The sequence below is a fragment of the Pseudomonas sp. SJZ131 genome, from assembly GCF_007828705.1.
In the GTDB taxonomy this organism is placed as follows: Bacteria; Pseudomonadota; Gammaproteobacteria; order Pseudomonadales; family Pseudomonadaceae; genus Aquipseudomonas; species Aquipseudomonas prosekii.
In genome coordinates this window covers 115,344-173,014 of record NZ_VIVC01000001.1, presented here as the reverse complement: position 1 = coordinate 173,014, position 57,671 = coordinate 115,344, and the positions used below count along the sequence as shown (strand labels likewise).

Sequence of the window (57,671 nt, the reverse complement as noted above, 5' to 3'; positions counted from 1 at the left end):
ACAAAATCCCGGACCACAGCAAACCGTTGTGGGCTTGGGGCTGGTCAGATCCCGGCCAGGGCCAGGTCCATGGCGAAGTAGGTGAAGATCAGGTCGGCGCCGGCGCGTTTGATCGCGCCGAGGCTTTCGCGGACCACGCGGTCTTCGTCAATTGCGCCGGCCTGGGCGGCGAATTTGATCATCGCGTACTCGCCGCTGACCTGGTACGCCGACAGTGGCAAACGCGATACTTCGCGGATGTCGCGGATGATGTCCAGGTACGCGCCGGCCGGTTTGACCATCAGCGCGTCGGCGCCTTCCTGTTCGTCCAGCAGCGATTCGCGCACCGCTTCGCGGCGGTTCATCGGGTTCATCTGGTAGCTTTTGCGATCACCTTTCAACGCGCTGCCGCCGGCCTCGCGGAACGGGCCATACAGCGCCGAGGCGAATTTGGTCGAATACGCCATGATCGCCGTTTGGGTGAAACCGGCTTCATCCAGCGCGCGGCGAATCGCCTGAACCTGGCCATCCATCGCTGCCGACGGGGCGATCACATCAGCGCCAGCACGTGCCGCCGCCACCGCTTGTTTACCCAGATTGACCAGCGTCTGGTCGTTGTCGACTTCGTGGTTGTGCACCACGCCACAATGGCCGTGGTCGGTGTATTCGCAGAAGCAGGTGTCGGACATGACGATCATTTCTGGCACTGCATCCTTGGCGATCCGCGCCATGCGCGACACCAGACCGTTGCCGTTCCAGGTGTCGCTGCCGGTGCTGTCCAGATGGTGGGAGACGCCAAAGGTCATCACCGATTTGATCCCGGCATTGGCGTAACGCTCGATTTCACCGGCCAGTTTCGACTCGGGAATGCGCATCACGCCGGGCATGCTTTTGATCGGTACGAAGTCGTCGATTTCTTCTTCGACGAAAATCGGCAGCACCAGGTCATTCAGGCTGAATTCGGTTTCCTGGAACAGGCTGCGCAGGCTCGCATTGCGGCGCAGACGGCGTGGACGTGCTTCGGGGAACTGGCTGGACATGGGCATTCCTGGGAAAACGGCGATAAGACAAAAGTATCAGGGCGCGAAGCTTATGCCCTGTCAGGCGCCGGGCACAAACATCAGGCTGGAAAAAAACCGTTACCGCTCCGGCAATAATTGCCGCCGGCGCGTCCGTTCCCAACACAAACCTCTGTAGGAGTGAGCCTGCTCGCGATGGCGCCGTGTCAGGCGACATTTGTGGTGATTGAGCGACCGCTATCGCGAGCAAGCTCGCTCCCACAGGGGTTTGGGGGCAGCCATAAAGTCTGCGGTCACCCGAGTTCAAATGTGGGAGCGAGCCTGCTCGCGATGGGGCCGTGTCAGGCGACATTGATAGTGGCTGAGCGACCGCTATCGCGAGCAGGCTCGCTCCTACAGGGTTTGCTGGCAGTAGGCGGTTACAGCGTCAATGTGCCGTCGATGCAGGTCACTGCCGCGCCGCCGATCCAGATTTCATCGCCGATCCGTTCCACTTGAATGCGCCCGGCGCGGCCCATGCTCAGGCCTTGGCTGACCACATACGATTCAGGCGCCAGCCCTGCGCCCAGCAACCATTGCGCGATGCCGGCGTTGAGGCTGCCGGTGGCCGGGTCTTCGGGCATGCCGTCGCCGGAGATAAACGCGCGCACTTCGAATTGCGCGTTATTGCCGTCACGCTCGGCGTTCCACGGCGCGATCACGCCGACCGCCAGGCCAAGCATCTGCGAATGGTCCGGTTGCAAATCCAGCACCTGCTGGCGATCTTCGACCATCACCGCCAACCAGCCCGCACCGTTATCCACCCATTGCGCGCGAACGATCGCCCCTGCCGGCAAGCCGAGCCCACGTCGAACGCGCTCCAGCACATCAGCCTCGACCGGCCCGGTGCGCAACAGCGGCGGCGCGAGAAAGGCCAACTCCGCGCCCTGCCGGCGAATCCGCACCAGCCCGACGCCGCATTCCTGAATGACCTCGTCACCCTGCGGCACGCCGCCCGCCTCCAGCCACGCATGACAAGTGCCCAACGTCGGATGCCCGGCAAACGGCAGCTCCGACAGCGTGGTGAAAATCCGCACCCGGTAATCGGCGCGCGGGTCGCGAGGCTCCAGCACAAACGTGGTTTCGCTGAGATTGGTCCAGCTCGCGAACGCCGCCATGCGCTCATCACTGAGCCCGTCAGCGTTGAACACCACCGCCAACGGATTGCCTTTGAGCGGCGTGCGGCTGAACACATCGACTTGTTTGAACGAATAAGAGCGCATGGCCATCCTTGATCCTGAACAACGTTACTTGGGAATTTCCAGACCCCGGATCACCGCTGGCCGCGCAAGGAAGCGCTGCAGCACGCGGAGGATATTCGGGAAATTGCTGATGCCGACCAGATCGCCAGCCTCATAAAAGCCGATCAGGTTACGAATCCACGGAAACGTCGCAATGTCGGCAATCGTGTAGCGCTCGCCCATGATCCAGTCGCGCCCGTCGAGGTGTTTATCGAGGACCTTGAGCAGGCGTTTACTTTCCTCGACGTAACGATCACGCGGCCGTTTGTCCTCGTAATCCTTGCCGCCGAATTTATTGAAGAAACCCACCTGGCCGAACATCGGCCCGATACCGCCCATCTGAAACATCAACCACTGAAGAGTCTCGTAACGCGCTGCCGATTCCTGCGCCAGCAACTGGCCACTTTTGTCGGCGAGGTAGATCAGAATCGCCCCGGACTCAAACAGCGGCAACGGCTGATCGCCGGGCCCGTGGGGGTCGATGATCGCCGGGATCTTGTTGTTCGGATTCAGCGACATGAACTCCGGCGACAGCTGATCATTGCTCTCGAAACTCACCCGATGCGGCTCGTACGGCAGGCCGATCTCTTCGAGCATGATCGAGACCTTGACGCCGTTGGGGGTCGGCAAGGAGTAGAGTTGAACCCAGTCGGAATACTGGGCCGGCCATTTTGCACTGATCGGGAACGCCGAGAGATCGGTCATGGGGTCATCCACACAGACATTGGAACGCCGATCATAAGGGACGATTGACTGGTTCGGCAGCAGCATTTTTCGCCTGTCCCTCCTCCATCAATCTCTCAATCCATCTCTCAATCCATCTCTCAATCCATCTCTCCATCCATCTCTCCATCAATAATTCCGCAACATCCTGTCAATATCCTTCACCCACAGCATCAAAGGTTGCCGTTAAAGTGCTGCGCACTCGCGGCAATCGAACCAAATTGGCATCAGAGACTCTGAGCACTGCCCATTATGGAAACGGACCGCACCACGACAGGGAAAACACCCGAGGCTGGACGCCCCCGGTGTAAAGGTTTGTCAGCCTTAATCGAATACGCTGAAGAACCCTTTATTCAATGATCAATCTTCTGAAATTCGCCCAACGTTTCAAGCATCGCGCTTATGTCGTCCTGCCGACCGTGCTCGCGGCAAGCGCGCTGTTCCTGTCACTGGAGTCGAGCGAGAGCCGCGCCCAACAGGCCGATGGCACCCAGACGCTAGTGTTCCTGCGCCACGCCGAGAAACCCGAAGGTGGCCTCGGCCAGCTCAATTGCCAGGGGCTGAATCGCGCGATCAACCTGTCGACGTTGCTGCCAGAGAAATTCGGCAAGGCTGACTATGTGTTTGCGGCCAACCCGACGCGCAATGTCGAGGAAGGCGAGCTGGACAATTCCTACAGCTACATTCGTCCCCTGATGACCATCAGCCCCAGCGCGATCAAGCTCGGTTTGCCGGTGAACATCGAATACTCGGCCAATGACACCAGTGATCTGGCCGACGAATTGCTCGAAGACAAGTATCACAACTCGATCATTTACACCGCGTGGTCCCACGGCTACCTGCCCGAGCTGATCAACAAGGTCGCTGGCGACGCGGTCGGCAAGAAGCAGAACATCACCGATGACTGGGAATCGAGCGACTTCGATTCGTTGTATGTGCTGACGCTCACCTGGCACAACGGCAAGGCCAGCCTGCAGAGCCACACCTACAAACAAGGGCTGGATAACGGTTCGCAGGCCTGTCCTACGTAACCGGTCGGCGACGTCCCACGCGTTGCCGCGACCCCGTGTGAGAAGAGGCTGGGCTATCATGAGCGCAACTTCTTCTTGCCCGGAACCTCACCATGTCGCTCTCAACCGCCGCCACCCCCGCCCGGGGCTGGTCATTCTGGTGGAAACCCGCCCTGTTCCTGCTGGTCGCCTGCGTCGGCCTGTATTACGTCAAATGGTCGCCGTACTACGTCAAGGCCTTCGTCGCCGCTGACAGCCACAGCATCGGCGCCTCGATCATCAACGATCAATTGGCCGACCCACTGGCCGCTGCGCTGGCGTATGCCAAGGTGTATTTCCTCGCGATCTGGAAAGCCGCAGTGCTCGCGGTAATCCTCGGTTCCCTGTTGCAAGTATTGATTCCGCGAGACTGGCTGCTGCGCCTGTTCGGCCGCGCCGGTTTTGCCTCGACCCTGCGCGGCGGCCTGTTCGCCCTGCCCGGCATGATGTGCTCGTGCTGCGCCGCCCCGGTTGCCGCCAGCATGCGCCGGCAGAATGTTTCGGTCGGCGCTGCGCTGGCGTTCTGGATCGGCAACCCGGTGCTCAACCCGGCGACGCTGGTGTTCATGGGTTTTGTGCTCGGCTGGGGTTTCACCGCGTTGCGCCTGGTGGCAGGCATCGTGCTGGTGTTCGGGGTGTCGTGGGTGGCGCAGCGGATTTCCGGCCCGGAAGTCTTGCCTGAAGCCGCCGTCGAAGCGGTCGCCGAGGCTCGCGAAGTCGATTCGCAACCCTTCCTGACGCGCTGGGGCCGGACGATCTGGCAGCTATTCTGGAGCACCATTCCGATCTACATCCTGGCGGTGTTGGTGCTCGGCGCGGTGCGCGTCTGGGTGTTCCCGCACATTGACGGCGCAATGGCCGACAGCCTGTTGTGGCTGGTGCCGCTGGCGATCATCGGCACGCTGTTCGTGATCCCGACTGCTGCGGAAATCCCGATCGTGCAAACCATGATGACCCTGGGCATGGGCACCGCGCCGGCAGTTGCGCTGCTGATGACGCTGCCGAGCATCAGCCTGCCTTCGCTGCTGATGCTGCGCAAGGATTTCGACACGCGGGTGCTGGTCAGCGTGGCGCTGATGACGATGGCGATTGGTGTGGTGTGCGGGCTGATCGGGGCGGCGTTGCTTTAAGGGATTGGACGGCTGATCGGGCGTCTTCGCGGGCAAGCCTCGCTCCTACAAGGGATCGCATACAACCTGTAGGAGCGAGGCTTGCCCGCGAAAGCGTCAGCCCGGACAACATCAAACCCGCCGACTGTTCCGCTCGCGCAGGTACTCAATCACCGCCCCGCGCTCCCCGGCGAACTCGATCCGCGTGCCTTTCTTCTCACGCTGAAAGGCATACATCGGGTCGTAGTATTCGCTGAGCAAACCCTCGATCCACGCCCGGTGCAGATCCACCGCACCGCTGCGCGCCTGCTCGATCAGCGCCTCTTCCATCAGCAACAACATGCGCCGATGGCGTTCGCCGCCGAGGCGTTTTTGCACGTTGTTGAGGCTTTCCAGCAAGCGCTCGGAAAACAGCGCAAAACCCTCTTCGCCACGCACCTCGATGAATTCGGCGCACAGGTCGACCACGTAATCTTGCAAGATCCGCTCGACACGTCCTTCGAGGCTGTCTTCGAGCCAGACCATCGGGAACTGCTGCATGCCTTGATACAGCGGCAGTGGCAACGCGCAACTGCCGACCGCGCGACTCTCGTCTTCCAGCACAAATTGCTCGATACCTTGGCCGCGCTTCTTCAGCACGTCCACCGCCAAGCGGTTTTCAAAATCGATATTCGAGGGTTGGCCGGTGGCGCGTTTGCCGAAACTGGAACCGCGATGATTGGCGTAACCTTCCAGATCGAGGCCGTTGTTCAGTTGCACCAGCACTTCGGTCTTGCCGGTGCCGGTCATGCCGCCGAGCAGGACAAAATCGCATTGCGCAATCGCCTGATCGACCGTCTCCAGCAAGAACGTGCGCATGGCTTTGTAACCACCGCCGATGCGCGGATAGTCAATGCCCGCCTCGTCCTTGAGCCAATGCTGGACGGTCTGCGAGCGCAAGCCGCCGCGAAAACAATACAAATAACCGTCAGGATGCGCTCGGGCAAAATCAGCCCAGGCCTGGATACGTTCAGCCTTGATGTCGCCCGAGACCAATTGATGGCCGAGGGTGATCGCCGCTTCCTGGCCGTGCTGTTTGTAGCAAGTGCCGACGCGCTGGCGTTCGTGATCGTTCATCAGCGGCAAGTTGACCACGCCGGGGAACGAGCCCTTGAGAAACTCGACCGGCGCGCGCGCGTCCATCATCGGGCGATCATTGAGAAAGATGTCGCGGTAATCGGTGTATTCGATGGGCATCAAAACACCTCGACCGCGTTGGTCTGTCGCTCGACCAATTCGCCGATTGGTTGAAGATCGAGGCCGAGTTCGGCGGCGACTGCGAGGAACTCTGCATTACCCTCGGGCGTGACCGCGATCAGCAGACCGCCGCTGGTTTGCGGGTCGCACAATACCCGTTTGTGCAGTTCCTGCAGGCGCCCGAGTTTGCTCGCGTAGCTGTCGAAGTTGCGCAAGGTGCCGCCGGGCACGCAGCCCTGTTCGAGGTAATACTCGACGCCGGCCAGACGTGGCACGCGTTGGTATTCGATGCGCGCGGTAACGTTGCTGCCATCGGCCATTTCCACCAGGTGGCCGAGCAGGCCGAATCCGGTGACGTCGGTCATCGCCGTCACGCCGGCAAGTTTGCCGAAACGGCTGCCGGGTTTGTTCAGCGTGCACATCCAGTCGCGAGCGAGGCCGATGTCGGCGTTGCGCAATTTGCCCTTCTTTTCGGCGGTGGTGAGGATGCCGATGCCCAGCGGTTTGGTGAGGTACAACTGGCAGCCGACGGTGGCGGTGTCGTTGCGTTTCATGTGGCGTTTTTGCACGAGGCCGGTGACGGCGAGGCCGAAGATTGGCTCCGGGGCGTCGATGGAATGGCCGCCGGCCAGCGGAATCCCGGCTTCGTCGCAGATCGAGCGACCGCCGCGAATCACTTCGCGGGCGATTTCCGGGGCCAGCACATTGACCGGCCAGCCGAGGATCGCAATCGCCATCAAGGGATCGCCGCCCATCGCGTAGATGTCGCTGATCGCGTTGGTGGCGGCGATGCGGCCGAAGTCGAACGGGTCGTCGACAATCGGCATGAAGAAGTCAGTGGTGGAGACTACGCCGCGTTCGTCGTCGATGGCGTAGACCGCCGCGTCGTCGCGCGAGGCGTTGCCGACCCAGAGGTTGGGGTCGAGGTTTTGCGCGCCGCTGCCGGCCAGGATCACTTCCAGGACCTGCGGGGAAATCTTGCAACCGCATCCTGCGCCGTGGCTGTATTGGGTCAGACGAATCGGCTCGCTCATGGGTGCACCTTGTGGGGTCAATTGCCGGCGATTCTAGCAGACCGGACTGATCTCGACCTTTCGGGCCGCATCGCGAGCAGGCTCACGCACAAGAAATAGGATCGTTCCTGCGCTGCGCGTTGGAACGATCAACACACCGCCTCAACTGACCGCACAAAAAAACCGCCCTTGCGGGCGGCTAAAACACTTCTCCCGCGATCAGAAGCCGAGGCTGAAGCTGATGGTCATCGCGTGGTCCTCGTTTTTACCCGAGACCTGCCCCGAGTAGCCCAGACCGAGTTTGCCGGTCGGGCTGATCTGGAAGTCCACGCCCGCCTCCAGCAGCGCGCTGTCCTTGGCGATCGGTACGCCTTGGGTGGTGAACGAAGCGCCGCCGTCGATGAAGCTCAGGTCGGCATCCGGTTTGGTGTCGCCGAACGCGTGGCGCCAGCCGATGGCCGCGCGCGGGGTGAATTGCCCGCCGTTGGCCAGGGTGATGACTTTGCCGGCGCGCAGGCCCAGGGTCGAGAACGTGATGTCCTGACTGGAATCCGCTTTCAGGCGCCCGACGCCGCCCTTCTCACGCACCGTGTCGCTGTCGTAATTGACGTAAGACAGACCGGCAAATGGTTCCAGCGCGATGCCGGCCGCTTCGACGGTGTATCCGACTTCGCCGAACACTTGAGCACTGCGCGCGTCGTAATCACCTTTCAACCGATCGTTGTAGGCGCCGACGTTGACGTCGCGTTTGGTCTCGATGTCGTGCCAGCTGTAAGCCGCGCCCAAACGCACCGCCAAGGCATCGAACTGCGAGTTGAGGTACGCCGCCAAGTGGTAGCTTTCGACCGTGGCGTCGGAGCGACGATCATGCGCGTCGAGGTCGCTGCGGGTGTACCCGGCGGCCATCCCGGCCCGCCACTGGTCGTCGATCTGCTTGTCGGTGCCGAGCATGAAACCGCTGAGGTTGCGATCAAGACTGGCGGCGCCATTGCCCCCGTCCATCTCGCCCCAGGCGCCGAGTGCGCGCATCCAGCCGACCATTTCACCGTGGCAGCCGCCGCTGGTCAGGCGATTCTCGCTGGGCGCCAAGGCGCGGCGCGGATCGTCCGGGCCACTGCAGGACGGCTGGCGCATGCGGTCGTTGACCGCGTCGCGGATGTAGCGCGAATCTTCGAGAATCGCGCTGGCGGTGCTCGCGTGAATCTCCCCGGACAGACTGTCGAACGCCGCACGGGCTCCGGCGCTGCTCAGGTTGACGATCTCGGTTTGCAACGCTGCGCCCGCCACACCGTTACGGCTCAGCGCCGAAGCGGCCGCACGTTGATTGCCCGTCGCAGCGACCGCAGCGAACGAGTTTTGATTGCGGCTGACGCTCAGTGCAACCTCGTTGGCGTTGTACACCAGCGAAGTGTCGAGGAACGCCCGCTCCGGCAGATCGGTGGCGCTGAACGTACCGTTGACGCCGCCGCCCGCCGTGATCAGCGCGTAAGACGCATCGCCGGTATACGGCAGCAGATTGTTCACCACCAGACCGCCGCTGAGGGTTGCCGCGCCACCGACCACCAGAGGCGTGACGGTTGGCGAAGTGACGGTCAGCGCCAGCACGCCGGTTGGCGCGTTGGTCAGGTTGCCGGCGACGCGCAGCACGCTGGCATTGGCACCGGAAACCATCAGCCCGTTGTTGTTGATCGAACCGACGCTGCCGTTGCCGCTCAACGCCGCGCCATTGGCGACATTGACCTGGCCACCGAGGGTGCTTGGCGTGCTGCTGTCGCCGACTTGCAACGTGCCTTGCTCGACATCGACTGTGCCGCTGAACGGCTGATCACCGGTCAGCAATAACAGACCTGCGCCCTGCTTGACCACGTTGCCGGTGCCGCTGAGCACACCGTTGAACCGGCCGCTGCTGAGCTGAGCAAACAGCATCCGCGCGTTGATCAGGAAGCGCCCCTGCAGGCTGGCGGTATTACCGACCAGCGTGCCGCCGCTGACAAGGGTGCCGCCGCTATAGGTGTTGGCGCCGCTGAGCACCAACGTGCCGGAATCGAGTTTCTCGATACCGCCAGTGCCCACCAGCGGCGCGGCGATTTCCGTGGTCACGCCACTGTTGACGCGCACGGCCGCCAGACTGCCGTCGAGCGCATTGATCGGGCTCAAACTGCCGTCCGCGCCTGCGACCAGGCGATACCCGTTGTCGAGCACTTGCAACCCGGTAAAGCCCTGATTGCCGACCACGGTAACAGTGCCGCCCTGCCCGCCAAAGACTGCGAACTGATTGTTCGAATCCTCGCTGACGGTGCCGTTGGCGTTGGTCCAGTTGGTGTCCGAACCCCAGGTGCCGCTGCCGCCGCCAATCGTGCCGTCAGCATTGGTTTTGTCACCGTTCCAGAACTGCACTTGGCCCGGCGCACTTTCCACCAGCAGATTGACCTGATTGGCCAACGCCGTTTGCAAGGTCAAGCTCGCCGGCAATACCGCGCCGGGCAAGCTGCCGTAGATCAAACCATTGTTGGTCAGGGCACCGCCGTAGCGGAACAGTTGATAGACGCCGGTGCCAAAGCCGCCGGCATCAGTGATGTTCAGCGTGCCGTCGAGGGTCAGGTTACCGGCGACATTCACCACAGTGGTCGAAGCCGTCGCCGCGCCGAGGGTGAAGTCGAGCACCGAGCCCGAGGCCAACGCCAGCGTGCCGAATGACAGTGGCGCGACGTTGCCGCCGCCGACCAGCGTTGCGTCGCTGGCCAGTTGCACGGCGCCGCCGAGTTGCCCGCTGCCACCGAGAGTGGCGCCGCTGGCGACGGTGACATTGGCGCTGTTCAACGTGCCGTCGACCATCAGCGAACCGGCCTGCACATTGGTGTCGCCGGTAAAGCTGTTGTTGCCAGTGAGCAACAATTCGCCGGTCCCGGTTTTGTTCAGCGTGCCGGCGCCAGTCAGGTTGCCGGTGTAGGTGCCGTCGCTGGTTTGCTCGAAGGTCAGCGCGGCGTTGTTGACGATCGCGCCTTGCAGGCTGGCGGTGGTGCCACTGGTGCTGCCGCCGTTCAGCGTGGTGCCGCCGCTGTAAGTGTTGGAACCGCTGAGCAACAAGGCGCCGCTGCCGTTTTTCACCAGGCTGCCGGTGCCGGCAATGTCGCCACTGAGCGCGGTGTCCTGCGTGCCCGCCAGGCTCAACTGACCGTTGAGGTTGATGTCGTTGGCCAATTGCAGCGCGGCCGTGCTGTCGAGCTGCGCGGTGCCAGCGACGTCCAGTGCGCCAGTGCCGATTGCGCTGTTGTTGCCGAGCACCAGCGTGCCGGCATTCAACTGCGTGCCGCCGGCGTAGGTGTTGCTGCCGTTCAAGGTCAGCCGCGCCAAGCCGTTTTTGCTCAATCTGCCGCTGCCGCTGACCACGCCGTCGAGGGTCAAGGCGTTGGAACCGCCGACATTCAATCCGCCGTTCAACACCACTGCGTTGGCCAGGCTGACGGCTGTGTTGCTGTCCAGCGTGGTGCCGTCGGCGGCGGTCAATGCGCCGCTGCCGAGCGCCGCGTTATTGCCTACCACCAGCGTGCCGCCGTTCAGCGCGGTGCCGCCGGTGTAGCCGTTGGCGCCGTTGAGCACCAAGGTGCCGGCGTCGTATTTACCCAAAGTGCCGGCGCCATTGATCGCTACGTCGACGGTCGCGGTAGCGTTCGGATCGACACGGAGCGTCGAGTTGCCGAGGCTGCCGTTGACCAACGTCAATTCGCCGGCCGTGCCATTCAACAAGCGGTAGCCGTCGCTGGCGAACTGCATGCCGGTGATCGCTTGCGCACCGTTGAGCGTGACATCACCCGCCGTGCCCTGGAACACCGCAAAGCTGTTGGCCCACGCCTGATTGGCGGTGCCGTTGACGTTGGTCCAATTGCTGATGCCGCTGCCCCATGTACCGCTGCCGCCATCGACCGCGCCGTTGCCAAGCAACTGCGCGCCGTCCCAGAACTGCACGGTGACGTTCGGTGCGGTTACCAGCAAATTCACCTGATTGGCCAGCGCGGTCTGCACTTGCAGATCACCCGGCAGCACACTGCCCGGCACGCTGCCGACCTGCAGACCGTTGTCGGTCAAGCCGCCGACGTAGTCGATCAGCCGATACACGCCGCTGCCAAAACCGCCGATGTCGCTGACGTTCAAGGCACCGTCGAGGGTCAAGTTGCCGCCGACATTCAGCAGCGCATTACCGCCGCCGACCACGGGCACACCGAGGCCGAAATCGAGGTTGGAATTGCCGCTTAGCGCCAGCGCACCCACCGACAAACTATTGCCGGTCGCCAGTGCAAGGTGACCGCCATCGGCGACGTTCACCGCGCCTGCGAGCGCACCGTTGCCAGTCAGGGTCGCGCCGTTGTTGACGGCAACGTTGGCACTCGCCAGCGAACCGCTGACGTTCAAGGTGCCGGCGTCGATGCTGGTGTCGCCGGTCAGGCTGTTGGCGCCGGTCAGGTTGAGCGTGCCGCTGCCGAGTTTCGCCAGCAAACCGCTGCCGTTGAGCACACCGTCGAACGTGCCGTTGGCGCTGTTGCCGCCAATGCTCAGCGTATTGCCCGCGCCGATTTGCGCGGTGCCGCTGCCACTCAGGCTGGCGAGACTGGCGGACGCGCCGAGGTTGAGGTTGGTGCCTGCGCCCAGATTGACCGCGGCGTTGTTACCCAGCGCCGTGGTGCTGAGGGTGGTCAGGCTGCCGTTCGCCACATCGAAGGTGCCGCTGAAGGTGTTGTTGCCGCTGAGGCTCAGATCGGCGGCGCCGTTTTTGATCAACGTGCCTGCGCCCGCGACGACCCCGGCCAGCGTCAGGTTGTTGTTGCCCGCCACGTCCAACTCAGCATTGACGTTGAGGTTGTTGGCCAGCACCAGCGCCGCGCTGTTGTCCAGCGTCGAAGCGCCAGCGACGGTCAGTGCGCCCGTGCCCAGCGCTGCTGCGTTGCCGAGAGTCAGGGTGCCGGCGTTCAGCGTGGTGCCGCCCGACAGGCTGTTGACGCCGTTTAGGGTCAGGTTCGCCGCGCCATTTTTGCTCAAGCTTCCGGCGCCGCTTATGACCCCGCCGAGGGTCAGATCATTGCTGCCGGCGACCGCGAGATTGGCGTTCAGCACCACGTTATTGCCCAGGCTCAACGCCGTGCTGTTGTCCAGCGTCGAAGCGCCCGCGACGGTCAGATTGCCCAGCCCCAGTGCCGCAGCATTGCCAGCGGTCAAGGTCCCGGCGTTGAGGTTGACGCCGCCGAGGAAGCCATTGCTGCCATTCAAAGTCAGGTTGGCCGCGCCGTTTTTGCTCAGGCTGCCCGCGCCGTTGAGGTTGCCGGCGAGGGTCAGGTCAGCGCTGCCGCCGATGCCAAGGTTGCCGGCGAGGTTCACCGCGTTGTTGACGGAGATTGGCGCAGCGGCGTCCAGCGTGGTGCCGTTGGCGGCGTTCAATACGCCGGTGCCGAGCGCCGTGTTCGAGGCCAGCACCAGTGCGCCGGCGTTCAGTGCGACCGGGCCGAGGAAGCTGTTATTGCCGCCGAGGGTCAGGTTGGCCGCGCCGGTTTTGATCAAACCGCCAACACCACTGATCGCACCGTTGAGGGTCAATGCGTTGCTGCCCGCGACGTTGAGATTGCCGGCCAGATCGACGGCGTTGCCGAGGGTCACTGCGGCGTTGCTGTCGAGGGTCACGCCCGACGCGGCGGTCAAAGTGCCGCTGCCCAGCGCGCTGTTGCTGCCCACGACCAGTGTGCCGCCATTGAGCAACGTGCCGCCGGCGTAGCTGTTGGCGCCGTTGAGCACCAGCGTGCCGCTGTCGAGTTTGGCCAGGGTGCCCGCGCCACCGATGTTGACGCCGAGGGTGGCGGTCACGCCCGGATCAACGCGGATCGCCGTGTTGCCGCCGCTGCCATTGACGGCGGTGAGTTGCCCCGCCGCGCCGCCGATCACGTTGTAGCCATCGGTGACGAACTGCATGCCGTTGAAAGTCTGCGTACCGTCGACCGTCACCGTGCCCGCCGCGCCTTGGAAAATCGCGAAATCGCTGGCCCAGGTCTGATTGACCAAACCGTTGACCGAGGTCCAGTTGGTACCGCCCGCCGTCCAGGTGCCCGTGCCGCCATCGACGCTGCCGTTGGCAATCGACTGGCTGCCGTCCCAGAAACGGATCGCCACGTTCGGTGCCGAAACCAGCAAGTTGATCTGATTGCCGACGCTGGTTTGCACCGCCAGATCGGCGAGGCTGTAACCGATGGGAATCGCGCCGACGTCCAGCCCGAGGTCGACGAGGCTGCCGGTGTAGTTGATCAGGCGATACACGCCGACGCCAAAACCGCCGGCGTCGGTGACGTTGAGCGAACCGTCGAGGGTCAGGTTGCCGCCGACATTCAGCAGTGAATTGGTGGAGGGCGTGCCGAGCGCCACGTCCAGGTTCGAGCCCGCGCCCAGCACCAACGAGGACGCGGACAACTGGTTGCCGCTGCTCAGCGCCAGATGGCCGCCGCTGTTCACGTTCAACGTGCCGAGCAACGAGCCGGTGCCAGTCAACGTGCCGCCATTGCCGACATTGACGTTGCTGCTGCCCAGCGAACCGCTGAGGTCGAGGGTGCCGCCGCTGACCAAGGTATCACCGGTAATGCCGTTGATCCCGGTCAGGTTTAGGATGCCGCTGCCGACTTTGGTCAGCCCGCCAGCGCCGGACAAACCACCGTCGAACGTGCTGGTGGTGTTGATGCCGCCGACCGACAACGTGCTGCCCGCGCCGATGGCCACATCACCGCTGCCGCTGAGGCCGGCGAGGCTGACATCGGCGCCCAGATTGAGGCTGGCGCCGGCGCTGACATTGGCCCCGGAAGTGTTGCCCAACGCGCCGGTGCTGAGGGCGGTGACGCTGCCGGACAGAATGTTCAGCGCGCCGGTGAAGCTGTTGTTGCCGCTGAGGGTCAGGTCGGCCAGACCGTTTTTGTTCAGCGCGGCGGCGCCATCGATAACGCCGCTGAGGTTGAGGTCGTTGTTGCCCGCGACGTTCAGGCCAGCATTCAGGGTCAGCGCGTTGGCCAAGGTGAACGCCGCGCTGTTATCCAGCGTGGAGGTGCCGCCGACGATCAATCCACCGGTGCCAAGCGCCGCGCCACTGCCCAATGTCAGGCTGCCGGCGTTGAGTGTGGTGCCGCCCTGGAACGTGTTGATGCCATTAAGGGTCAGGTTGGTGGCGTCATTCTTGATCAATTGGCCGCTGCCGCTGACCACGCCGGACAAGGTCAGCGCTTGTGTGCCGCCGACGCTCAGGCCGGCATTCAGCACGACATTGTTGCCGAGGTTGATCGGCGCAATGCTGTTGAGGGTCGCTGCGCCGCCGACAGTCAGGTTGCCCAGCCCCAGCGCCGAGTTGCTGCCGACGGTCACGGTGCCGGCGTTCAGCGTGGTGCCGCCGAGGAAGTTGTTGGAACCGTTGAGGATCAGATTCGCCGCGCCGTTTTTCACCAGGCTGCCGGCGCCGTTGACGTTGCCCGCCAGGGTCAGGTCGGCGCTGCCGCCGACATTCAACGCACCGGCGAGGTTGACCGCATTGTTCAGGCTGACCGCTGTGTTGCTGTCCAGTGTGGTATTGCCCGCCGCGTTCAACGTGCCCGAGCCCAAGGCACCGCTGGCGCCGACGATCAGTTTGCCGCTGTTCAGCGCCGTGGCGCCGAAGTAGCTGTTGGCGTGGTTGAGGGTCAAGTCAGCCGCGCCACTTTTGATCAGCCCGCCAATCCCGGCAACGGTGCCGTTGAGGGTCAGCGCGTTGCTGCCGGCGACGGTCAGGTTGCCGCCGAGGTTCACCGCGTTGGCCAACGTCGCCGCGGTGCTGGCATCGAGCGTGGTGCCAGCGGAGACGTTCAACGTGCCAGTGCCCAGCGCCGTGTTGGAACCGACGATCAGCGAGCCGGCATTCAGCGCGGTCGTGCCGGTGTAGGTATTGGCACCGGTCAGCGTCAGGCTCGAAGCGCCGGTCTTGATCAGGCCATTGCCGCCGCCAATCACCCCGCCGAGGGTTAGCGCGTTGGCGCCGCCAGTGGTCAGGTTGGCATTGAGGTTGATCGCGTTGTTCAGGGTCAGCGCCGAACTGCCGGTCAAGGTGCTCGCGCCGCCGACGGTCAGCGCGCCGGTGCCTAATGCAGCAGCGTTGCCGACGGTGATGCTGCCGGCATTCAGCGTGGTGCCGCCCTGGAAGGTGTTGATGCCATTGAGCGCCAGATTCGCCGCGCCGTTCTTGATCAAATTCCCGCTGCCGCTGAGCACGCCGCCGAGGCTCAAGGCATTGCTGCCGCCGACGCTCAGTGCGGCGTTGGCGATGATGTTGTTGGCGATGGCCACGCCGGTATTGGCGTCGAGTGTCGACGAAGCGGTCACGGTCAATGCGCCGCTGCCCAAGGCATTGGCGTTGCCGACGGTCAGGCTGCCGGCGTTGAGCGTGGTGCCGCCGAGGAACGCGTTGGCGTTGTTGAGCGTGAGGTTGGCCGCGCCGTTTTTGCTCAGCCCGCCGCTGCCACCGACCACCCCGCCGAGGGTCAGATTGGCGCTGCCGCCGACGGTCAGGTTGCCGGCGGTGTTGACCGCGTTAGTCAGCGCAACGGCGGTGCTGGCGTCCAGCGTGGTGCCGGCGGCGGCGTTCAACGCGCCGCTGCCCAACGCGGTGTTGGCGCCGAGAATCAGCGAACCGGCATTCAGTGCGGTGTTGCCGGAGTAGCTGTTGTTGCCGCCCAGCGCCAGCGCCGCGCTGCCATTTTTGATCAGCCCGCCAGCGCCGCTGACCACGCCAGTCAGGTTCAACGCCTGGGTACCGCCGACGGTCAGGTCCGCGCCGAGGTTGACTGCGTTAGCCAGCGTGACCGCGACGCTGGCATCAATCGACGTCCCCGCCGCCGTGTTCAACGCGCCGCTGCCCAACGCGGTATTGGACGCCAGCACCAGCGCGCCGGCATTCAGTGCGGTCGGGCCCTGATAGGTGTTGTTGCCGGTCAGCGTCAGGGTCGACGCGCCGTTTTTGATCAGGCCGCTGGTGCCGGAAATCAGCCCGTTGAGGGTCAGCGCATTGCTCCCGGCGAGAGTCAGATTACCGTTCAGCGCGATGGCATTGTTCAGCGCTACACCGGTGGTGGTGTCTAGGTTGGCCGCCGCGTTGACGTTCAACGCACCGCTGCCGAGCGCGTTGTTGGCGAGGCTGAGGGTGCCGGCATTGAGGCCAGTGCTGCCGCTGTAACTGGCGTTGTTGCCGGTCAGCGCCAAGGTACCGCTGCCGTTTTTCGAGATACCGCCAGCGCCGCTGATCGCACCCGCCAGGGTCAGGCTGCCGACGCCGGAAGTGCCGAGCGCGCTGTTGAGCACCAAGGCGTTGTTCAGCGTGACAGTGCCCGGCGCTTGCAGAACGGTCGAACCACCGAGGGTCACGGTGCCGGTGCTGAACGCCTGATCATTGCCCAGTTGCACTGAGCCGCCGTTGAGGGTGGTGCTGCCCAGATAGGTGTTGGCGCCATTGAGGATCAGTTGGCCGGTGCCGGTTTTGGTCAGGCCGCCGCTGCCGCTGATCACGTTGCCGAGCGTGATGGCGTTGGTGCCCATCAGTTGCAAACCGCTGGCGCCGAGGTTGATCAGGTTGCTCAGGGTCAAGCCGCCAGTGCTCGCCTGCAACCCGCCACCATTGGCGGTCAGTACGCCGCTGCCGAACGCCGCGCTGTTGTTGAATTGGGCGATACCGCCATTGAGCGTGGTGCTGCCGGTGACCACCGGACCTTGCAGCGTCCAGGTGCCGCTGTTGACCGTGAGGTTGTTGAAGTTGACGTAATTGTCGCTGGACACCGTGCCGACCCCAGTGGTGCCGCCGCCGAGACCAATCGGGTTCTGCAGGGTCAACGTGTTGACCCCGCCCGCGCCACCGTCGACCTGCCCGGTCGGTGCAAAGGTCAGGTTGACGCCGAGCAGCCCGCCCAAAGCCAGACCGATGCCGCCGCCAGTGGAAATGCTGGAACCGGTAATCGCGGTGAAGGTGTTGGTGCTGCCCGCCCCCATCGACACGCCGCCACTGATGGTGCCGGAGTTGGTGAAGGTATTGCCGCTGGCCGAGGTTTCGAACGCCATGCGCCCAGTGACTGTGCCGGCGTTGATCACGTTGACTTGAGAACCACCAGTGACCGCGACGATCGGGGTGTCGGCGGGAAACAGCGTCAGGCCCGCTAGCGAGACTGAACCGAGGCTGCCGTTGTTGACGATGTTGGTGCTGCCGCCAACGCCGTTACTGAGGTTCAGCGCCATGCCGTTGAGGCTGGCCAGGTTGACGCCCAGCAAGGCGCCGGTACCGCGAATGATCCCGGTGGCGGCGTTGCTGATGTTGACCACCGAGGCGCCGGTATTGCCGATGACCGCGCCCGTGCTTAACACGCTGAGTGCGCCGAGTAACGAAGGGTCAATGGTCCCGGCGTTATTCAACGTGATGTTGTTGCCCGTGAGGGTCAGCGCCTGCCCGCCCAGAGTGGCGTTGAGTTGCGCGCCGGTGTTGACGTTGACGGTGAGGTCATTCACCGCGCTGGAGAAGGTGTTGAGAAACAGCGGCAACGACGGCACGCCGCTACAGGTCACCGTCGCACCCGCCGCCGGGCTGGCGGGCGTACACGCGGCCATCGCTTGCGGGCTGACAACCCCGACAAACACGCCAACGATGCTCAGGCGCACGGCAAGAAAAAGTGGGGAAACGCGCGAAATCGGGGCGATGACGGATCTCAAGTCCACGGGCAATTCCTTTTACGTGGTTAACCATTCTTCCTTGAAAGGCGTGTGACAGCGGCGTTGTTTTCCGTGGGTCACGGCACGCGAATCAAGACTGCGACGGCGTTGTAAACCGTTCAAATCTTCAACCACGGTAGTAGACGCCCGGCGAAGGGACAGCGTCTGGCGCGGGTTAATTAGCATTAATACTTTGGTGTTGGAGCAGCGTTTACCCCTTGTGGGAGCGAGCTTGCTCGCGATGGCGATCGTCCAATTCAGCGCCGTGATTCCCTGACCCACCGCCATCGCGAGCAGGCTCGCTCCTACAGGGAAGCAGTGTGTTTTCAGTCGAGTTTTCCGGGTTGACCAAAGCGACAACAAAAGCCCCGATTCCCGAGATTTTTCATGCAATTGAAATAATTGGTATGAGTTGTGCAAACGTTTGCGAGTCGCCGATCACGGCGTTTTCGCTACATAACCGCGCTAGCCCGAGAACACGGGCCTTCGATTCGCACGAAAAGGGACTTTTAATGCACCACACGTCCAGCCGCGTGACTTGCTCGCGCACTGTTGCTGTTTCCTTGCTACTGGCCAGCGTTACAGGACTACTCAGCAGCACCGTTTTGGCGCAGCCCGCCCTCCCCGATGAATCCGCCCAGGGCGAAGCGCTGAGTGTCGAGGCCAGCCCGCCGAAAAAAGGCGCGTACCTGTCGGACTGGTTCAACCAGGACCTGACGGTGATCGGCAGCAAGGACATCAGTTTCGGCCCGCAACCCACCGACGATGTGTACCTGGAGTACGAATACTTCGGGCGCAAGGGCCCGTTCGAGTTGTACGGCTACATCGACATTCCGAAGATTTTCGACATCGGCAACAGCAATGACAAAGGCGCGTGGGACCACGGTTCGCCGCTGTTCATGGAGCACGAACCGCGCATCTCCATCGACTACCTCGCCGGCCGCAGCCTGGCCATCGGGCCGTTCAAGGAATGGTACGTGGCGTTCGACTGGATCTACGACCACGGCAGCAACACGCGCAACCGTAGCAACACGCTGTACAGCGGTTTGGGCACGGACATCGACACGCACTCGCGGGTCAATCTGTCGGCGAACCTATACGGTCGTTATCAGTGGGAAAGTTACGGGGCGAGCAACGAGTATTCCTGGGACGGCTACCGCGCCCAGCTGAAATACATCGTGCCGATCAGCAGCTTCAGCAACGGCGCATCGCTGACTTACATCGGCTTCACCAATATCGATTTCGGCTCGGACCTGCACAAGGACAATCCGGCGCGAACCGCCAACGCCACCGTCGCCACCAACGTCTTGCTGTACTCGTTCACCCACTTGCGCTTCACCCTGGTCGGCCGTTACTTCCACAACGGCGGCAACTGGGAGGATGGCAGCGAGCTGAATTTCGGCGACGGCGATTTCCGCGCGCGCTCGGATGGCTGGGGTTATTACGCCGGTATCGGATATCAATTCTAAGGAGGTTTTATGAAAGCAATGACGCGTCTTTCCCTGTCCGTAAGCTTGGCTTGCGGCGCTTTTCTCAGTTCAACCGCGTGGGCCGCTGAAGCACCGATTCAGCCGAAAGTGATGCTGGTCACGATGTTCGCCCCTGAGGCGCAAAACTGGATTGATCGCCTGGCGCTCACGCAGGAAGTGCGCGTGCCGGGCCTGTCCGCCGAGTACCCGAACATTCGCTGCAATACGCAGCAGGTGTGTTTGCTGGTGACCGGCATGGGCCAGACCAACGCCGCTGCATCGACCTTGGCGCTGGCGCTGTCGCCGAAATTCGATCTGCGCAAAAGCTATTTCCTGATCGCCGGGATTGCCGGGATCAGCCCCAAACACGGGACGATCGGCACCGCTGCATGGGCGCATTACCTGGTGGAATTCGGCACGCAATGGGAGATCGATTCGCGTAACGCGCCGAAAGACTGGCCGACCGGTTATATCGGCATCAACACCCAAGGCCCGAACCAGAAGCCGCCACTGGACTACAAGACTGAAGTGTTCGAGCTCAACCCGAAGCTGCAAGCCAAGGCATTTGCGCTGTCGCACAAGGTTGAATTGAGCGAAAGCAAAGAGTCGGCGGCATGGCGTTTGAAATACCCGTCAGCCCCGGCCAATCAGCCGCCGGTGGTGACCCAATGCGATACGTTGGCGGGCAATACCTGGTTCTCCGGCACACGTTTGAGTGAACGCGCCGAGGTGTGGACCAAGTTGCTCACGGACAACAAAGGGGAATATTGCACGACGCAGCAGGAAGACAACTCGACGTATGAAGCGCTGCTGCGCGCCAGTCGTGAAGGGCTGGTGGACGTACAGCGGCTGGCCGTGGTGCGCGCCGGTTCCGACTTCGACCGCCCGGCGCCGGGGCAAAGCGAAGTGGACAACCTGCTGAAATACGCCGACCAGGGCGGCTTCGTCCCGGCGCTGGAAAACCTCTACCGCACCGGCAATCCGCTGGTGCAGGACATTCTGAAAAACTGGTCGGCGTGGGAGCAAGGTGTGCCCGAGGCTTGAGTCCGACTCCAAGGCGCCATCGCGAGCAAGCTCGCTCCCACAGGTGATCGGTGTTGAACACAAAATTCTTGCCCACCAAACATCCCCTGTAGGAGTGAGCCTGCTCGCGATTGGGCCAGCACATCCAACATCTCCGCGCCTGACACACCGACATCGCGAGCAGGCTCACTCCTACAATTGATCTGTGTTGAACACAACATCTGTATCCACCAAACATCCCCTGTAGGAGTGAGCCTGCTCGCGATTGGGCCAGCACATCCAACATCTCCGCGCCTGACACACCGCTTTCGCGGGCAAGCCTCGCTCCTACAATTGATCTGTGTTGAACACTAAATCTATGTCCACCAAACATCCCCTGTGGGAGCGAGCTTGCTCGCGATGGCGTCAGATCAGGCAACCCATCTGTCAGTCAGGGCAGCAATATCACCTTGTCACCCCCGCCCGCGTTCACTTCGGCATACCGCGCCACGCCCTCGGCCAATGGCGATTCCACCAGCCCTTGCGGCAATGGCAGCAACCCCTGATCAAAGAATTTGCCGAACTGATCCAGCATCGCCGCGCACGCCGCTACCCCGTACAACAACGAGTTGATCCCGACCACCGAACCGCCCTTGCGATACAACGCCAGCGCTGGCAATTGCACGTGACCGTCTACCGGCGCCGCGATGATCGCAATGCGTCCGAACGCTGCCAGCGCTGAGACTGAGGCTGGCAACCAGAAACCGGTGGTGTCGAAAATCACCTCGGCGCCGCCGGCGAAAACCGCATTGACCTGCGCGCCAAGGTCTTCAGGTTTGTCCAGTTGCAACGTCTGGTAACCCTGAGCCTGCAACGCTTCGACCTGCTCGACCCGCCGCGCCGCCGCCAACACCTGCGCGCCCCGCACCTTGGCCAATGCCAGCGCCGCAGTGCCGACCGCCCCGCCGCCGATCACCAACAAACGCGTGCCCGCCGTCACCAGACTGCGTTCCAGCGCATCCCACGCCGTGGTGTACGGCACGCCGAGGCTGGCGGCCTGGGCGAAACTCAGATGCGTCGGTTTCAGCGCCACGCCGTTGGCCGGCAACTTGACGAATTGCGCATGCGAACCGTCAGCGAAAAACCCCAGCTCGCGCCCGGTGCCCCAGACGTCCTGGCCGATCAACGCCTGCGGCCCCTCCACCACCACCCCGGCGAAATCCCGGCCGGGAATGCGCGGCAGCGTGGTGTAAGGGAAACGCCCGAGTACGTTTTTTACATCGCTGGGGTTGAGACCGGCAGCCTTGATTTGCACCAGCACTTCATCGGCGCCAGGCACCGGGGTGGGCACCTCGACGTAGCGCAAGGCCGAGAGGTCGCCGGTGTTGTCGAATTGCAGAGCTTTCATCGCGAGCTTCCATTGAATGAGCGAAGGATGTTCAGGAGATCCAACCGGCGACCCACTGCCGGCCCACCGGCCACAACTGCTCGCCGGCCAGCATGCCCAGCAATCCCACCAGCGCAATCGCCGGAGGCGCCGGCGAGCGGAAATTCAGCGCGCCATACAGCAGGCCAACGCCGAGGCCGATGGCCAGCGAGATGAGGTAGTTCATGACAGACTCCGTGGCATTGATTGGGGGAATGCGCAGAGTCTAAACAAGGGTCGCGAAAGCAATCGGCCAAGGGCTTCTGGCTATCGGCCAAAATCCCGCCACTCCACAACCCCTGTAGGAGTGAGCCTGCTCGCGATAGCGGTCGATCAATCAACATCTCTGTCGAAAGTAAAACCGCCATCGCGAGCAGGCTCACTCCTACACGGGGTCAGCGATTGGTCATGAACTGCGACGGCGCCACGCCCAGTTCACGGCGGAACATGTCGCTGAAGCTGCTCGGCGAATAGCCCAGTTCGCGGGCAATCGTGCTGACCGCCACGCCCTGAATCAACTCCGCCACCGCCGTCGCCAATTGCACCTGGCGCCGCCACTCGGCGAAGCCCATGCCCAGGGCCTCCTTGAACAACCGCGCCAGCGTGCGCACGCTGGCCCCGGTATTTTGCGCATGTTGTTCAAACGAGATATCCAGCGACGGCGCCGCCATGACCGCCTGACACAGATTGAGCAAGCGCCGGTCAGAATCGTCCGGCAAGGGAATCTTCAGCATCGAACGCTTGGCACGCTGCAGCTCCAGCAGCGCCAGACTCACCAGCGCTTCGTAATATTGCGGCGCGTCTGCTGCCGGCTGCGCGGATTGATCGCCCTGTTCCACCAACCCGACAATTAATTCGCGCAGCAACCCGCCGACTTCGATCACCTGCACCCGATCATCCAGCGTCGCCGCCAGCGCCGGGCGCAGGTAGATATTGCGCATCTGCAAGTCCGACACCACGCGAATCCCATGCGGCACGCCGGGCGGCAGCCACACCGCGCGTTGCGGCGGCACCACCAGCGCTTCGTGCGGGGTTTCGACCCACATCACGCCGCTCATGGCGTATAACAACTGACCCCACACATGCGCGTGCGGCTCGATGAACAAGCCGCGCGGATAGGTGCGCGCCAGCGGTTGCACCGGCACATCGGTGTCACTCAAATCGGGCGGTGCGGCGAGGGCCATGGGCAACGTTCATTGGGGTTGGCGGGAGTCGCCATGGTAACGGCGCGCCCGGCGTGTCGCCAGCGACGTCGCCGTCTGACAATCAGACTGAATTTTCAGCGCCGCCAACGATCCCTCTATTACTACAGGGAGGAATACGGGCTTTATGAACAACGCAAAACTCTTCGTCATTGAATACACCCTTCATGGCGTTCCCAAGTCTTTCATTATTCGTCTGGACAAGATGGATAACGCCGAGGCGTGGCATTGGGCAAGCTGCGACGCCGGGGTTGGGCGAATCCCGAGGTTCGGCCGCGAAAAAGTGCAAAAGACCAGTAAGCCGCTGGCGGAGAAATTCGGCGTCGAGAACGTCTCTTGGCGACCGGCGAAGTAAAAGACACTCAGGGAGACAAGGACGTCAGATACAAAAAGTGGAGCCCGGATGGCTCCACTTTTCGCATCCGGCGTTTGCCTGAAGGCTGTATCTGACGGCTACTTTTGCGAGCACTTGCAGCCTTTGCTCGAACACGCTTCACCGTGTTCATGATGCTTGGCGCAAGCTTCGCAGCAGTAATGCTTGCCGTGCCGCGCGATGGGATGCTCGCCTAACTTGCACGAGCATTTGGGGCAGTCGCAGGTACTTTCACTGTCGGTCATGGGGCGGACTCCATTGTGATGGTCGTCCGGTGCAACGAGCGTGCACCGTATCCCCAGTGTAGAAGCTCATGTAGCAGCTGCCGAGCCCGCGGGGCTGCGTTCGGCAGCGCAGCAGTCGCCAATCACTTGCTCAAGCCAGGCGCTCAGGCCTGGGCTCGGCTGCTGCTGCGATACATGAACACCAGCGCCAGCGCCAGGCAGACCATCGCGACGATGCGGCTGCCGGACAATTCGATTGCCGGGTTGCCGAGCCAGCCGAAATTGTCGATCAACATGCCCATCCCCAACTGGCCGAGGATCACCGCCACGGTCGCCACAGCTGTGCCGACTCGCGGCACCGCGCCGACCATGACGATCATGTAGATCACACCGAACAACGCGCCGCTGAGTTGCCATTTCGGCACGTCCAGCAGGCTCACGGCGTGCGCCGGTTCGAAAAACAGGATCAACAACCCGGTGACCACAGCGCCGACCGCGAAGGTCAGCAGACTGCTGCGCAACACACCAACGCTCTCGCCGAGACGGCCGTTGATCGCAGCCTGAATGCTCAACACCGCACCGGCGGCCACGACCACTGCCAACAAAATAATCAGATTCATCATTAACCCCGTGCGATCAGAACAAGTGCCGCGACAATCAGCAGCAACGCCAGCCAGCGTTCACCGTTGACCTTTTTGCGCGTGGTGCCGAACCAGCCGAAATGGTCGATCAGCACGCTTTTGCCGACCTGCCCGGAGAGGATCGCGATCATTGTCATGGCGACGCCAATGTGCGGCGTGGCCAAGGTCAGCACCACCACGTAGATCGGCCCGAGAATCCCGCCGATCAACTGCCAGCGCGGCAACTCGCTGAGCGCCGGGCCCTGTTGTTTGCCGCTGAACAGCAACAGCAAAAACAGAATCGCCGAGCCAACACCGAAAATGCTCAGGGTCGCCCACAAATGCCCGACCTGAACTCCGAGCGGCCCGAGCAAACCGGCCTCCACGGAAAGGCCCATGCCGGCCAGAATCACCAGCGGCAACAGCAACAGCCGCAGCCCCGGTTTGGTCGCGGGCGCCGCTGGGGCCGCCGCAGTATCGATTGAAGAAGATTGCATAAGAAATCCTGCCAGTCAGTGAAAGCGCAGATCCACAAAAGCCGGTTTGCTGAGGAGCAGTGGCAACCAAGTTTGCACATCACCTGGAGCAACCAGGCTTGCACATCATCTGAGACAACCAAGTTTGCACATCACCTGTAGCAACTAGGCTTGCACATCACTGGAGACAACCAAGCTTGCACATCGCCTTGAGCAACCAGGCTTGCACATCATCTGTGGCGAGCGAGCTTGCTCGCGCTGGGTTGCGCAGCAGCCCCAAAATCTTGTGAGCGCTACGCACTCCAGCGCGAGCAAGCTCGCTCGCCACAGAAGCTCATTTGCCATAACAGCTGGTTAGCCCTAACAGCTGGCTTTGCCACTACAGCTGGTTTACCACCCAAAGCAACTCTGCGGATCTGCAAAGTGGCGCGCATTATCGGCTGGCGATCCTTTGCGATAAATGGGAGCATCCGGACAACACTTTTGCGCAACTCGCACAGCAGGATCTTCCATGCACGGGCTCAACGAACTCGGATTCAAGGCACTTCGGCTGTTTGTCGCCGTGCTCGACCACGGCAGTTTCTCCGAGGTCGCTCGCCGCGAAGGCCTGGCGCCCTCCTCGATCTCGCGGCAAATCCAGCTCATGGAACAGGCCCTCAGCCAACAATTGCTCTACCGCCACACCCGCGCCGTCACGCCGACGGAGGCCGGGCGCATGCTCGGGCATCACGCGCGGCTGGTGCTGGCGCAACTCGAAGAAGCCGAACAAGCCCTGCAAGAACAGCAAAGCGAACCCAGCGGACTGGTGCGCATCAACGCACCGGTGGTGTTTGGCCAGCGGCATCTGACGCCGTGGCTCGGGCAACTGTGCGAGCGTTACCCGAAGCTGCAACTGGATATCCAGCAAACCGACAGCTACGTCGACCCGCTGCAGGAAGGCGCCGACCTGCTGTTTCGCATCGGTACGCTGCATGACTCGAGCATGCAGGCGCGCATCCTCGCGCCGCATCGCTTCCAGGTCGCCGCCAGCCCCGCGTACCTGCAACGCCACGGCATCCCGCAACACCCCGCCGACCTCGCCCAGCATCAATGCCTGGCCTACAAAGGCGTGACCGGCCAGCAGCGCTGGTTCTTCCGCCGCGAGCAACAGGACTGGACGCCGTACTCGGTCAAAGGCCCGCTCACCGGCAACCACGCCGACACCCTCACCCAAGCCGCCGAACAAGGCCTGGGGCTGGTGATGTTTCCGTCATGGCTGATCGGCGAAGCAGTGCGCGCCGGCACACTGGTTCCGGTACTCGAGGAATATCAAGTGTCCAACAGCCTCGAACCGCAGCAGATCGCCGTCCTGTGGCCGGGCAGTCGGCGGTTGTCGGTGAAGGTCAGGACCGTGATTGATTATTTTGTCGAATGTTTTGGTGCAGTGCCGTATTGGGACAGGCCATAACAACCTGCCCCTCACGGGCCTGGATCAATCGGGCATGGCACGGATGATGTCAGCCAAATCATCTTTGGTGATTCCATTGGCCTTTATGGCAGCGGCGACTTCGTCCTTGGTAAGAGGAAATCTCTTAAAGATTTCTTTCAAAGCATCTGCATCAATGTTCGATATCCAAAGAGGGTCGATGAAAGATCCACCGTATTCCGGCTTCATCGGTACATCCTCGTGCGCTATAGATCCCTTGTGATTTACATAAACCACATAGCGGTCGTGTCCCTCGGGAAAGCTCTTATCGTGATAGAGGGTGGTCCCAAGAGGTAAAACATAATAATTTTCATCGCCATTCGGCCCTTCGATGAGCAAAGGCTCTTTGGTTTTTATCATCTTCATGCCATGGTCCCTCGATAAATTACTTATTAATAAAAACCCTAATACAGCGGCATTTACAGCCACCAAAACTGAAACCCAGAAAAAAATCGACTTATTTGTAAATGTTCTTTTTGTCATAACGTGCCTCGGTATTGCCTTCAAGCATAGCTTGGAGGTCCGCCGGCATAAAAATACCGTCCTGAGTTGATTTTTGGGTGCGCGCTGCTTGCCTCTCCACCCACGAAAGCCCTCTCATCTCTGAGTATTCAGAAGGATTCTGTACAATTGGTTTCCCTGAGATTTTCGCCCCGTCAATTGTCACGGTCGTACAATTATTTACCGTTGGATGATAATCACCAAGCAACACATAACGAGTAACTGCTGCAGTTTTTTTTCGAATTTCTTTCTTCTGCGCAATGACCCCATCGAAATAAGCAACAATTGCTTGCGCCTTGGCTTTATCCAAGTTATAGACGAAGCCGGTTGTCACTCTTCCCAAGCTATTCTCACCAGAAATATATGTTTTAAAAGACGTCCAAACGTTTAATACGCCTTCTCCCTCACTGTCAAAATTCCCCCATGTCCTCCCATATCGCCCGAAGTCGTATATAAAATCGTTACCACCTACAAAAACATGCAAAGCCGCATGCCCAAATAGATGTTCCTCTTTATCGCGCGCATACGGCCCTCCAATGAGAATCTCCATGTAGGAACCTGATACCACTACTTGATTAGTCTTGGTGGTTTTCCCTGGCGCTCCTGCATTTTTTGCTATTTCCGCTGTGCTAGATGTTCTAGTAGGCTGGACCATTAAAGATATTCCGTATCTTCAAGTTTTGGAAACTTTATACTGCAACTCCCTCTAGGCACGTTTGCAACGTGCACAAACCCGTTACTATCAAGCGCACCCGAAATTACATTACCATCAGGAAGTGTTAACACAAACTCTTCATTGGCAATGGGCTTGTCTTTTTCATCTAACAATTGAAACTCAACAAATGTTTTTTCTTGTAAGAACTGAGAAAGTAAGTTACTAGCACTGGCGGAACCAGCGCTGCCTACAAATGTATTAGGTGAACCGGCAGTGATAGAGGCACCACAAGCACTTAAAGATCCAACATGCGCGACATCTCTACCAAGTCCAAAAACGTGTGGAGCACCCGTCGTGATCGGGTACTGCCGTGTATGGGGCAGGAATATGTATCTCCTACCAGAGCCACTGGAAGAGCGTTGACGAAAATTGGGCTCGAGCCAGTTGAGATTTTTCCTCCGTGACTGCCTGGGTCTCCAAGTCGCGCTACTGGCTTTCCTGCCATGATTCTTCTCCTTTGAATATTTTGAACCGCGAATAGTACATGACTCTGGAGATTACTTCGTTTCGTCGTAGGCTTAGGAATTCACCTACAAGCAGCGTAGCCGTTTCCCGCTTTTACCCAGTTGACTGCCCTGCCCTCACTCCCTATCCTCGCGCCTGTCACGACTCATCGTGATCGAGTTTGACGGCTCGGAATCCTTACTACGCGCATATCCTCTTTGCTCGTGCACTTGTGTGCCCGTTCATTGCCTATGGTGACTGTGCGTGGGGCATCTTCGGATGCGCCGGGTTAGTGAGGACCGGTCCGTCAACCTGCGCGCAGTTGCCACCCTATTCGTTTGACGGCGATTTCGTGGCAACTCTTTTTAACCTAAGAGTGTCACCTCGCTTATGACAAATGCCACTACAAAACTCACGCCGTTCGCGGCGTGCGATCACGTCGACCATCACCTATTTGCCGTACAGCCTGATATTCCGATTCTCGACGCACTGGAACATGCCTCGGTCCATCTCAGTTGCGCTGAAGCCCTCTTCCACCAAGCCACCAACGCCGCCCGCGCAGAGCACAGCGCGACTATACGCTGGGCCAGCAAACACATGCTCAACACCGCACGCTCACTGGTACAAGCCTCGATTGATGGTTTGCACACAGCAAAAGCTGGGGGTGAAGCATGAACCCGTATATAGCCATGGCCAACAATGATTCCAACATCGCAGTGTTGCTGGTTGCCACGCAAGCACCGCTGGAGGTGCTGCACAGCAACGCTGCCACGCGTTTTCTGGCGGGCACACAGATGATGGAAAGTCTGGCCAGCCTCGACATCACTCAGGCCAAGGGTGCCGACGTGCAGCAATTGGCATATGCAGCGGCTATTTTGCTGCGCGACGCGTGTGATGTGATGGATGTGTTGGGGCGGCAGATTCGGGCAGCGAAGGTTTGATATCCATTCTGTAGGAGCATGGCTTGCCCGCGACGGCGATTTCAAGGACGCCAGCGCGAGCAAGCTTTGCTCCTACAGGTTTTGTTGATATCAGATGCGGAACTGGCCGACCAATTTACCGAGGCGCTGGCCCAAATCCGCCAGGCTGCGCGAGGTCTGCGCGCCGAGCTGGGTTTCGTCCGCCACGCTGTCTACCGCCACGGCAATTTGATGCACGCTGCGGTTGATCTCTTCGGCCACCGCAGTCTGTTCTTCGGCAGCGCTGGCAATCTGGGCGTTCATTGAGTTGATGGTGCCGATCAGTTGCGCCATCGCGTCCAGCGACGCGCCCGCTTCGTTGGCCTGCGCCGAGGTGCCGTCGCCGGCCTCGCTGGAACGGCGCATCGCTTCTACCGCCGATTGGGTGCCGGCCTGCAAGCGGTCGATCATCCCCTGAATTTCCTGAGTACTGATTTGCGTGCGGCTGGCCAGCGCTCGTACTTCGTCGGCGACCACTGCAAATCCGCGTCCAGCCTCACCGGCGCGCGCGGCTTCGATCGCCGCGTTGAGCGCCAACAGGTTGGTTTGCTCGGCGATCGAGCGGATCACCCCGAGCACGCTGACAATCGACGACACGTCTTTTTGCAGGCTGTCGAGCGATACACCGCTGCTGCGAATGTCATCGACCAAGGCATGAATTTTGACGATGCTGCCGGCCACCACGCGTTTGGCCGCCTGGCCTTCGGCGTCGGTTTGCTGGGCGGCGACCGCAGCGTTTTGTGCGCTTTTCGCCACTTCCTGCGCGGCGGCGGACATCTGGTTGATCGCCGTGGCGACCTGATCGGTTTCGTGGCGCTGACGTTCCATCGCCTGATCCGAACGCTGCGCCTGATCGGAAACCTGATTCACCAGCCCGGTCAATTGCGAGGTCATTTCGGTGATCTGGCGTACTAGTCCGTGAATCTTGTCGACGAAGCGGTTGAACGAGCCGGCCAGTTGCCCGAGTTCGTCATCGCTGGTGATGGTCAGGCGCCGGGTCAGGTCGCCCTCGCCGGCCGCGATGTCGTCGAGGTTGGCTTTCATCAGGTTCAGCGGACGCAAAATGGTGTTGGCCAGGAGCATGCCGACCGCAGCAATCACCAGCAACACCACCACGGCGATGCCGATGATGCTCAGCACCACGCCTTCCATGCGCTCGGTGATTTTTTCCTGGACCAGCGCGACTTGCGCTTCGATGCCGTCAAGGTTCACCGAGGTGCCGACCGCCATGTCCCACTTCGCCAGGTAGTCGGTGTAGCCGAGTTTGGGCACCAGCACTTGCGTATTGCCCGGCAGCGGCGAGCTGTATTGCAGATAGTGGGTGCCGTCCTTGGCGACTTTCACCAGGTCGCGGTTGACGTAGACGCCGTTCGGGTCGCGGTTGTCCTTGAAGCTCTGGCCGACGCCTTCGGGGCTGTTGGCCTTGAACAGGCGCACGGTGTTGGAGTCGTAGCCGAAGAAGTAGCCGTCCTTGCCGTAGGTGATGCTCGAGAGCAATTTGATCGCTTGCGCGCGCGCCGCGTCATCGCCGGGGGCGGCCGCGTCGTAGAGCGGTTTGATCGTGGTCATGGCCACGGCGACGTAGCTCTGCAGGGTGGCTTTGGCGTCATTGAGCAGGTTTTGCCGGGTGTCCTCGACCTCTTTGCGCGCCTGATCCTGAAGGATGAACAGCGTGGTCAGGCTGATGATCAAGGCAAAAAGCAGCACCGGGAGGACGGCAAGGGACAGGACTTTAGCCTTCAGGCTCATGCGCATGACGGTTCACTCTTTTTGATTTTATTGGCGAGGTTAAAGGCGTTAACGGCCAGCCGGATCAAAAGTTGAATCGTCAGCTACAAGTCCCTTGCAGGAGCGAGGCTCTGTGGCGAGGGGGCTTGCCCCCGTTGGGTCGCGCAGCGCCCCCGCCCTATCTTCAAGAAAACTGAATTGGCAGCTTTTACAACTGCTGCGCAGTCGAACGGGGGCAAGCCCCCTCGCCACAAAAGCAGGTTCGTGCGGGGTTACAGGACCATCGCCGCCACCCAGCCGAACGCCAGCAGCGGCAGGTTGTAGTGCAGGAACGTCGGGACCACGGTGTCCCAGATGTGATGGTGCTGGCCATCGATGTTCAAACCCGAGGTCGGGCCCAGCGTTGAATCCGAGGCCGGCGAACCGGTGTCGCCCAACGCACCGGCCGTGCCGACGATGCACACAATCGCCATCGGGCTGAAGCCCAGTTGCACGCACAACGGCACAAAAATCGCCGCCAGAATCGGCACCGTGGAGAACGACGAACCGATGCCAATCGTCACCATCAGGCCCACCAGCAGCATCAGCAGCGCGCCGATGGCTTTGCTGTGATCGATCCACGCCGCTGCGCTTTCGACCAGCGTGCGCACCTGCCCGGTGGCCTTGAGCACTTCGGCAAAACCGGACGCGGCAATCATGATGAAACCGATCATCGCCATCATTTTCATGCCTTCGGTGAACAGGTCGTCGGTCTCACGCCACTTCACAATCCCCGACACCGAGAAAATCAGAAACCCGGCCAACGCGCCGATGATCATCGAATCCAGCAGCAACTGAATGATGAACGCCGCGGCAATCGCCAGCCCGGCAATGCCCAGGGTCATCGGGTTGTAGGCAACGCTGACCTGCTCGACTTGCTCGATCTTCGCCAGGTCGTAGACACGCTTTTTGCGGTAGCTGAAAAACACCGCCACCAGCAGCCCGAACACCATGCCCATCGCCGGAATCGCCATGGCGTGCATGACGTTGATGTGGCTGATATCGACGCCGCTCTTGCTGACGTTGGCCAGCAGAATCTGGTTGAGGAAGATGTTGCCGAAACCTACGGGGAAGACCATGTACGGGGTGATCAGGCCGAAGGTCATGACGCAGGCGATCAAGCGCCGGTCCAGTTGCAGTTTGGTCAGCACGTATAAAAGCGGCGGCACCAGCAACGGAATAAACGCGATATGTATCGGCAGGATGTTCTGTGAAGCGATCGCCACCACCCACAACAGGCCAATCAGCAGCCATTTGACCTGGCGGCCACCGCTGGCGTGTTGGCGGTCGACCATCAGCAGGGCTTTGTCGGCCAGCGCGTGGGCGAGGCCGGATTTGGCAATCGCCACGGCGAAAGCGCCGAGCAAGGCGTAGGACAACGCGACTGTGGCGCCATTGCCGAGCCCGCTGTTGAAGGCTTTGAGCGTGGCGTCGATGCCCAAACCACCGGTCAGGCCACCCACCAGCGCGCCGACGATCAGCGCGATCACCACATGCACGCGGGACAGGCTGAGCACCAGCATGACGCCGACCGCGGCAATTACAGCATTAATCATCGTTACCTCTGGGCATGCGAAATGAGACCGCCCGGCAGTTCGCAAAGCGCCGCCAGCGGAATAAAGGAATGGGTTTTATTAGAGGGCGCGCACTGTGCCGCAGAGTGGCGTCGGTGTCAAAGCGCACATGGCCCGGAAATGTGTAACAGCTTGCGATCACCTGACCGCGCTCTGTAGGAGCAAGGCTTGCCCGCGAAGACGGTGTGTCAGTCAACATGAATGCTGAATGTGCCGCCACCTTCGCGGGCAAGCCTCGCTCCTACAGATTGGATTTGTCCTTAAGAAAGCCGAATCGTGGCCGTTACAGTGCAAAGTCTCAGATAAATATCGAATAAGGACGCCTTTTCATGTCGCTCAGACAGCTCTCCATCCAATGGAAGATCACCCTGCTGGCCGGGCTTTGCCTTGCGGGTATCGTGACGCTTCTGGTGGGTCTTTCGTTGTATCGCATGGAGCACAGCTCTGCGCTGGTGAAGGCGTCGAGCATGCAGATGCTCACCGAATCGGCCCAGGCGCGAATCGAATCCCAGGGTGAAAACCAGGCGCTGAACATTCGTCAGCAGTTCATGGACGCCTATCAATACGGCCACGGCTTCTCACGCCAGGTGCTGTTTTTGCGCGAGCAGGCCGAGAAGCGTTTTCTCGACGCCTTCGACCTGCGCGAAGACTTGACCCGTCAAGTCAAAGCCGCGCTGCAAGCCAACCCGGAACTGCTCGGTTTGTCGCTGGTGTTTGAAGCCAATGCGCTGGACGGCAAGGATGAATTGTTCGCCGGTCAAGCCGAGCTGGGCAGCAACGACAAGGGCCGTTTTGCCTTGTACTGGTCGCAACCGACCGCCGGCAAACTGACCTCGATGTCGCTGCCCGAAAGCGACATGGCCGACACCAGCACCGGCCCCAGCGGTCAGGCCGCCAACGCCTGGTTCACCTGCCCACGGACCACGCTCAAGCCGTGCGTGATCGAGCCGTATTTCTACGTCATCGACGGCCAGAATGTGCTGATGACCAGCATCGTGTTTCCGCTGATGGTCGATGGCAAGGTCATCGCCTCGCTGTCGGTCGACATCAACCTCAACAGCCTGCAAGCGATCAGCGTCGGCGCGAGCAAAAAGCTCTACGACGGCCAGACTCACGTCAGCATCCTCAGCCCGGTCGGCCTGCTCGCCGGTTACAGCGCCGACGCCAGCAAGCTCAGCCAACGCCTGGACGCCGTCGACAACGTCAACGGCGCCGAGCTGATCCGCCGACTCGCCGCCAGCAGCAACACCGAAAGCCTGCACAACAACGGACAACTGAAAGTGCTGGCGCCGTTCCAGCCGATTCCGGATGGCAAGTCGTGGGGCGTGTTGCTCGACGTGCCGGAAAAAGTCCTGGTCGGCCCGGCCGAAGCGCTGAAAAAACAGCTCGATGAAAGCAACCGCGCGGGCTCCCTGATGGAGCTCGGCCTCGGCGTGCTCGCAGCGTTGATCGGTTTGCTGCTGGTGTGGCTGATGGCGCGCAGCGTGACCCGGCCGATCCTCGGCGTGGCGCACATGCTTGAAGACATCGCCAGCGGCGAAGGTGATTTGACCCGCCGGCTGGCTTACGACAAAAAGGACGAACTCGGTCAGTTGGCCGGTTGGTTCAACCGTTTCCTCGACAAGCTGCAACCGATCATTGCCGAAGTAAAACGCTCGGTGCAGGACGCGCGCAGCACCGCCGACCAGTCTTCCGCCATCGCCACCCAGACCAGCGCTGGCATGGAGCAGCAATACCGCCAGGTCGATCAGGTCGCCACCGCGTCCCACGAAATGAGCGCCACCGCCCAGGACGTCGCCCGCAGCGCTGCGCAAGCGGCCCATGCTGCGCGCGATGCCGACGAAGCCACGCGTCAGGGCCTGACCGTGATCGACCGCACCACCGCGAGCATCGACCACCTCGCCGCCGACATGAGCGCGGCGATGGTGCAAGTCGAAGGGCTGGCGGCGAACAGCGAGAAGATCGGTTCGGTGCTGGAAGTGATTCGCGCCATCGCCGAGCAGACCAACCTGCTGGCGCTCAACGCGGCCATCGAAGCGGCGCGCGCCGGTGAGGCCGGTCGTGGTTTTGCCGTGGTGGCCGATGAAGTGCGCAACCTGGCGCGGCGCACGCAGGAGTCGGTCGAGGAAACGCGCCTCGTGATTGAGCAGTTGCAGAACGGCACGCAGGAAGTGGTCGGTTCGATGAACAACAGTCATCGCCAGGCGCAGAGCAGCGTCGAGCAAGTCGGCCAAGCCGTGACCGCGCTGCGCCAGATCGGCGATGCGGTGACGGTGATTACCGACATGAACCTGCAAATCGCCAGCGCCGCCGAGGAACAAAGCGCGGTGGCCGAAGAGATCAACAACAACGTCGCAACCATCCGCGACGTCACCGAATCGCTGTCCGGCCAGGCCAACGAATCGGCGCGAGTGAGTCAATCGCTGAACACCCTGGCCAACCAGCAGCAGAGCCTCATGGACCAGTTCCGGGTCTGATTCCAACCTCCCCTCCCACAGGAGATTGGTGCCAGCCCTCGGAATCCCAGCAACAGATAACCTGTGGGAGCCGAGCTTGCTCGCGATGGCGGCGGCACATTCAGCATCATTGCTGGCTGATAAACCGCCATCGCGAGCAGGCTCACTCCTACAGGAGATTGGTGCCAGGCCTCGGAATCCCAGCAACAGATAACCTGTGGGAGCCGAGCTTGCTCGCGATGGCGGCGGTACATTCAGCATCATTGCTGGCTGATAGATCGCCATCGCGAGCAGCCTCACTCCTACAGGGGGTTGTGTCCGACCTCGGAATCCCAGCAACAGATAACCTGTGGAAGCTGAGCTTGCTCGCGATGACGGCGGTACATTCAGCATCATTGCTGGCTTATAGATCGCCATCGCGAGCAGGCTCACTCCTACAGGGGATTGGTGCCAGACCTTGGATTCCCAGCAACAGATAACCTGTGGGAGCCGAGTTTGCTCGCGATGGCGGCGGTACATTCAGCATCATTGCTGGCTGATAAACCGCCATCGCGAGCAGGCTCACTCCTAAAGGGGATTGGTGCCAGACCTCGGAATCCCAGCGACAGATAACCTGTGGGAGCCGAGCTTGCTCGCGATGGCGGCGGTACATTCAGCATCATTGCTGGCTGATAAACCGCCATCGCGAGCAGGCTCACTCCTACAGGGGATTGGTGCCAGGCCTCGGAATCCCAGCGACAGATAACCTGTGGGAGCCGAGCTTGCTCGCGATGGCGGCGGTACATTCAGCATCACTGCTGGCTGATAAACCGCCATCGCGAGCAAGCTCGGCTCCCACAGGTTTCCCCCCAGTGATGGTTCCCATCCATCAGGTTTTCCTGTCGTTTCTGCCGTTTGAAGTGGCCGGGTGGATATTTGCGCGAAGCTGATTATGCTTTAGGAAACTTCGCAGCAATGCGCGGTTTGTCCGCTTCCCTGCTTCGCGCAATCCAATGTCATCAGCCCCAGGGCCTGGGTGCGGCAATAAGGGTGTGAGGTGCTCCGGCCTACAACAAGAACAAGACGGAGAAGACCCATGGCCGCAATTGACAACACCACCACGGGCAGCGCGCCCAATCACGGGATCACCAAAGAGGAGCGCAAGGTGATCTTCGCCTCCTCGCTGGGCACCGTATTCGAATGGTATGACTTCTATTTATACGGCTCCCTCGCGGCGATCATCGCCAAGCACTTCTTTGCCGGCGTCAACGAAACCACCTCGTTCATCTTCGCCCTGCTCGCCTTCGCCGCCGGTTTCGCGGTGCGGCCGTTCGGGGCGATTGTGTTCGGCCGCCTGGGCGACATGATCGGGCGCAAGCACACCTTCCTCATCACCATTGTGATCATGGGTATCTCGACCGCGGTGGTCGGTTTCCTCCCCGGTTACGCGACCATTGGCGTCGCGGCCCCGATCATCCTGATCACGTTGCGCCTGCTGCAAGGCCTGGCGCTGGGCGGTGAATACGGCGGCGCGGCGACTTACGTCGCCGAACATGCACCAAAAGGCCGGCGCGGCTTTTTCACCTCGTGGATTCAAACCACCGCGACGCTCGGACTGTTTCTGTCGCTGCTGGTGATCCTCGCCTGCCGCACCGTGCTGGGCACCGAAGCGTTCGAGGCGTGGGGCTGGCGGATTCCGTTTCTGCTGTCGATCCTGCTGCTGATCGTCTCTGTGTACATTCGCCTGCAACTCAGCGAGTCGCCGGTTTTCCTGAAAATGAAGGCCGAAGGCAAAGCCTCGAAAGCGCCGCTGACCGAATCTTTCGCCCGTTGGGAAAACCTCAAAATCGTCATCATGGCGTTGCTCGGCGGCACCGCCGGTCAAGCGGTCGTGTGGTACACCGGGCAGTTCTACGCGTTGTTCTTCCTGTTGCAAACGCTGAAAATCGACGCGCAAACCGCCAACCTGTTGATCGCCGGCTCGCTGCTGATCGGTACGCCATTCTTTGTGATTTTCGGCAGTCTGTCGGACCGCATCGGCCGCAAGGGCATCATCATGGCCGGCTGTATTCTCGCGGCGCTGACGTACTTCCCGATCTTCCACGCGCTGACCCAGTACGGCAATCCTGACGTGTTCATCGCACAGGAGAAAAATCCGGTGACGGTGATCGCGGATCCAGAGCAGTGCTCGTTCCAGTTCGACCCGGTGGGCAAAGCCAAATTCACCAGTTCCTGCGACCTGGCGAAAACCCTGCTGGCGAAACGCGCGATCCCTTACAAAAATGAAACCGCCGAGCCCGGCACCGTTGCCCAGGTACGGATCGGCGACCGGATGATCCCGAGCTTCGAAGGCAGCAGCCTCGCCGCCGCAGACTTCAAAACCCGCAACGACGCCTTCACCGCGACCCTGAGCGGTGCGTTGAAAGAGGCCGGTTATCCGGAAAAAGCTGACCCGGCGAAAACCAATTATCCGATGGTGTTACTGCTGCTGACGATTCTGGTGATCTACGTGACCATGGTTTACGGGCCGATTGCCGCATGGCTGGTGGAACTGTTCCCAGCGCGGATTCGCTACACCTCGATGTCGCTGCCGTATCACATCGGCAATGGCTGGTTTGGTGGGTTCCTGCCGACGGTGGCGTTCGCGATGGTCGCGGCCACCGGGGATATTTACTACGGGTTGTGGTACCCGATTGTGATCGCGGTGATGACGGCGGTGCTGGGGATTTTCTTCATGCCGGAAACCAAGGATCGCGAGATTCACCACACGTAGTCATTGGCTGACATTAAACCTGTGGCGAGGGGGCTTGCCCCCGTTGGACTGCGTAGCAGGCCCGCTTGTTTTGGGGCCGCTTCACGACCCAACGGGGGCAAGCCCCCTCGCCACAAAAGCTGCCTCACCACAAAAGCTCCCTCACCACAGTCAGCAGAGCGATCGCGATCAACGCTTGGGCAATTCGATCACGACTTTCAGCCCGCCCCACTCGCTTTCCAGCAACAGCATGCGCCCGCCCCAGGTGTCGACGATGTCGCGCACGATGCCCAGGCCCAAGCCGTGGCCGTCGGTTTGTTCATCCAGACGAGTGCCGCGACTGAACACCTGAGTGCGCTGGTCTTCGGGAATGCCCGGGCCATCATCCTCGACGCTGACTTCAAACTGTTGCGCACTTTCAACCACGCTCAGACGCACCTCGGCGTCCGCCCATTTGCAGGCGTTGTCCAACAGGTTGCCGAGCAATTCGAGCAAATCCTCGCGATCCCACGGCAAGAGCAGACCGGCCGGTGCGCGATAGCTCAGGTCGAGGTGTTCACCGTGAATCATGTTCAGCGTCGCCAGTAATCCCGGCAGCTCGGCATCACAATCGAACAACACGCCCGGCAACGCATCGCCGGACAACCGTGCGCGATTCAGTTCACGATTGAGCCGCTGCTGCACCTGCTCCAACTGCTGCTGGAAGACCTTGCGTAACTCCGGATGCGCATCGAGTTTTTCGCTCGACGCCAAGCTGAGCAACACCGCCAACGGGGTTTTCAAGGCATGCCCCAGATTGCCCAGCGCATTGCGCGAACGCTTGAGGCTGTCTTCGGTGTGGGCGAGCAAATGGTTGATCTGCGCCACCAGCGGCTCGAGCTCTACCGGCACCTGATCGTCGAGTTGCGAGCGCTGGCCTTGCTGCAATTGGGCGATCTGTTCGCGGGCCTTTTCCAGCGGCCGCAAGGCGCGGCGCACGGTGATCCGTTGCAGCAGCAGAATCAGCAGTAACCCGGCCAGCCCCAGGCCCAAACCGACCTGTTGCATGCGCAGAAAACTCTCGCGCACCGGCGTGTAATCCTGCGCGACACTGATCGAGATCGACTGGCCGAGTCGTCGATAGTCCGAGCGCAGCACCAGCAATTGCTGGCCTTCGGGCCCCAGTTGCAGGTTGCTGTGCAACCCGGCGTGGTCCAGGCGCGGCAGTTCCTGATCCCACAATGAGCGGGAGCGCCAGTGACTGTCGGCAAAATCGATGCGGAAGTAATGCCCGGAAAACGGTCGCTGATAGGCCGGCGACAAGTGCCGCTCATCCAGCTGCAACCCTTGCGGACCGCGCACCAGCGCCGACAGCAGGTTTTCACTGTCGTTGCGTAGACCGGCCTCGAGGTAGCGCTGCAAACCCATCTCGAACAACCACAAACTGGTTTGCGCCAGCACCAGGCCGACGATCACCATCACGCTGATCAGCCCCAGGCTCAAGCGGCGCTGGATCGATCTCACTGCGCTTGCCCGCCGAACAGGTAACCCTGGCCGCGACGGGTTTCGATCACGGCGCGCCCGAGCTTACGCCGCAAGTGGTTGACGTGAACTTCGAGCACATTGGAATCGCGCTCGGTTTCGCCGTCGTACAGGTGTTCGGCGAGGTGGCTTTTCGAGAGGATTTGTTCGGGGTGCAGCATGAAATAACGCAACAGGCGAAATTCGGCAGCGGTGAGTTGGATGTCGGCGCCGTCGCGGGTCACGCACTGGCGACCCTCGTCAAGGTGCAACCCGGCAGCCTTCAGCGTTGGCTGATTGGCCTGGCCGTGGGAGCGGCGCAACAAGGCCTGGACGCGCAGGTGCAGCTCTTCGGGATGAAACGGTTTGGTCAGGTAATCATCGGCGCCGGCCTTGAGGCCTTCGATGCGCTCGGCCCACGAACCACGCGCGGTGAGGATCAACACCGGCGTCGCCAGACCGCCGGCGCGCCACTGCGTCAGCACGTCGAGGCCCGGCACACCGGGCAAGCCGAGGTCGAGGATGATCAGGTCGTAAGGCTCGCTGCTGCCCTGATACACCGCGTCGCGACCGTCGGCCAGCCAGTCCACGGCGTAACCCTGGCGGTTGAGGCCGGCCAGCAATTCGTCGGCCAGGGGCACGTGATCTTCCACCAGAAGCAAGCGCATCGATCAATCTTCCTTGTCTTTCAGTAGTTCGCCAGTGGCAGCCTTGATGTCCAGCTCGCGGACCACGCCTTCGGTGGTCAGCAACTCGACTTCATAAATGTACACGTCGTGCTTTTCTTCCAGCTCGGCTTCGAGCAGTTTCGAGCCTGGATAACGGTCCAGCGCTTGCTGCAGCAATTGCTCGAGCGGCAGGATCACGCCCTGCTGGCGCAAGCGCAAGGCTTCGTCCTGGTCCAGGTCGCGCGCCACGACCACCGAGCAAAACGTCAGCAGCACCAACGCTGTGCGTGAAAATGAAAACAGCTTCATTACGTATCCTGATGATCCTTGAGAACCTGCCCGCTGACAGCGTCCAATTCCAGGTCCCACTCAAGCCCTTGCGGGTCGCGCATTTCCACCTGATAGATGTACTTGCCGTACTCTTCTTCCAGCTCGGTTTCGGTGATGGTCGAACCGGGGTGTTTGGCCAGTGCGGCGGCGTTGAGTTTCTCGAAAGACACAATGGTACCAGCGTCGCGCAGTCTCAGGGCTTCGTCGGGGCCGAGGTCGCGGGCCTGGGCGATGCCAGCGGTCATGCCGATGATGGCAGCGAGGGTCAGGGCAGTCAGGGTTTTCATGGGTGTCTCCGTGTTCATTATGTTGTTGCGCAAGGAGTGCACCATAGCGGGGCGAACTTAACTGAAACTGAATTGCCATCATTGCTCGGGCGTGCACTATGCCCTTGTAGGAGCCAGGCTTGCCGGCGAAGGCGTCCTCGAAATCGCCTTCGCCGGCAAGCCTGGCTCCTACATTTCGTCGTTGACCTGTCTATAATTCCCCGTTCGCCAAACACTGAGACCGGTATGACCGCCATCCACATCAAGTTCCCTTCCCTGACGCTCAAGGCCGGCCCGCGGGCCTTTGCGCGTATTCGCCAGAACGGCTTGAACGCCGCCGACGTCGGCACCCTCCCCGGTGCGGCAGGTGGGCCCAAGGCGTTGGGCATTCAGGGTCTGGACCTGGCGCTGTTTGGGGAGTGGCTGCCGGCGGCGCCGCGCGAGCGTTCGCTGATCGGCGCGTCGGTGGGTTCCTGGCGCTTCGCCAGCGCGTGCCTGCCGGATGCGGCCGCGGGCATTCGGCGCCTCGGCCACCTGTACACCGAGCAGAATTTCGACAAAGGCGTGACCATGGCGCAGATCAGCCAGAGCTCGCGGCGCATGCTCGATGAACTGCTCGATGGCCGCGATGCGACGATCCTCGATAACGCGCATTACCGACTGAACATCATGGTGGTCAGAAGCCACGGTTTGCTCGCACATGATCATCGCGGCCGGCTGGGGCTAGGCTTGTCGTCGGTGATTGCCGACAACCTGCGCGGGCGGGCACGGCTGGCGCGGCACTTCGAGCGCCTGATCATTCACGACCCACGCCTGGCGCCGCCGGTGAATGCGCTGAACGACTTTCCGTCGCGCTTCGTCGCCCTGAATGCCGGCAACTTGCGTCAGGCGCTGCTGGCGTCGGGCTCGATTCCGATGGTCATGGAGGGCGTGCGCGACCTGCCGGGGGCCGGCGCCGGGACCTTCCGCGACGGCGGTCTGCTCGACTATCACCTCGACCTGCCCTACAGCGGCGACGGCATCGTGCTCTATCCGCATTTCACCGATCGGGTGATTCCCGGCTGGTTCGACAAGACCCTACCGTGGCGCCGCGCCTGCACCACGCGCTTGCAGGACGTGTTGCTGCTGGCGCCGTCAAAGGAATATCTGGCGCGGCTGCCCTTCGGCAAACTGCCGGACCGCAACGACTTCAAGCGCTTCATGGGCGATGCGCCGAGCCGGCAGAAATACTGGCGTGCGGCGATGGACGAGAGCCGGCGCATGGGCGACGAGTTTCTCGAACTGGCCGCCAGCGGTCGACTTGGCGAGCGCTTGCTGACCCTTTAGTCAGGACAAGCTGTTAAACTCGCCGCCTGCCCAAATCGCCGCGGCGATCGCCACCTGACAGAGCTGAAAATCACTGTGGAAATCTTCAAAGAATTTACCTTCGAATCCGCCCACCGCTTGCCCCACGTGCCGGAAGGCCACAAGTGCGGTCGCTTGCACGGTCACTCGTTCAAAGTCGCGATTCATCTGAGCGGCGACCTTGATCCGCACACTGGCTGGATTCGTGACTTCTCCGAGATCAAGGCGATCTTCAAGCCGTTGTACGAGCGTCTGGACCACAATTACCTGAACGATATTCCTGGCTTGGAAAACCCGACCAGCGAAGTGTTGGCCAAGTGGATCTGGAATGAGCTGAAGCCGCTGCTGCCGGAACTCAGCGCCATCCGCATTCATGAAACCTGCACCAGCGGCTGCATTTATCACGGCGAGTGAAACCGCTGTTGGAGAAGAACCACCGGCGACGGTGGTTTTTTTATGCCTGTCGTTTCGCGCTCACGACCGGTACAGTCGGGCCCCATCCTTGGCTCCAAAGGAGTCCGTGTCATGTCGCTGATCATTCGTCCCGCAACGCTTGAGGACATCGCGCAGATCGAGGCCATCGTCGAGGCAGCTTACTCGCCTTACATCGAACGTATCGGCCGCAAACCCGCGCCGATGCTCGATGACTATGCGAGCCAGGTGCTGGCCAGGCGCGTGCATGTGCTGGCCGATGAGAAGCGCCTCAGTGGTTTTGTGGTGTTGATCGACACGGAAAACTATTTGCTGCTGGACAATATCGCGGTGAGCCCGGCGCTCAAGGGCCAAGGCCTCGGCCGGCAGTTGCTGGACTTCGCCGAACGCCATGCGCTGGAGGCGGGATATTCGTCGATCCGCCTGTACACCAACGAAGCGATGAGCGAAAACCTCGCGCTGTACGCCCGCCGCGGCTTCGTGGAAACCCATCGGGTCGAAGAAAACGGCTTGCGCCGCGTGCACATGAGCAAGTCGCTGTAACGGGCACAAACCCCGTGCCCATTCGAGATCCATTGTAGGAGCGAGGCTTGCCCGCGAAGGGGTCGTGTCAGACAACATCATTGCTGAATGACCCAGCGCTTTCGCGAGCAAGCTTTGCTCCCACGGGGTTGCGTGTTGGCATAAGTCCCATGACCACCCGAGATCCATTGTGGGAGCGAGGCTTGCCCGCGATGGGGCCGTGTCAGGCAACATCATCGCCGACTGACCCAGCGCTTTCGCGAGCAAGCTTTGCTCCTACGGGGTTGCGTGTTGGCATAAATCCCATGACCACCCGAGATCCATTGTAGGAGCTAGGCTTGCCCGCGAAGGGGCCGTGTCAGGCAACATCATCGTCGACTGACCCAGCGCTTTCGCGAGCAAGCTTTGCTCCTACGGGGTTGCGTGTTGGCATAAATCCCATGACCACCCGAGATCCCTTGTGGGAGCGAGGCTTGCCCGCGATGGGGCCGTGCCAGGCAACATCATTGCTGACTGACACGACGCTTTCGCGAGCAAGCTTTGCTCCTACGCGGTTGCGTGTTGGCATAAATTCCATGACCACCCGAGATCCACTGTGGGAGCGAGGCTTGCCCGCGATGGGGCCGTGTCAGGCAACATCATCGTCGACTGACCCAGCGCTTTCGCGAGCAAGCTTTGCTCCTACGGGGTTGCGTGTTGGCATGAGTCCCATGACCACCCGGGGTCCCTTGTGGGAACGAGGCTTGCCTGCGATGGGGCCGTGTCAGGCAACATCATTGCTGACTGACACGACGCTTTCGCGAGCAAGCTTTGCTCCTACGGGGTTGCGTGTTGGCATAAATTCCATGACCACCCGGGATCCATTGTGGGAGCGAGGCTTGCCCGCGAAGGGGTCGTGTCAGACAACATCATTGCTGAATGACACGACGCTTTCGCGAGCAAGCTTTGCTCCTACGGGGTTGCGTGTTGGGCATACCGGGCACCAACGGCAAACCCGCAATTTTCGTCCTATGCTTTTGCGCTCGAACATGCCAAGAGGACATCCTCATGACTGACTGGCCGCTGGCTCAGACTTATCGTTTCAACGGACATTGCGTTCGCTACGCCGTGCGCGGTGACGGGCCGCCGTTGGTGTTTGTGCATGGCACGCCGTTTTCTTCCTATGTGTGGCATCGCATCGCGCCGCATTTTATTGCCACGCATCGGGTGTATTACTTCGATCTGCTGGGTTACGGGCAGTCCGAGAAAATCAGCGGCGACGTGTCGCTCGGCGTGCAGAACGAACTGCTGGCGCAACTGCTCGACCACTGGGGCCTGCAGCAACCCGACGTGGTCGCTCATGATTTCGGCGGCGCCACCGCGCTGCGCACGCATCTGCTCAACGGCAAAAACTACCGCAGCCTGACGCTGATCGATCCGGTGGCGCTGACGCCCTGGGGTTCGCCGTTCGTGCAGCATGTGCGCCAGCATCAAGCGGCATTCAACGGCCTGCCGGATTACATTCAGCGCGCAATTGTGCCGGCCTATATTCGTGGCGCGATCCACCGCGACATCCCTGACGAGGAACTGGCGCCTTACGTGCAGCCGTGGCTCGGCGACTCGGGCCAAGCGGCGTTCTACCGGCAGATCGCGCAAATGGACGAGCGCTATAACCAGGAAGCCGAACCGCTGTACCCGAGCATTCGCTGCCCGGTACAGATTCTGTGGGGCGAAGATGATCAGTGGATCCCGATCGAGCGCGGGCGCGCGTTGCACCGGATGATCCCGGGATCGAACTTCCACGCCATTGCCAATGCCGGGCACCTGCTGCAAGAAGATGCGCCGGAAGCGATTGTCGCGGCGCTGCTGCGGTTTTTGCCGTTGTCGCGCACTCCATAATCCCCTTCGCTACAGGTGATCGGTCTGCCTCATTACGGTGTCGCGGTTTCAACACTGCGCACCGCTTTCGCTCGCAATTCCACGCAATCCCCGCGCCTCGGCAATAAATGAGCCCATCACTCCAGCCTTGGCACGACCACTGCAACCCTTCTCGCGTCCCTCATCCCAGCAAGGAATGCCCCATGGCGCAGAACGATCCCGGCAACGATTACCCGCTCAGCGAAGTACCGATGCATGCCCGCAAGGGCCTTGCCTCTACGGCCATGGTGCTGCTGGGTTTCACCTTTTTCACTGCGACCATGTTTGCCGGCGGCAAGCTCGGCGTGGCGTTCAGTTTCGGCGAGATGATGGCGGTGATCGTCGTCGGCAATCTGCTGCTCGGCATCTACGCGGCGGCGCTCGGTTACATCGCCTTCAAAAGCGGCCTCAACTCAGTGCTGATGGGGCGTTTCTGCTTTGGCGAAGTCGGCAGCAAGCTCAGCGATTTGATCCTCGGTTTCACCCAGATTGGCTGGTACGCCTGGGGCACCGCCACTGCAGCGGTAGTGCTCGGCAAATATTTCGAGCTGAGCGAAGGCACGGTGCTTGGGCTGATGGTGCTGTTCGGCATGGTGTTCTGCGCCACCGCGTATGTCGGTTATCGCGGACTGGAAATCCTCTCCTACATCGCGGTGCCGGCGATGATGTTGCTGCTGATGCTGTCGATGTGGGTGGCCACGGTGAAGGTCGGCGGCTTCAACGGTTTGCTCGCGGTGATACCGACGGGAACACTCGATTGGTCAACCGCCATCACGTTAGTGTTCGGCACCTTCGTCAGCGGCGCGACGCAAGCGACCAACTGGACACGTTTCTCGCGTTCGGCACGGGTGGCGGTGCTGGCGAGCCTGATCGGCTTCTTCATCGGCAACGGCCTGATGGTGTTGATCGGCGCTTATGGCGCGATCGTCTACCAGCAACCGGACGTGGTCGAAGTGCTGTTGCTGCAAGGTTTTGCGATGGCCGCGATGGCCATGTTGCTGCTCAATATCTGGAGCACCCAGGACAACACCATCTACAACTTCGCCGTCGCCGGTTGCAATCTGCTGCGCACCGGGCGGCGCAAAACCGTGACCCTGGCCGGCGCGGTGATCGGCACGCTGCTGGCGCTGCTGGGCATGTACGACATGCTGGTGCCGTACCTGATTCTGCTCGGCACGGTGATTCCGCCGATCGGTGGCGTGATCATGGCGGACTTTTTCTTCCGTTATCGCGGTCAATATCCACGACTGGCCGAAGCCCGGCTGCCGGCGTTCAACTGGTCCGGACTGAGCGCCTATGCGGTCGGCACCATTGCCGCGTTCAGCTCGCCGTGGGTCGCGCCGCTGGTAGGCATTGCCGCTGCCGCGCTAACGTATGTGTTATTGACCGGCGTGCTGGGTGTCCGCACTGCCGACGCGCCACTACAAGATCTATAAAAGGATTCGCCTGATGCACATCATCAACGCCCGCCTGCGCAACCAAGAAGGCCTGCATGAATTGCACCTGGAAAACGGCCTGATCGGCAACATCGCCCGCCAGACCGAAGCCCCGACCCTCGGCCCCGGTGACCTCGACGCCGGCGGCAACCTGGTGGTGCCGCCCTTCGTCGAGCCGCACATCCACCTCGACGCCACGCTGACCGCCGGCGAGCCGCGCTGGAACATGAGCGGCACGCTGTTCGAAGGCATCGAATGCTGGGGCGAGCGCAAAGCGACGATCACCCTCGAAGACACCAAGACCCGCGCCAAAAAGACCATCCAGACCCTCGCCGCCCACGGCATCCAGCATGTGCGCACGCACGTCGATGTCACCGACTCGAGCCTCACCGCGCTCAAAGCCATGCTCGAAGTGCGCGAAGAAAGTCGGCACCTGATCGACCTGCAAATCGTCGCGTTCCCGCAGGAAGGCATCGAGTCGTACCGCAACGGGCGCGAGCTGATGGAAGAAGCGATTCGCATGGGCGCCGACGTGATCGGCGGCATTCCGCACTTCGAATACACCCGCGATCAAGGCGTCAGTTCGATCAAGTTCCTGATGGACCTGGCCGAGCGCACCGGTTGCCTGGTCGACGTGCATTGCGATGAAACCGACGACCCGCATTCGCGCTTCCTCGAGGTGCTGGCCGAAGAAGCACGCAGCCGTGACATGGGCGCGCGCGTCACCGCCAGCCACACCACGGCGATGGGCTCCTACGACAATGCCTACTGCGCCAAGCTGTTCCGCTTGCTCGGGCATTCGGGGATCAATTTTGTCTCCTGCCCGACTGAAAGCATTCACCTGCAAGGCCGCTTCGACAACTTCCCGAAACGCCGTGGCGTCACCCGCGTCAACGAGCTGCTCGAAGCCGGGATGAACGTGTGTTTCGGCCAAGATTCGATCGTCGATCCGTGGTATCCACTGGGCAACGGCAACATCCTGCGCGTGCTTGAAGCGGGCCTGCACATTTGCCACATGCTCGGTTATCGCAACCTGCAAAGCGCGCTGGATCTGGTGACCGACAACAGCGCAAAAACCATGGCGCTCGGCGACCGTTACGGGCTGGAGCGCGGGCGCCCGGCGAACCTGCTGATTCTGTCAGCGGACAGCGATTACGAAGTGATTCGTAGCCAGGGTCTGCCGCTGTACTCGATTCGCGGGGGTGAGGTTTTGATGAAGCGCCAGATGCCGAGCGTGGAATGGCCGCAGCAGGTTTGAATGTGAGTTGAACTGAGAGGACGCCTTCGCGGGCAAGCCTCGCTCCTACAGCGGATTTATCTGTTCACCACAACCCCTGTAGGAGCGAGCCTGCTCGCGATAGCCCTCGCAAAATTCACCCGATCAACCGCGCCGCACCAAACAACCTCACCCGACTCAATTCACCGCCCTGCTCTTCCAGCAAAACCGGCGCCGTCCCGCCGGGCATTTTGACCTGCACTGGCCCGGCTTGGACCCACCCAACCCGCCAAGCCGCGCACGCCACCGCACTCGCGCTAGTGCCCGACGAAGCCGTCGGCCCTTCCCCGCGCTCAAACACCCGCGCACGGATTTGCCCGGCAGCATCCAGCGCCGCCCATTGCAGATTCAACCCCGCCGCACACGGCTGCCCGGCCCCGCTCGGCACGGCAAAAGCAATCCGCGTCAGCCCTTCAGCCAGCGGCGCTTCACGCATCTGCTGATTGCTCGGCAAGGCATCGACGTCAGCCACCAGCGTCACGCAATGCGGGTTGCCAATCCGCACAAACTGGCTGCGCGCCCACGCGGAACTCAGCGCCGATAACGGCGGCACATGACTGACTTCGCAAGCGTTCAACATCACCGTTTGAACATCCCGCGCACCGACGGCCTGCGGGCCGAACGCAGGCTTGCCGAGGTCCAGCCAGAAGCCGTGGAGGCCGTCGACCTCGGCGGGTTTCACCGAGGTTTCCACCGGTGAGACAGCGTCGGTTTTGTCGTGATGAACTTTGAGCACGCAGGCCTGCTGATTGCCCAGCAAACCTTGCTCACTCAGCGCTTGCGAGAAAATCGTCAGGCCATTGCCGCTGCGCTCGGCAAGCGTGCCATCAGTGTTGACGATGAGCAGGTCGAAGGGTGGCGACGTCTGGAACGGCCCGACCAGCAGGCCGTCGCAGCGATGTTGTTTGGCGTGGACTGGCTGAGTGCCGGGCGCCCAACTGCAGAAAGCCTCGATGGCCGGCAACGCCCACTGCTCGCGGGTTTGCGCCGCGTCGCGGGCGTTTGCCGGCAGCTCGATGCCGTTGCGGCGCAGCGCGTCCGGCGTCAGTACCGCGTAGATATTGCCTCGGGCGTCGTAGAACGGCGTCATGAATCTTCCGATTAATCTGCTGGAAAATGTTTGCCACTGTATTCGCAGGCGCAGTTTCAAGGAAACTGATAGCACTTAGCCCAGAAACATCTTGTATCAATACCGTGATGCGTAACCGGGCCGTAGCGCCAAGCCTATGTGCGCAACTTCTTGCGCAACTTTAAGCCTTTATCATCCAGCGCAGTTCGCGATAACGCACTCGGATCGTGCGGGCGTTAGCTTTTCCATGGAGCACACGCAACACCTCAAGGAGCCAGAGATGTTCAACCCAGCTAACGAAACGCATTTCAGCTTGATCATTGAAGGGCTTGAGCACGACCTGCAAGTGCTGTCGTTTAAAGGCACTGAAGGCATCAGCCAACCCTATGCATTCGATGTAGAGCTGGTCAGCGAAAACCCCGACCTGGACCTGGAAACGCTGCTGCACAAACAGACGTTTCTGGCGCTGGACGCAGCCGGTAGCGGGATCCACGGCCAGATCTACCGCATTGCCCAAGGCGATGCCGGCAAACGCCTGACCCGCTATCGCCTGACCTTGGTGCCGCAGCTGAGCTATTTGAAGCACCGCACCAACCAGCGCATCTACCAGCAAATGTCGGCGCCGAAAATCATCGCGCTGATCCTCGAAGAACACGGGATCAAGGGCAACACCTACAGCTTCCAGCTCAACGAAACCTGCCCCGACCGCGACTACTGCGTGCAGTACGACGAAACCGACCTGCACTTCGTCCAGCGCCTGTGCGAAGAAGAAGGCATTCACTACCACTTCCAGCACACGCCCGAGGGCCACTTGCTGGTGTTCGGCGACGACCAAACCGTGTTTCCGAAACTCGGCCAGCCCACCGCGTACGTGCAGGGCAGCGGCATGGTCGCCGACGAGCCGGTGATCAAAGGTTTCAAACTGCGTTTGGAGACCCGCACCGGCCGCGTCACCCGTGGCGACTACGACTTCGAAAAACCACGCCTGCAACTCGAATCCGCCTACAAACCTGACGGCGAAAGGACCGAGCCGGACCTGGAAGACTACGACTACCCGGGCCGCTTCATCGACCGCGCGCGCGGCAAGTTCCTCAGCCAACGCGCCCTCGAAAGACACCGCGCCGACTATCAACAAGCCGAGGGTAACGGCGACCAGACGCGACTGGTCAGCGGCCATTTCCTGGAACTCTCCGACCACCCGCGCCAGGAGTGGAACGACCTCTGGCTGCTCACCGAAATCTTCCACGAAGGCAAGCAGCCGCAAGTGCTTGAAGAGGCGGTGACCAGCGACACCACCGACAACAAAGACGACTTCCACCAGGGCTATCGCAACCGCTTCCTCGCCACTCCGTGGGCAGTGTTCTACCGCCCCGCGCTGCAACACCCGAAACCGCGCGTGCTCGGCAGCCAAACCGCGCTGGTCACCGGGCCCAAGGGCGAAGAAATCCACTGCGACCAATACGGCCGCATCAAAGTGCAATTCCACTGGGACCGCGAAGGCCAGGCCGACGACAAAACCAGCTGCTGGATGCGCGTTTCATCAAGCTGGGCCGGCGACCGCTACGGCGCCATCGCCATCCCGCGCATCGGCATGGAAGTCCTCGTCACCTTCCTCGAAGGCGACCCCGACCAGCCGCTGGTGACCGGTTGCCTGTACCACAAGGAAAACCTCGTCCCCTACGAACTGCCGGCGAACAAAACCCGCACCGTATTCAAAACCCTCAGCTCACCCGGCGGCGGTGGCTACAACGAACTGCGCATCGAAGACAAAAAAGGCGCGGAACAGATCTACCTGCATGCCCAGCGCGATTGGGATGAAAACGTTGAGCACGACCAAAAAATCCGCGTGGGCAATGAACGCCATGACACGGTGGAGAAGAACACTTACACCGAGTTGAAGGCTGAAGAACATCGCACCACCATTGCTGATCGCAAGGTGGAGGTGAAGGCTAGTGATCACTGGGTAGTTGGCCAAAACCAGCACATCAAACTGGGGACCGCGCAGTTAATGACGGCAGGCAAGGAAATCCATCTCAAGGCCGGGCAAAAGATGGTCATCGAAGCAGGTATGGAACTCACCGTGAAAGCTGGCGGAAGTTTCATCAAACTGGATGCGGGCGGCATAACCGTGGTGGGCCCGGTAATCAGATTGAATGCCGGAGGTGCACCGGGCGTGGGAACCGGAAATGCCGCGCTCTTGCCGCTGGTGCCCCTGCCCGCTGCGTCTGACAAGGCCGGCGAAGTACCGGAACGTGGCGAGTCGCAACCGGCACCGGAAGTCATTCATAAACTCAGCGCAACCATTAGTGCAGTGCCCGGCCATCCCGGTTACGAGGATGAACCCTATACGCTGTTCGCCGATGGTGCCGTGATTCAGGAAGGCCTGACCGGCGAAGACGGCGTGATCAAGTTCGATCATGTCCCCGGCACTCAGACTTACGCAGTGGAACTGGTGAACGGTCACCGCTTCGAGATCGAGCCCAAGGAAGAAAGCGGTGAAGCGGCCTCGCAAAACCAGCAATTGGCACGCCAGGGCTACCGGGACTACCAGGCAAAAGCGGACCAGCTTGAACCCTTGAGCTCGGCGGATGACTACCGTGGCGCGGCTCTGAACCCGACAAACAAGCCGAAAAGCCTTTGAGTGCAGGAAGCCTCCGAATGACGACTGATTACAGCAAAGAAGTGATTCAGCTGACGCCCAAAGATCACAAGTCCACCGCTCTGACCATGGACTGGTTCGCGGCCAAAGCGATGTACCCGCCGCGAGCCGGCATTAAGGTCACCCCGCTGATCAATGGTGACAAGGCGTTTGGTGCGGTATACGACGCAATTTATTCGGCGCAGAAGAGCGTCGAAATCATCAGTTGGGGATTCGACCCGGCGATGCGTTTCAAGCCGGGCGGCGATCGCATTGGCGAACTGCTGGACGTTAGAGGACGCCACGGCGTAAAGACCCGCGTGTTGATCTGGAAGAACCCGCTGGCCAACTTTGTTGAAAACACCATTATCGGCGATGGCCTGGGAGGCTCGGGCGGGACGGCCATGGGCTCGGGCATGACCAGGGGCAGCGCCGGTTCCAACCGCACGCTCGAAGATCGCCAGCAACTGGAGTATCGCCGCACAATTCACCAACATGAATTGACCAAACTTCGGGCCGGTGAAATCCCTGCCTACGGCACCAGCGGCTATCGATACGATAAGCGCGAACAGGAGCTGCAGGACATTCTGACCGACACGGAAACCAGACTGAACGGCCAAGGCGCCTATAACAAACTCAGAGGTTCGGGCGCCCCGGGGTATTCACCTGACGACGAGGAATACACCCGGGAATGGTTCAATCGCATCCACGATGGGCGAATGCAGAACGTTGAGTTTCGCACCCGAGACTTTTCTACTGAAATCCCGCTGAATGCGATCATCCGCGGACCGCAGATGGCCAAGGAAAAAGGACGCCTGGCAACCTTGTATCGGTTGATGAAAGACGAAGCGCCGGACACCCATTTTGCCCACATGTTGGGGTTGACCTTATTCGCCAGCCACCACCAGAAGATGGTGTTGGTGGACTATGAAGACGCCGCGAACGCGGTAGGTTTCGTAATGGGTCACAACATGCATCGCAACTACTGGGACACCAGTGCGCACCTTTACAACGACAAAGCCGCACAGCGCAGTCCGGGTTTCGGGCCCTGGCAAGACCTGTCCACCAAGGTACAAGGCCCGGTCCTGCATGATCTGAACCACAACTTCACCAGCGCCTGGGATCGGGAAACCTCTTGGGTCAAAAGATGGTTTGAAGACGGGATGCAGGCGCAGCGCCAAGCCATCAAACCGGACAACTTCAAAGCTGCCGGCTCGACCACGGCGCAGATATGCCGCACACAACCGCAAGAAGGCGCGGAAACGTCAATTCTGGAGCTCTATCACAAGGCTTTGGGTAACGTGCGCGACTACGCCTACTTTGAAAACCAGTACTTCCGCTACGCGCCGTTCTCCCGGCAACTGCGTGAACTGGCGGCGGCCTACATGGCCAAGGGCCGAGATAAAGACTTGTATGTATTCGTGGTCACTAACAACCCAAACTCCAAGGATTTTTCCAGTACCACTTATTCGAGTCTGCAAGAACTGGGGCAAGAACAACTGATGCCCCAGGCCCAACGCAGCCTGACAGAAGACATGCTGCGTAAACGCAGCGAATTGGCCTATCTCGAGGCCAATCCGAACAACGACTCCTACGTACAACGTGCTCAACTCAATCGCGCCGAAGTATTGAAAAGCCAGATCACTGAACTGGAAAAAAAGGGCGTCACCCCCGAAGTGGAAGAACGCATGGGCGGCCTCAAGCAAAAAGACGTCGCCGAACTCGGCAAACCGAAATCGGATGACGGCGAAGATGCAAAACCCTATACCCTCAAGGATTTGCCAGGCATCAAAGTCGCCATCGCCACACTCACCGCCTGCACACCAGAGCCTGGCGGCACGTTGGGCAAAGGCAATCAGGCCTATTTCCGAGACATCTATGTGCACTCGAAATTGCTGGTGGTAGATGATGTTTTCAGTTTGCTGAGCTCAGCGAATATCAATACTCGCAGTATGCATACCGACTCGGAATTGGGGGTTGCGATGCCGGATCCGGAGTTGGCGAAGCAGTGGCGGGAGGAGTTGTGGGGGTTGCATGCGGGTAGGTCGTTTAGCGATAGCAAGGGGCGGTTCAAAGCAGCAGCCAACTTTAAACATTGGAACAAAGTAATGGATGATAACTGGGAAAAAAAAGGACGTGGTCTGCCACTTGTAGCTCATCTAAGCCGGTTCTGGGACGTGGAGACGCCTTATGCAAAAGCCATTGACTAACTCCATTTCTCTTTTTGCCCTCATTCTCTTTACTTTGTTGAGCGGAGCTCCGGCCATGGCCTATCCAACATTTACCTGCGCCTACGAAAAAGACTACAACCCACTACTGGATGCGGAAGCTGAGCGCTGGTTCCAACAAGCACGTGCTTTGGAGAAAGTGCGAGGGGTCAAAGACTGGAACACCATCGTTGGACTTTACGAAAAAGCAATCGCGAAAGATCATTGGAAGGCGATGCACAACTTGGCGGGTCTCTATCGCACAGGTTGGCCGGGACAGCCTGGCGTTGAACAAGACACCAGCAAGATGCTCGATCTTTACGAACGGATGGTGAAGCTCAAAGTACCATTGGGCTATTACAACTGGGCGGTGGTTGCGGAGCATGGGAGCGGGATATTGAAATCTGACCGAATGGCCAGTTCCTATATGTTTCAGGCTGCACAATTGGGCAGTCCACTGGCGCAAGTTCAACTGGGACAATACTTCGCTTTTGGACTTCCAAGGAATCAGCAGGACGACGAAATGGCTGAGCGTTATTACCGTTGTGCGGGTGCTCAGGAGGATGCAGAGTCTGTAGCGAAAACAGCATCGTTTTACAAGAACGCCAAACAAAACATGTCTCTTTCACTGTTCTACTACCAACGAGCAGCTTCGCTAGGCAGCGCTACGGGTTTCAGTTATCTAAGCGGTGCGTTTGAGTCTGAACCAGACCCTGTAGACAACTTTGGATACCAGCCAGATTCAAAGCTTCATGAGCTTTATACAAATCTATGGGAGCAACTGGAGGCTAACCCTCAGTTACGCTTCCCTGACCTCATGAAAGACCATCCTCTTCCGCCCCACCCCAAACAAGGTTTTGACGCAGAACATCCAGACCGCAGGCCGGAAATATGACCTGCAGCGAGATTAAGTCATGACACATCGACACTGGAAGCGACTGGCGGCCACCGCCAAAGCTGCTGCTTTATGCATCGCTTTTGTTTGTATATTGAGCGGCGCGCCAGCCATGGCCTACCCAATCTTCACCTGCGCCTATGAAAAAGATCACAACCCACCGCTGGATGCAGAAGCCGAAGAATGGTTTCAACAGGCTCGCGTTTTGGAGAAAGTACGAGGGGTGAAAGAGTGGGTAACGATTGTGGGGCTTTACGATAAAGCCATCGCCAAAGATCATTGGAAAGCAATGCACAACTTAGCGGGGCTCTACCGCACGGGTTGGCCAGGACGGCCTGGTGTTGAACAAGACACCAGCAAGATGCTTGATTTATACGAACGCATGGTGAAACTCAAGGTCCCGTTGGGTTACTACGATTGGGCTGTGGTCGCCGAACACGGGCGTGGAATCATGAAATCGGACCGGATGGCTAGCTCCTATATATTCCAGGCCGCGCAATTAGGTAATCCATTGGCTCAGGTCCGCATCGGAAATTATTTTGCGTTCCAATTGCCCAGAGACAAACAAGATGCACGAATGGCAGAACCTTATTTCCGATGTGCCGGCGCTCAAGACTCACTAGATGCAATTATAGAAACAGCGGCATTCTATAAAATCTCTAAAGAAAACATGCCTCTTGCACTGTTTTATTACCAACGCGCCGCATCACTGGGTAGCTCTTCAGGATTAAACAATCTAAAAGGTGCCTTTGAACCTGCACCCCGAACAATATACAACTTTGGATATCAGCCAAACTCGAATCTTCACGAGCTATATGCCGGCCTATTAAAGCAACTAAATGCCGACCAAAAATTGCGCTTTCCGAATCTGATGAAAGACCACCCCCTCCCACCCCACCCCAAACAAGGCTTCGACGCCGAACACCCGGACCGTCGCCCAGAGCTATAACCCTAATCCTCACGGAAGACCCACCAACAAAGGAGCTACACCATGCGTAAAACCCTCGCCATTCTCGCCGCTATCCTGCTGGCCATTTCCCTCTTCAGCGCACTCATCGGACTAGGCGGTGTCGCCGGTGCAGCGTCCGGGGCAGGGAAAGTCTCCAGTGATGTGGATGTCGCGTTCATGGCTGCCAAAGTGTTGTTTTTCTTGAGCCTGGCCGGTGGCGTCATCGCGATCTGCTGGCCGAAAGATAACGCCGAGTAAACCTTCAAGGCCCGAGGAAATACCGCCCCGGCGTCACCCCAAACGCCCGGCGAAACATCGCAACAAACGCGCTCACATTGTCATACCCCAATTCCAGCGCAACGGTCGTCACCGCCGCCCCGGCCGCCAGCAACTCCAGCGCTCGCAACAACCGCGCGCGTTGGCGCCATTGGCTGAAGGTGAAGCCGGTTTCGCTGACGAAGCGCCGGGCCAGGGTTCGTGTCGATACGCCACCCCACTGCGCCCATTGCTCCAAAGAGCGGTTGTCGGCCAAGTCGTCGACCAGCGCCTGGGTGATCCGCCGCAGTCGCGGATCCTGTCGTTTTAGGCTGAGCACTCATTCAACAGGAGTCACCGATGTGCGCGCCGAAGACCTGCTTCCCGACCATCTCGACCAAGGCCAATTCAGCGGCACCACGGTGCGCAAAGGCACGGTTGGCGCCTTCCTTTTCAGTGCGCGAGTGCTCACCGACGCAAATGCCAGGGACGAACAACGACAGCAGGCCGAGCAAGATATCGTCGAGGCCTTGCCGGCGTTAAAAGCGCTGGGCCTGTTCGAAATTCTGCAAGTGCGTGACCAAGCGCTGCGCCGATTGTGCGAACGAAGGTGACACCCGCGCTCGCGATGGAGTGTCGGGCTGTGCAACGATGTCGCCCTGCCTGACCGCGAACCACTGCGGACGCTGATCGAACCTGACCGGTAAGTCACTGTCCCTTGGGTACGCGACGTTTTTTGCCAAGGATTGATATGACCAACCTCAACACCCCCACCTCATTTGTGCCCGGACGCCTGGAGCAGATGTCCACCCGCGTGGCTTTTTTCATTGCCGGTTTCGGCATCGCTGCGTGGGCGCCGCTGGTGCCTTACGCCAAGGCGCGTGCCGGGCTCGACGAAGGCACGCTCGGCTTGCTGCTGTTGTGCCTGGGCGTCGGGTCGATTATTGCGATGCCATTGGCCGGGTTGCTGGCTACGCGTTTTGGCTGTCGGCGGGTGGTCAGTGCCGGGGTGTTGCTGATTTGTGCGGCGCTGCCATTGTTGGCGACGGTGTCGTCGATTCCGGCGCTGATTGCGGCGTTGTTCATGTTTGGTGCCGGGCTGGGCACGGTGGATTCGACGGTGAATCTGCAAGCGGTGATTGTCGAGCGGGCCAGCGGCAAAACCATGATGTCGGGTTTTCATGGTTTGTTCAGTCTCGGCGGGATCGTCGGCGCGGCGGGTGTCAGCGCCCTCCTCGGCCTCGGCGTTTCGCCGCTCGGCGCGACGCTGGTGGTGAATGTGATGCTGATTGTCGCGCTGCTCAAAGCGGCGCCGCATCTGTTGCCGTATGGCAGCGAAAGTTCCGGGCCGGCGTTTGCCGTGCCGCATGGCATCGTGCTGTTTATCGGGATGATGTGCTTTATCGTTTTTCTCACCGAAGGCGCAGTGCTCGACTGGAGTGCGGTGTTCCTGGCGTCGGAACGCGGGATCGACACAGCGTATGCCGGGCTCGGTTATGCAGCGTTCGCGCTGACCATGACCGCCGGGCGTCTGACCGGCGATGCGATTGTGCGCCGCCTCGGCGCGACCAAAGTGATGGTGTTTGGCGGGCTGACGGCGGCGGTAGGTCTGGCGCTGGCGACATTTGCGCCGAGTTGGCAGGCAGCGTTGGTGGGTTATGCGCTGGTCGGCGCCGGTTGCTCGAACATCGTGCCGGTGCTGTACACCGCCGTGGGTAAACAAACCGTCATGCCGGAAAGCATTGCCGTACCGGCGATTACCACACTCGGCTACGCCGGGATCCTCGCCGGACCGGCACTGATCGGCTTCGTCGCCCATGCCAGCAGCCTGAGTTTCGCGTTCGGGCTGATGGCCGTGTTGCTGGTGGCCGTGGCGATTGGCGGGAAAGTGTTGAAGGTGTGAAAAGCTGAAAAGCATCGCGAGCAGGCTCACTCCTACAGGGTTGCATGTCGATCACAAAAACCGTGTTCACCGCAGATCCAATGTAGGAGTGAGCCTGCTCGCGATGACGGTGGCATATCCAACATCGATAGCGACTGACACACCGCTTTCGCGGGCAAGCCTCGCTCCTACATTGGATTTGCGGGGGGCATGGGATTTGTGTCCGACGCAGATCAACTGTGGGAGTGAGCCTGCTCGCGATGACGGCCGCCTATCCAGCACCAATCTCAACTGATGCATCTAATCCCCGCGCCACAGCACACTGCTACAAATCAGTGCAAAAAAATCATTTTGCCACTACCTCCTGCGCCGCTCTGTACTAGGATACGAAGCAGCCGCATCGTCGGCGTGATCGGCAATCGTGCCGTTCACTTCATCAAATCGCGCAAAAGGACCTGGACCTCAACACCTCAAACTCACGGATGAAATGATGAATACACAAATTCTGTTTCCGCACATCGGCAGAGTCATTGCCAGCACCGGCACGCGCGGTTTTG

At 60.7% G+C, this 57,671-nt stretch carries 45 protein-coding genes and 4 pseudogenes (1 of these 49 only partly in view); 25 read left to right on the top strand and 24 right to left on the bottom strand.

Translation table 11 applies throughout. From position 1 onward, the window contains the following. Positions 1–44 precede the first annotated feature (44 nt). The 3 genes from hemB to FBY12_RS00490 form a co-directional block, all read right to left on the bottom strand. Positions 45–1,019 carry a porphobilinogen synthase gene (hemB, locus tag FBY12_RS00510; protein WP_101206919.1) on the bottom strand — a complete coding sequence of 325 codons (975 nt, stop codon included), beginning with the start codon at positions 1,017–1,019 and terminating at the stop codon, positions 45–47. A 398-nt stretch (positions 1,020–1,417) separates the two neighbouring features. Further along, positions 1,418–2,260 carry a PhzF family phenazine biosynthesis protein gene (locus FBY12_RS00495; protein WP_145252269.1) on the bottom strand — a complete coding sequence of 281 codons (843 nt, stop codon included), beginning with the start codon at positions 2,258–2,260 and terminating at the stop codon, positions 1,418–1,420. Positions 2,261–2,284: 24 nt separating this feature from the next. After that, positions 2,285–2,983: a glutathione binding-like protein gene (locus FBY12_RS00490; RefSeq protein WP_145250048.1), complete on the bottom strand. Its 699-nt coding sequence runs from the start codon at positions 2,981–2,983 to the stop codon at positions 2,285–2,287. 374 nt (positions 2,984–3,357) lie between these two features. Here FBY12_RS00490 and FBY12_RS00485 point away from each other — a divergent pair, with 374 nt between their 5' ends. Together FBY12_RS00485 and FBY12_RS00480 are read left to right on the top strand one after the other, a co-directional pair. Further along, a complete protein-coding gene (locus FBY12_RS00485) occupies positions 3,358–4,032 on the top strand; it encodes a histidine phosphatase family protein (RefSeq protein WP_121732292.1) in 675 nt (224 codons plus the stop codon). A gap of 92 nt (positions 4,033–4,124) precedes the next feature. Beyond that, entirely contained in the window at positions 4,125–5,180 is a 1,056-nt protein-coding gene (locus tag FBY12_RS00480; protein WP_092279850.1) for a permease, read from the top strand. A 111-nt stretch (positions 5,181–5,291) separates the two neighbouring features. Here FBY12_RS00480 and mnmH read toward each other — a convergent pair whose 3' ends face one another. The 3 genes from mnmH to FBY12_RS00465 all read right to left on the bottom strand — a co-directional run bounded on the left by mnmH (position 5,292) and on the right by FBY12_RS00465 (position 18,151). Then, positions 5,292–6,395: a tRNA 2-selenouridine(34) synthase MnmH gene (gene mnmH / locus FBY12_RS00475; RefSeq protein WP_145250046.1), complete on the bottom strand. Its 1,104-nt coding sequence runs from the start codon at positions 6,393–6,395 to the stop codon at positions 5,292–5,294. After that, complete coding sequence (gene selD, locus FBY12_RS00470; RefSeq protein ID WP_092279846.1) at positions 6,395–7,429, bottom strand: selenide, water dikinase SelD; 1,035 nt, start codon at positions 7,427–7,429, stop codon at positions 6,395–6,397. Before selD ends, mnmH begins: the two co-directional genes overlap by 1 nt. Before the next feature lie 198 nt (positions 7,430–7,627). After that, positions 7,628–18,151, bottom strand: coding sequence for an autotransporter-associated beta strand repeat-containing protein (locus FBY12_RS00465; RefSeq protein ID WP_145250043.1), 10,524 nt, complete (start codon positions 18,149–18,151; stop codon positions 7,628–7,630). A 506-nt stretch (positions 18,152–18,657) separates the two neighbouring features. Here FBY12_RS00465 and FBY12_RS00460 point away from each other — a divergent pair. Beyond that, complete coding sequence (locus FBY12_RS00460; RefSeq protein WP_145250040.1) at positions 18,658–19,614, top strand: nucleoside-specific channel-forming protein Tsx; 957 nt, start codon at positions 18,658–18,660, stop codon at positions 19,612–19,614. A 9-nt stretch (positions 19,615–19,623) separates the two neighbouring features. Continuing rightward, the gene (locus tag FBY12_RS00455; RefSeq protein WP_145250037.1) at positions 19,624–20,658 is read left to right on the top strand and encodes a purine nucleoside permease; all 1,035 of its coding nucleotides are present in this window, start codon (positions 19,624–19,626) and stop codon (positions 20,656–20,658) included. Positions 20,659–21,067: 409 nt separating this feature from the next. Here FBY12_RS00455 and FBY12_RS00450 read toward each other — a convergent pair whose 3' ends face one another. The 3 genes from FBY12_RS00450 to FBY12_RS00440 all read right to left on the bottom strand — a co-directional run bounded on the left by FBY12_RS00450 (position 21,068) and on the right by FBY12_RS00440 (position 23,226). Continuing rightward, positions 21,068–22,024, bottom strand: a complete 957-nt coding sequence (locus FBY12_RS00450) for a zinc-binding alcohol dehydrogenase family protein (protein ID WP_145250034.1) — start codon at positions 22,022–22,024, stop codon at positions 21,068–21,070. A 31-nt stretch (positions 22,025–22,055) separates the two neighbouring features. After that, positions 22,056–22,229 carry a DUF1427 family protein gene (locus tag FBY12_RS00445; protein ID WP_101206913.1) on the bottom strand — a complete coding sequence of 58 codons (174 nt, stop codon included), beginning with the start codon at positions 22,227–22,229 and terminating at the stop codon, positions 22,056–22,058. A 208-nt stretch (positions 22,230–22,437) separates the two neighbouring features. Further along, positions 22,438–23,226, bottom strand: coding sequence for a helix-turn-helix transcriptional regulator (locus FBY12_RS00440; protein WP_145250031.1), 789 nt, complete (start codon positions 23,224–23,226; stop codon positions 22,438–22,440). 145 nt (positions 23,227–23,371) lie between these two features. Here FBY12_RS00440 and FBY12_RS00435 point away from each other — a divergent pair, with 145 nt between their 5' ends. Beyond that, a complete protein-coding gene (locus tag FBY12_RS00435) occupies positions 23,372–23,599 on the top strand; it encodes a DUF6555 family protein (protein ID WP_092279832.1) in 228 nt (75 codons plus the stop codon). Positions 23,600–23,697: 98 nt separating this feature from the next. On the opposite strand, the gene FBY12_RS00430 is transcribed toward FBY12_RS00435, so the two are convergent. The 3 genes from FBY12_RS00430 to FBY12_RS00420 all read right to left on the bottom strand — a co-directional run bounded on the left by FBY12_RS00430 (position 23,698) and on the right by FBY12_RS00420 (position 24,958). Next, the gene (locus FBY12_RS00430; RefSeq protein WP_092279830.1) at positions 23,698–23,862 is read right to left on the bottom strand and encodes a metallothionein; all 165 of its coding nucleotides are present in this window, start codon (positions 23,860–23,862) and stop codon (positions 23,698–23,700) included. Between the two features lie 143 nt (positions 23,863–24,005). Continuing rightward, entirely contained in the window at positions 24,006–24,464 is a 459-nt protein-coding gene (locus FBY12_RS00425) for a DMT family transporter (RefSeq protein ID WP_145250028.1), read from the bottom strand. After that, positions 24,464–24,958: a DMT family transporter gene (locus FBY12_RS00420; protein ID WP_121732282.1), complete on the bottom strand. Its 495-nt coding sequence runs from the start codon at positions 24,956–24,958 to the stop codon at positions 24,464–24,466. The genes FBY12_RS00425 and FBY12_RS00420 overlap by 1 nt, the downstream gene beginning before the upstream one ends. Before the next feature lie 490 nt (positions 24,959–25,448). On the opposite strand from FBY12_RS00420, the gene FBY12_RS00410 reads away from it, so the two are divergent. Continuing rightward, positions 25,449–26,384, top strand: a complete 936-nt coding sequence (locus FBY12_RS00410) for a LysR family transcriptional regulator (protein ID WP_145250025.1) — start codon at positions 25,449–25,451, stop codon at positions 26,382–26,384. 24 nt (positions 26,385–26,408) lie between these two features. Here the strand turns inward: FBY12_RS00410 and FBY12_RS00405 are convergent, their stop codons facing one another. From FBY12_RS00405 to FBY12_RS28080, 3 genes are all read right to left on the bottom strand, one after another. After that, positions 26,409–26,768 (bottom strand): hypothetical protein, encoded by a 360-nt coding sequence (locus tag FBY12_RS00405; RefSeq protein WP_256663247.1) that lies wholly within the window; start codon positions 26,766–26,768, stop codon positions 26,409–26,411. Between the two features lie 91 nt (positions 26,769–26,859). Then, positions 26,860–27,558: a hypothetical protein gene (locus tag FBY12_RS00400; protein WP_145250019.1), complete on the bottom strand. Its 699-nt coding sequence runs from the start codon at positions 27,556–27,558 to the stop codon at positions 26,860–26,862. Between the two features lie 295 nt (positions 27,559–27,853). Beyond that, positions 27,854–28,063, bottom strand: coding sequence for a PAAR domain-containing protein (locus FBY12_RS28080; protein WP_145250017.1), 210 nt, complete (start codon positions 28,061–28,063; stop codon positions 27,854–27,856). Between the two features lie 389 nt (positions 28,064–28,452). Between FBY12_RS28080 and FBY12_RS00390 the strand changes: the two genes are divergently transcribed. Beyond that, the gene (locus FBY12_RS00390; RefSeq protein WP_145250015.1) at positions 28,453–28,737 is read left to right on the top strand and encodes a DUF3077 domain-containing protein; all 285 of its coding nucleotides are present in this window, start codon (positions 28,453–28,455) and stop codon (positions 28,735–28,737) included. Further along, positions 28,734–29,003 carry a short-chain dehydrogenase gene (locus tag FBY12_RS00385; RefSeq protein ID WP_145250012.1) on the top strand — a complete coding sequence of 90 codons (270 nt, stop codon included), beginning with the start codon at positions 28,734–28,736 and terminating at the stop codon, positions 29,001–29,003. Before FBY12_RS00390 ends, FBY12_RS00385 begins: the two co-directional genes overlap by 4 nt. Positions 29,004–29,093: 90 nt before the next feature. Here the strand turns inward: FBY12_RS00385 and FBY12_RS28075 are convergent. The 3 genes and pseudogenes from FBY12_RS28075 to FBY12_RS00375 all read right to left on the bottom strand — a co-directional run. Beyond that, a pseudogene (locus FBY12_RS28075) lies at positions 29,094–29,660 on the bottom strand (methyl-accepting chemotaxis protein); the annotation flags it as partial. A 339-nt stretch (positions 29,661–29,999) separates the two neighbouring features. Then, positions 30,000–30,770: pseudogene (locus FBY12_RS28070) on the bottom strand (cache domain-containing protein); the annotation flags it as partial. Between the two features lie 251 nt (positions 30,771–31,021). Next, positions 31,022–32,341, bottom strand: coding sequence for a Na+/H+ antiporter family protein (locus tag FBY12_RS00375; RefSeq protein ID WP_167370484.1), 1,320 nt, complete (start codon positions 32,339–32,341; stop codon positions 31,022–31,024). Positions 32,342–32,691: 350 nt separating this feature from the next. Here FBY12_RS00375 and FBY12_RS28065 point away from each other — a divergent pair. The 3 genes and pseudogenes from FBY12_RS28065 to FBY12_RS00350 all read left to right on the top strand — a co-directional run. Further along, positions 32,692–33,981, top strand: a pseudogene (locus FBY12_RS28065) (HAMP domain-containing protein); the annotation flags it as partial. 102 nt (positions 33,982–34,083) lie between these two features. Beyond that, positions 34,084–34,839, top strand: coding sequence for a methyl-accepting chemotaxis protein (locus FBY12_RS28060; protein ID WP_371918703.1), 756 nt, complete (start codon positions 34,084–34,086; stop codon positions 34,837–34,839). Between the two features lie 1,054 nt (positions 34,840–35,893). Then, positions 35,894–37,570 (top strand): MFS transporter, encoded by a 1,677-nt coding sequence (locus FBY12_RS00350; RefSeq protein WP_145249998.1) that lies wholly within the window; start codon positions 35,894–35,896, stop codon positions 37,568–37,570. A gap of 168 nt (positions 37,571–37,738) precedes the next feature. On the opposite strand, the gene FBY12_RS00345 is transcribed toward FBY12_RS00350, so the two are convergent. Genes FBY12_RS00345 through FBY12_RS00330 form a run of 4 tightly spaced genes read right to left on the bottom strand, consistent with a single transcriptional unit; the run spans position 37,739 to position 40,334 of the window. After that, complete coding sequence (locus FBY12_RS00345; RefSeq protein ID WP_101207421.1) at positions 37,739–39,052, bottom strand: sensor histidine kinase; 1,314 nt, start codon at positions 39,050–39,052, stop codon at positions 37,739–37,741. Then, positions 39,049–39,717, bottom strand: a complete 669-nt coding sequence (locus tag FBY12_RS00340) for a response regulator transcription factor (protein WP_121732269.1) — start codon at positions 39,715–39,717, stop codon at positions 39,049–39,051. Before FBY12_RS00340 ends, FBY12_RS00345 begins: the two co-directional genes overlap by 4 nt. Before the next feature lie 3 nt (positions 39,718–39,720). Next, positions 39,721–40,026 carry a PepSY domain-containing protein gene (locus tag FBY12_RS00335; protein ID WP_092279810.1) on the bottom strand — a complete coding sequence of 102 codons (306 nt, stop codon included), beginning with the start codon at positions 40,024–40,026 and terminating at the stop codon, positions 39,721–39,723. Next, complete coding sequence (locus tag FBY12_RS00330; protein WP_121732268.1) at positions 40,026–40,334, bottom strand: PepSY domain-containing protein; 309 nt, start codon at positions 40,332–40,334, stop codon at positions 40,026–40,028. The genes FBY12_RS00335 and FBY12_RS00330 overlap by 1 nt, the downstream gene beginning before the upstream one ends. Before the next feature lie 225 nt (positions 40,335–40,559). On the opposite strand from FBY12_RS00330, the gene FBY12_RS00325 reads away from it, so the two are divergent. The 6 genes from FBY12_RS00325 (at position 40,560) to codA (ending at position 47,201) form a co-directional block, all read left to right on the top strand. Beyond that, positions 40,560–41,639 (top strand): patatin-like phospholipase family protein, encoded by a 1,080-nt coding sequence (locus FBY12_RS00325; protein WP_145249995.1) that lies wholly within the window; start codon positions 40,560–40,562, stop codon positions 41,637–41,639. Between the two features lie 75 nt (positions 41,640–41,714). Then, entirely contained in the window at positions 41,715–42,071 is a 357-nt protein-coding gene (gene queD, locus FBY12_RS00320) for a 6-carboxytetrahydropterin synthase QueD (RefSeq protein ID WP_019692825.1), read from the top strand. Between the two features lie 111 nt (positions 42,072–42,182). After that, complete coding sequence (locus FBY12_RS00315; protein WP_145249992.1) at positions 42,183–42,632, top strand: GNAT family N-acetyltransferase; 450 nt, start codon at positions 42,183–42,185, stop codon at positions 42,630–42,632. A 1,026-nt stretch (positions 42,633–43,658) separates the two neighbouring features. Further along, positions 43,659–44,489, top strand: a complete 831-nt coding sequence (locus FBY12_RS00310; RefSeq protein ID WP_145249989.1) for an alpha/beta fold hydrolase — start codon at positions 43,659–43,661, stop codon at positions 44,487–44,489. Between the two features lie 182 nt (positions 44,490–44,671). Then, positions 44,672–45,943: a cytosine permease gene (codB, locus tag FBY12_RS00305; protein WP_145249986.1), complete on the top strand. Its 1,272-nt coding sequence runs from the start codon at positions 44,672–44,674 to the stop codon at positions 45,941–45,943. 13 nt (positions 45,944–45,956) lie between these two features. After that, entirely contained in the window at positions 45,957–47,201 is a 1,245-nt protein-coding gene (gene codA, locus FBY12_RS00300) for a cytosine deaminase (protein WP_092279798.1), read from the top strand. Between the two features lie 115 nt (positions 47,202–47,316). On the opposite strand, the gene FBY12_RS00295 is transcribed toward codA, so the two are convergent. Continuing rightward, positions 47,317–48,309 (bottom strand): diaminopimelate epimerase, encoded by a 993-nt coding sequence (locus FBY12_RS00295; protein ID WP_145249984.1) that lies wholly within the window; start codon positions 48,307–48,309, stop codon positions 47,317–47,319. A gap of 259 nt (positions 48,310–48,568) precedes the next feature. Between FBY12_RS00295 and tssI the strand changes: the two genes are divergently transcribed. From tssI to FBY12_RS00270, 5 genes are read left to right on the top strand one after another with little or no spacing between them, the layout of a single operon-like run. Further along, positions 48,569–50,929 (top strand): type VI secretion system tip protein VgrG, encoded by a 2,361-nt coding sequence (tssI, locus tag FBY12_RS00290; RefSeq protein WP_145249981.1) that lies wholly within the window; start codon positions 48,569–48,571, stop codon positions 50,927–50,929. A 17-nt stretch (positions 50,930–50,946) separates the two neighbouring features. Further along, on the top strand, positions 50,947–53,136 hold the full coding sequence (locus FBY12_RS00285) for a phospholipase D-like domain-containing protein (RefSeq protein WP_145249977.1): 2,190 nt from the start codon (positions 50,947–50,949) through the stop codon (positions 53,134–53,136). Next, a complete protein-coding gene (locus FBY12_RS00280) occupies positions 53,117–54,028 on the top strand; it encodes a tetratricopeptide repeat protein (protein WP_145249974.1) in 912 nt (303 codons plus the stop codon). Before FBY12_RS00285 ends, FBY12_RS00280 begins: the two co-directional genes overlap by 20 nt. 19 nt (positions 54,029–54,047) lie before the next feature. Beyond that, positions 54,048–54,977: a tetratricopeptide repeat protein gene (locus FBY12_RS00275; RefSeq protein WP_256663246.1), complete on the top strand. Its 930-nt coding sequence runs from the start codon at positions 54,048–54,050 to the stop codon at positions 54,975–54,977. Between the two features lie 42 nt (positions 54,978–55,019). Further along, positions 55,020–55,235, top strand: a complete 216-nt coding sequence (locus tag FBY12_RS00270) for a hypothetical protein (protein WP_101207435.1) — start codon at positions 55,020–55,022, stop codon at positions 55,233–55,235. Between the two features lie 4 nt (positions 55,236–55,239). Here the strand turns inward: FBY12_RS00270 and FBY12_RS00265 are convergent. Next, positions 55,240–55,551, bottom strand: a pseudogene (locus FBY12_RS00265) (helix-turn-helix domain-containing protein); the annotation flags it as partial. A gap of 43 nt (positions 55,552–55,594) precedes the next feature. Between FBY12_RS00265 and FBY12_RS00260 the strand changes: the two are divergent. The 3 genes from FBY12_RS00260 to FBY12_RS00250 form a co-directional block, all read left to right on the top strand. Then, a complete protein-coding gene (locus FBY12_RS00260; protein WP_145249972.1) occupies positions 55,595–55,846 on the top strand; it encodes a hypothetical protein in 252 nt (83 codons plus the stop codon). Between the two features lie 137 nt (positions 55,847–55,983). Next, on the top strand, positions 55,984–57,135 hold the full coding sequence (locus tag FBY12_RS00255) for an MFS transporter (protein ID WP_121732262.1): 1,152 nt from the start codon (positions 55,984–55,986) through the stop codon (positions 57,133–57,135). Positions 57,136–57,604: 469 nt separating this feature from the next. Then, positions 57,605–57,671: the 5' end (the start) of a LuxR C-terminal-related transcriptional regulator gene (locus tag FBY12_RS00250; protein WP_145249969.1), read on the top strand. The gene runs 638 nt beyond the window's last position; the window shows 67 of its 705 coding nt (coding positions 1–67); it begins with the start codon at positions 57,605–57,607; its stop codon lies off the right edge, out of view.

Bases quoted from the DNA above. Each gene is read 5' to 3' on its own strand.
- hemB (WP_101206919.1), bottom strand. From the start codon at position 1,019: ATGTCCAGCCAGTTCCCCGAAGCACGTCCACGCCGTCTGCGCCGCAAT.
- FBY12_RS00485 (WP_121732292.1), top strand. From the start codon at position 3,358: ATGATCAATCTTCTGAAATTCGCCCAACGTTTCAAGCATCGCGCTTAT.
- FBY12_RS00315 (WP_145249992.1), top strand. From the start codon at position 42,183: ATGTCGCTGATCATTCGTCCCGCAACGCTTGAGGACATCGCGCAGATC.
- FBY12_RS00435 (WP_092279832.1), top strand. From the start codon at position 23,372: ATGAACAACGCAAAACTCTTCGTCATTGAATACACCCTTCATGGCGTT.
- FBY12_RS00410 (WP_145250025.1), top strand. From the start codon at position 25,449: ATGCACGGGCTCAACGAACTCGGATTCAAGGCACTTCGGCTGTTTGTC.
- FBY12_RS00460 (WP_145250040.1), top strand. From the start codon at position 18,658: ATGCACCACACGTCCAGCCGCGTGACTTGCTCGCGCACTGTTGCTGTT.
- FBY12_RS00275 (WP_256663246.1), top strand. From the start codon at position 54,048: ATGACACATCGACACTGGAAGCGACTGGCGGCCACCGCCAAAGCTGCT.
- FBY12_RS00430 (WP_092279830.1), bottom strand. From the start codon at position 23,862: ATGACCGACAGTGAAAGTACCTGCGACTGCCCCAAATGCTCGTGCAAG.
- FBY12_RS00295 (WP_145249984.1), bottom strand. From the start codon at position 48,309: ATGACGCCGTTCTACGACGCCCGAGGCAATATCTACGCGGTACTGACG.
- FBY12_RS00285 (WP_145249977.1), top strand. From the start codon at position 50,947: ATGACGACTGATTACAGCAAAGAAGTGATTCAGCTGACGCCCAAAGAT.
- FBY12_RS00400 (WP_145250019.1), bottom strand. From the start codon at position 27,558: ATGGTCCAGCCTACTAGAACATCTAGCACAGCGGAAATAGCAAAAAAT.
- FBY12_RS28080 (WP_145250017.1), bottom strand. From the start codon at position 28,063: ATGGCAGGAAAGCCAGTAGCGCGACTTGGAGACCCAGGCAGTCACGGA.
- FBY12_RS00455 (WP_145250037.1), top strand. From the start codon at position 19,624: ATGAAAGCAATGACGCGTCTTTCCCTGTCCGTAAGCTTGGCTTGCGGC.
- FBY12_RS00310 (WP_145249989.1), top strand. From the start codon at position 43,659: ATGACTGACTGGCCGCTGGCTCAGACTTATCGTTTCAACGGACATTGC.
- tssI (WP_145249981.1), top strand. From the start codon at position 48,569: ATGTTCAACCCAGCTAACGAAACGCATTTCAGCTTGATCATTGAAGGG.
- FBY12_RS00440 (WP_145250031.1), bottom strand. From the start codon at position 23,226: ATGGCCCTCGCCGCACCGCCCGATTTGAGTGACACCGATGTGCCGGTG.
- FBY12_RS00390 (WP_145250015.1), top strand. From the start codon at position 28,453: ATGACAAATGCCACTACAAAACTCACGCCGTTCGCGGCGTGCGATCAC.
- FBY12_RS00425 (WP_145250028.1), bottom strand. From the start codon at position 24,464: ATGATGAATCTGATTATTTTGTTGGCAGTGGTCGTGGCCGCCGGTGCG.
- FBY12_RS00340 (WP_121732269.1), bottom strand. From the start codon at position 39,717: ATGCGCTTGCTTCTGGTGGAAGATCACGTGCCCCTGGCCGACGAATTG.
- FBY12_RS00385 (WP_145250012.1), top strand. From the start codon at position 28,734: ATGAACCCGTATATAGCCATGGCCAACAATGATTCCAACATCGCAGTG.
- FBY12_RS28060 (WP_371918703.1), top strand. From the start codon at position 34,084: ATGGAGCAGCAATACCGCCAGGTCGATCAGGTCGCCACCGCGTCCCAC.
- codA (WP_092279798.1), top strand. From the start codon at position 45,957: ATGCACATCATCAACGCCCGCCTGCGCAACCAAGAAGGCCTGCATGAA.
- FBY12_RS00450 (WP_145250034.1), bottom strand. From the start codon at position 22,024: ATGAAAGCTCTGCAATTCGACAACACCGGCGACCTCTCGGCCTTGCGC.
- FBY12_RS00480 (WP_092279850.1), top strand. From the start codon at position 4,125: ATGTCGCTCTCAACCGCCGCCACCCCCGCCCGGGGCTGGTCATTCTGG.
- FBY12_RS00350 (WP_145249998.1), top strand. From the start codon at position 35,894: ATGGCCGCAATTGACAACACCACCACGGGCAGCGCGCCCAATCACGGG.
- FBY12_RS00270 (WP_101207435.1), top strand. From the start codon at position 55,020: ATGCGTAAAACCCTCGCCATTCTCGCCGCTATCCTGCTGGCCATTTCC.
- FBY12_RS00445 (WP_101206913.1), bottom strand. From the start codon at position 22,229: ATGAACTACCTCATCTCGCTGGCCATCGGCCTCGGCGTTGGCCTGCTG.
- FBY12_RS00255 (WP_121732262.1), top strand. From the start codon at position 55,984: ATGACCAACCTCAACACCCCCACCTCATTTGTGCCCGGACGCCTGGAG.
- mnmH (WP_145250046.1), bottom strand. From the start codon at position 6,395: ATGCCCATCGAATACACCGATTACCGCGACATCTTTCTCAATGATCGC.
- FBY12_RS00330 (WP_121732268.1), bottom strand. From the start codon at position 40,334: ATGAAAACCCTGACTGCCCTGACCCTCGCTGCCATCATCGGCATGACC.
- FBY12_RS00405 (WP_256663247.1), bottom strand. From the start codon at position 26,768: ATGAAGATGATAAAAACCAAAGAGCCTTTGCTCATCGAAGGGCCGAAT.
- FBY12_RS00280 (WP_145249974.1), top strand. From the start codon at position 53,117: ATGCAAAAGCCATTGACTAACTCCATTTCTCTTTTTGCCCTCATTCTC.
- FBY12_RS00495 (WP_145252269.1), bottom strand. From the start codon at position 2,260: ATGCGCTCTTATTCGTTCAAACAAGTCGATGTGTTCAGCCGCACGCCG.
- FBY12_RS00420 (WP_121732282.1), bottom strand. From the start codon at position 24,958: ATGCAATCTTCTTCAATCGATACTGCGGCGGCCCCAGCGGCGCCCGCG.
- FBY12_RS00490 (WP_145250048.1), bottom strand. From the start codon at position 2,983: ATGACCGATCTCTCGGCGTTCCCGATCAGTGCAAAATGGCCGGCCCAG.
- FBY12_RS00335 (WP_092279810.1), bottom strand. From the start codon at position 40,026: ATGAAGCTGTTTTCATTTTCACGCACAGCGTTGGTGCTGCTGACGTTT.
- selD (WP_092279846.1), bottom strand. From the start codon at position 7,429: ATGAGCGAGCCGATTCGTCTGACCCAATACAGCCACGGCGCAGGATGC.
- FBY12_RS00325 (WP_145249995.1), top strand. From the start codon at position 40,560: ATGACCGCCATCCACATCAAGTTCCCTTCCCTGACGCTCAAGGCCGGC.
- codB (WP_145249986.1), top strand. From the start codon at position 44,672: ATGGCGCAGAACGATCCCGGCAACGATTACCCGCTCAGCGAAGTACCG.